47 protein-coding genes (2 of these 47 cut by a window edge) are annotated in these 57,671 nt (G+C 57.3%); 20 read left to right on the forward strand and 27 right to left on the reverse strand.

Annotation, left to right across the window (positions count from 1 at the left end; translation table 11 throughout):
* On the reverse strand, positions 1 to 1,877 hold the 5' portion of the coding sequence (locus ACWJJK_RS12120) for a PrkA family serine protein kinase (protein ID WP_077729586.1). 46 nt of this gene lie to the left of the window's left edge; only the first 1,877 of its 1,923 coding nucleotides appear in the window; it begins with the start codon at positions 1,875 to 1,877; the stop codon falls past the left edge of the window.
* 550 nt (positions 1,878 to 2,427) lie between these two features.
* Here ACWJJK_RS12120 and ACWJJK_RS12125 point away from each other — a divergent pair.
* The 5 genes from ACWJJK_RS12125 to ACWJJK_RS12145 all read left to right on the forward strand — a co-directional run bounded on the left by ACWJJK_RS12125 (position 2,428) and on the right by ACWJJK_RS12145 (position 8,493).
* Positions 2,428 to 3,759, forward strand: a complete 1,332-nt coding sequence (locus ACWJJK_RS12125; protein ID WP_454128113.1) for an ABC transporter substrate-binding protein — start codon at positions 2,428 to 2,430, stop codon at positions 3,757 to 3,759.
* Positions 3,756 to 4,619 (forward strand): ABC transporter permease subunit, encoded by an 864-nt coding sequence (locus tag ACWJJK_RS12130; RefSeq protein ID WP_434130334.1) that lies wholly within the window; start codon positions 3,756 to 3,758, stop codon positions 4,617 to 4,619. Before ACWJJK_RS12125 ends, ACWJJK_RS12130 begins: the two co-directional genes overlap by 4 nt.
* A gap of 22 nt (positions 4,620 to 4,641) precedes the next feature.
* On the forward strand, positions 4,642 to 5,457 hold the full coding sequence (locus ACWJJK_RS12135) for a carbohydrate ABC transporter permease (protein ID WP_166642413.1): 816 nt from the start codon (positions 4,642 to 4,644) through the stop codon (positions 5,455 to 5,457).
* 15 nt (positions 5,458 to 5,472) lie between these two features.
* Entirely contained in the window at positions 5,473 to 6,621 is a 1,149-nt protein-coding gene (locus tag ACWJJK_RS12140) for an ABC transporter ATP-binding protein (protein WP_454128114.1), read from the forward strand.
* Positions 6,622 to 6,705: 84 nt separating this feature from the next.
* On the forward strand, positions 6,706 to 8,493 hold the full coding sequence (locus ACWJJK_RS12145; protein WP_454128115.1) for a glycoside hydrolase family 15 protein: 1,788 nt from the start codon (positions 6,706 to 6,708) through the stop codon (positions 8,491 to 8,493).
* Positions 8,494 to 8,536: 43 nt separating this feature from the next.
* On the opposite strand, the gene ACWJJK_RS12150 is transcribed toward ACWJJK_RS12145, so the two are convergent.
* Both ACWJJK_RS12150 and ACWJJK_RS12155 read right to left on the reverse strand, forming a co-directional pair.
* On the reverse strand, positions 8,537 to 10,087 hold the full coding sequence (locus ACWJJK_RS12150) for an ABC transporter substrate-binding protein (RefSeq protein ID WP_454129043.1): 1,551 nt from the start codon (positions 10,085 to 10,087) through the stop codon (positions 8,537 to 8,539).
* Positions 10,088 to 10,436: 349 nt separating this feature from the next.
* A complete protein-coding gene (locus tag ACWJJK_RS12155) occupies positions 10,437 to 10,817 on the reverse strand; it encodes a response regulator (RefSeq protein WP_168183716.1) in 381 nt (126 codons plus the stop codon).
* A gap of 200 nt (positions 10,818 to 11,017) precedes the next feature.
* On the opposite strand from ACWJJK_RS12155, the gene ACWJJK_RS12160 reads away from it, so the two are divergent.
* The 4 genes from ACWJJK_RS12160 (at position 11,018) to ACWJJK_RS12175 (ending at position 17,663) form a co-directional block, all read left to right on the forward strand.
* Positions 11,018 to 11,674: a response regulator gene (locus ACWJJK_RS12160; protein ID WP_077729597.1), complete on the forward strand. Its 657-nt coding sequence runs from the start codon at positions 11,018 to 11,020 to the stop codon at positions 11,672 to 11,674.
* 662 nt (positions 11,675 to 12,336) lie between these two features.
* Positions 12,337 to 16,614 carry an RHS repeat-associated core domain-containing protein gene (locus tag ACWJJK_RS12165; RefSeq protein ID WP_454128116.1) on the forward strand — a complete coding sequence of 1,426 codons (4,278 nt, stop codon included), beginning with the start codon at positions 12,337 to 12,339 and terminating at the stop codon, positions 16,612 to 16,614.
* The gene (locus ACWJJK_RS12170) at positions 16,611 to 17,090 is read left to right on the forward strand and encodes a hypothetical protein (protein WP_086133147.1); all 480 of its coding nucleotides are present in this window, start codon (positions 16,611 to 16,613) and stop codon (positions 17,088 to 17,090) included. Before ACWJJK_RS12165 ends, ACWJJK_RS12170 begins: the two co-directional genes overlap by 4 nt.
* Before the next feature lie 246 nt (positions 17,091 to 17,336).
* Positions 17,337 to 17,663 (forward strand): hypothetical protein, encoded by a 327-nt coding sequence (locus ACWJJK_RS12175; RefSeq protein WP_086133146.1) that lies wholly within the window; start codon positions 17,337 to 17,339, stop codon positions 17,661 to 17,663.
* Positions 17,664 to 18,247: 584 nt separating this feature from the next.
* Here ACWJJK_RS12175 and ACWJJK_RS12180 read toward each other — a convergent pair.
* The 12 genes from ACWJJK_RS12180 to ACWJJK_RS12235 all read right to left on the reverse strand — a co-directional run bounded on the left by ACWJJK_RS12180 (position 18,248) and on the right by ACWJJK_RS12235 (position 30,027).
* Entirely contained in the window at positions 18,248 to 19,465 is a 1,218-nt protein-coding gene (locus ACWJJK_RS12180; RefSeq protein ID WP_156881695.1) for a PAS domain-containing sensor histidine kinase, read from the reverse strand.
* 257 nt (positions 19,466 to 19,722) lie between these two features.
* On the reverse strand, positions 19,723 to 20,256 hold the full coding sequence (locus tag ACWJJK_RS12185) for an SRPBCC family protein (protein WP_086133144.1): 534 nt from the start codon (positions 20,254 to 20,256) through the stop codon (positions 19,723 to 19,725).
* A 102-nt stretch (positions 20,257 to 20,358) separates the two neighbouring features.
* Positions 20,359 to 21,309 carry a vWA domain-containing protein gene (locus tag ACWJJK_RS12190; protein ID WP_086133157.1) on the reverse strand — a complete coding sequence of 317 codons (951 nt, stop codon included), beginning with the start codon at positions 21,307 to 21,309 and terminating at the stop codon, positions 20,359 to 20,361.
* The gene (locus ACWJJK_RS12195; RefSeq protein WP_086133143.1) at positions 21,306 to 21,872 is read right to left on the reverse strand and encodes a tetratricopeptide repeat protein; all 567 of its coding nucleotides are present in this window, start codon (positions 21,870 to 21,872) and stop codon (positions 21,306 to 21,308) included. Before ACWJJK_RS12195 ends, ACWJJK_RS12190 begins: the two co-directional genes overlap by 4 nt.
* Complete coding sequence (locus tag ACWJJK_RS12200; RefSeq protein ID WP_086133142.1) at positions 21,857 to 22,849, reverse strand: vWA domain-containing protein; 993 nt, start codon at positions 22,847 to 22,849, stop codon at positions 21,857 to 21,859. Before ACWJJK_RS12200 ends, ACWJJK_RS12195 begins: the two co-directional genes overlap by 16 nt.
* Entirely contained in the window at positions 22,846 to 23,829 is a 984-nt protein-coding gene (locus ACWJJK_RS12205; RefSeq protein WP_086133141.1) for a hypothetical protein, read from the reverse strand. The genes ACWJJK_RS12200 and ACWJJK_RS12205 overlap by 4 nt, the downstream gene beginning before the upstream one ends.
* The gene (locus ACWJJK_RS12210) at positions 23,826 to 24,683 is read right to left on the reverse strand and encodes a DUF58 domain-containing protein (protein WP_077729602.1); all 858 of its coding nucleotides are present in this window, start codon (positions 24,681 to 24,683) and stop codon (positions 23,826 to 23,828) included. The genes ACWJJK_RS12205 and ACWJJK_RS12210 overlap by 4 nt, the downstream gene beginning before the upstream one ends.
* A 221-nt stretch (positions 24,684 to 24,904) precedes the next feature.
* Positions 24,905 to 25,924 (reverse strand): AAA family ATPase, encoded by a 1,020-nt coding sequence (locus ACWJJK_RS12215; protein WP_077729604.1) that lies wholly within the window; start codon positions 25,922 to 25,924, stop codon positions 24,905 to 24,907.
* Positions 25,925 to 26,059: 135 nt separating this feature from the next.
* A complete protein-coding gene (locus ACWJJK_RS12220) occupies positions 26,060 to 26,335 on the reverse strand; it encodes a methanol dehydrogenase [cytochrome c] subunit (RefSeq protein WP_077729605.1) in 276 nt (91 codons plus the stop codon).
* 32 nt (positions 26,336 to 26,367) lie between these two features.
* Positions 26,368 to 26,841, reverse strand: a complete 474-nt coding sequence (gene moxG, locus ACWJJK_RS12225) for a cytochrome c(L), periplasmic (RefSeq protein ID WP_086133139.1) — start codon at positions 26,839 to 26,841, stop codon at positions 26,368 to 26,370.
* A 340-nt stretch (positions 26,842 to 27,181) separates the two neighbouring features.
* Positions 27,182 to 28,051, reverse strand: coding sequence for a methanol oxidation system protein MoxJ (gene moxJ / locus ACWJJK_RS12230; protein WP_077729608.1), 870 nt, complete (start codon positions 28,049 to 28,051; stop codon positions 27,182 to 27,184).
* A gap of 170 nt (positions 28,052 to 28,221) precedes the next feature.
* Positions 28,222 to 30,027 (reverse strand): methanol/ethanol family PQQ-dependent dehydrogenase, encoded by a 1,806-nt coding sequence (locus ACWJJK_RS12235; RefSeq protein WP_077729610.1) that lies wholly within the window; start codon positions 30,025 to 30,027, stop codon positions 28,222 to 28,224.
* Between the two features lie 580 nt (positions 30,028 to 30,607).
* On the opposite strand from ACWJJK_RS12235, the gene ACWJJK_RS12240 reads away from it, so the two are divergent.
* From ACWJJK_RS12240 to ACWJJK_RS12250, 3 genes are all read left to right on the forward strand, one after another.
* Positions 30,608 to 32,041 (forward strand): ATP-binding protein, encoded by a 1,434-nt coding sequence (locus tag ACWJJK_RS12240; protein ID WP_240502454.1) that lies wholly within the window; start codon positions 30,608 to 30,610, stop codon positions 32,039 to 32,041.
* Positions 32,038 to 32,685 (forward strand): response regulator, encoded by a 648-nt coding sequence (locus ACWJJK_RS12245; RefSeq protein ID WP_077729611.1) that lies wholly within the window; start codon positions 32,038 to 32,040, stop codon positions 32,683 to 32,685. The genes ACWJJK_RS12240 and ACWJJK_RS12245 overlap by 4 nt, the downstream gene beginning before the upstream one ends.
* Before the next feature lie 127 nt (positions 32,686 to 32,812).
* The gene (locus tag ACWJJK_RS12250) at positions 32,813 to 35,080 is read left to right on the forward strand and encodes a TonB-dependent receptor (RefSeq protein WP_454128118.1); all 2,268 of its coding nucleotides are present in this window, start codon (positions 32,813 to 32,815) and stop codon (positions 35,078 to 35,080) included.
* A gap of 721 nt (positions 35,081 to 35,801) precedes the next feature.
* Here ACWJJK_RS12250 and ACWJJK_RS12255 read toward each other — a convergent pair.
* From ACWJJK_RS12255 to ACWJJK_RS12280, 6 genes are all read right to left on the reverse strand, one after another.
* On the reverse strand, positions 35,802 to 36,389 hold the full coding sequence (locus ACWJJK_RS12255) for an ABC-type transport auxiliary lipoprotein family protein (RefSeq protein WP_086133137.1): 588 nt from the start codon (positions 36,387 to 36,389) through the stop codon (positions 35,802 to 35,804).
* The gene (locus ACWJJK_RS12260) at positions 36,386 to 37,300 is read right to left on the reverse strand and encodes an MlaD family protein (protein ID WP_077729613.1); all 915 of its coding nucleotides are present in this window, start codon (positions 37,298 to 37,300) and stop codon (positions 36,386 to 36,388) included. Before ACWJJK_RS12260 ends, ACWJJK_RS12255 begins: the two co-directional genes overlap by 4 nt.
* Position 37,301: 1 nt before the next feature.
* Entirely contained in the window at positions 37,302 to 38,069 is a 768-nt protein-coding gene (locus tag ACWJJK_RS12265; protein WP_077729614.1) for an ABC transporter ATP-binding protein, read from the reverse strand.
* Positions 38,070 to 38,071: 2 nt separating this feature from the next.
* The gene (locus ACWJJK_RS12270) at positions 38,072 to 39,208 is read right to left on the reverse strand and encodes an MlaE family ABC transporter permease (RefSeq protein WP_077729615.1); all 1,137 of its coding nucleotides are present in this window, start codon (positions 39,206 to 39,208) and stop codon (positions 38,072 to 38,074) included.
* A gap of 85 nt (positions 39,209 to 39,293) precedes the next feature.
* Positions 39,294 to 40,118, reverse strand: a complete 825-nt coding sequence (locus ACWJJK_RS12275) for an FTR1 family iron permease (RefSeq protein WP_077729616.1) — start codon at positions 40,116 to 40,118, stop codon at positions 39,294 to 39,296.
* 18 nt (positions 40,119 to 40,136) lie between these two features.
* A complete protein-coding gene (locus tag ACWJJK_RS12280) occupies positions 40,137 to 40,475 on the reverse strand; it encodes a cupredoxin domain-containing protein (protein WP_077729617.1) in 339 nt (112 codons plus the stop codon).
* Between the two features lie 312 nt (positions 40,476 to 40,787).
* On the opposite strand from ACWJJK_RS12280, the gene glpK reads away from it, so the two are divergent.
* Positions 40,788 to 42,284: a glycerol kinase GlpK gene (gene glpK / locus ACWJJK_RS12285; RefSeq protein ID WP_077729618.1), complete on the forward strand. Its 1,497-nt coding sequence runs from the start codon at positions 40,788 to 40,790 to the stop codon at positions 42,282 to 42,284.
* Positions 42,285 to 42,415: 131 nt separating this feature from the next.
* On the forward strand, positions 42,416 to 42,775 hold the full coding sequence (locus ACWJJK_RS12290; protein WP_205780713.1) for a YMGG-like glycine zipper-containing protein: 360 nt from the start codon (positions 42,416 to 42,418) through the stop codon (positions 42,773 to 42,775).
* 203 nt (positions 42,776 to 42,978) lie between these two features.
* On the opposite strand, the gene ACWJJK_RS12295 is transcribed toward ACWJJK_RS12290, so the two are convergent.
* The gene (locus tag ACWJJK_RS12295; RefSeq protein ID WP_434112549.1) at positions 42,979 to 43,353 is read right to left on the reverse strand and encodes a hypothetical protein; all 375 of its coding nucleotides are present in this window, start codon (positions 43,351 to 43,353) and stop codon (positions 42,979 to 42,981) included.
* 336 nt (positions 43,354 to 43,689) lie between these two features.
* Between ACWJJK_RS12295 and ACWJJK_RS12300 the strand changes: the two genes are divergently transcribed.
* Positions 43,690 to 43,926: a hypothetical protein gene (locus ACWJJK_RS12300; RefSeq protein WP_133715924.1), complete on the forward strand. Its 237-nt coding sequence runs from the start codon at positions 43,690 to 43,692 to the stop codon at positions 43,924 to 43,926.
* A gap of 139 nt (positions 43,927 to 44,065) precedes the next feature.
* Here ACWJJK_RS12300 and ACWJJK_RS12305 read toward each other — a convergent pair whose 3' ends face one another.
* The gene (locus tag ACWJJK_RS12305; RefSeq protein ID WP_454128119.1) at positions 44,066 to 44,704 is read right to left on the reverse strand and encodes a TetR/AcrR family transcriptional regulator; all 639 of its coding nucleotides are present in this window, start codon (positions 44,702 to 44,704) and stop codon (positions 44,066 to 44,068) included.
* Between the two features lie 199 nt (positions 44,705 to 44,903).
* Here ACWJJK_RS12305 and ACWJJK_RS12310 point away from each other — a divergent pair, with 199 nt between their 5' ends.
* The 4 genes from ACWJJK_RS12310 (at position 44,904) to ACWJJK_RS12325 (ending at position 51,424) form a co-directional block, all read left to right on the forward strand.
* Entirely contained in the window at positions 44,904 to 46,085 is a 1,182-nt protein-coding gene (locus ACWJJK_RS12310; RefSeq protein ID WP_454128120.1) for an efflux RND transporter periplasmic adaptor subunit, read from the forward strand.
* A gap of 21 nt (positions 46,086 to 46,106) precedes the next feature.
* Positions 46,107 to 49,304, forward strand: a complete 3,198-nt coding sequence (locus ACWJJK_RS12315; protein WP_133715921.1) for a multidrug efflux RND transporter permease subunit — start codon at positions 46,107 to 46,109, stop codon at positions 49,302 to 49,304.
* 104 nt (positions 49,305 to 49,408) lie between these two features.
* Positions 49,409 to 50,833 carry an efflux transporter outer membrane subunit gene (locus ACWJJK_RS12320; protein WP_133716222.1) on the forward strand — a complete coding sequence of 475 codons (1,425 nt, stop codon included), beginning with the start codon at positions 49,409 to 49,411 and terminating at the stop codon, positions 50,831 to 50,833.
* A 78-nt stretch (positions 50,834 to 50,911) separates the two neighbouring features.
* Positions 50,912 to 51,424, forward strand: coding sequence for an NUDIX hydrolase (locus tag ACWJJK_RS12325; RefSeq protein ID WP_086133132.1), 513 nt, complete (start codon positions 50,912 to 50,914; stop codon positions 51,422 to 51,424).
* Between the two features lie 103 nt (positions 51,425 to 51,527).
* On the opposite strand, the gene ACWJJK_RS12330 is transcribed toward ACWJJK_RS12325, so the two are convergent.
* From ACWJJK_RS12330 to gltX, 4 genes are all read right to left on the reverse strand, one after another.
* The gene (locus ACWJJK_RS12330; protein ID WP_077729626.1) at positions 51,528 to 52,103 is read right to left on the reverse strand and encodes an NUDIX domain-containing protein; all 576 of its coding nucleotides are present in this window, start codon (positions 52,101 to 52,103) and stop codon (positions 51,528 to 51,530) included.
* Positions 52,104 to 52,162: 59 nt separating this feature from the next.
* The gene (locus tag ACWJJK_RS12335; RefSeq protein ID WP_077729627.1) at positions 52,163 to 53,311 is read right to left on the reverse strand and encodes a PQQ-dependent sugar dehydrogenase; all 1,149 of its coding nucleotides are present in this window, start codon (positions 53,309 to 53,311) and stop codon (positions 52,163 to 52,165) included.
* Between the two features lie 134 nt (positions 53,312 to 53,445).
* Positions 53,446 to 54,885, reverse strand: a complete 1,440-nt coding sequence (cysS, locus tag ACWJJK_RS12340; RefSeq protein ID WP_086133131.1) for a cysteine--tRNA ligase — start codon at positions 54,883 to 54,885, stop codon at positions 53,446 to 53,448.
* Positions 54,885 to 56,285, reverse strand: a complete 1,401-nt coding sequence (gltX, locus tag ACWJJK_RS12345; protein ID WP_156881690.1) for a glutamate--tRNA ligase — start codon at positions 56,283 to 56,285, stop codon at positions 54,885 to 54,887. The genes cysS and gltX overlap by 1 nt, the downstream gene beginning before the upstream one ends.
* A gap of 294 nt (positions 56,286 to 56,579) precedes the next feature.
* Here gltX and ACWJJK_RS12350 point away from each other — a divergent pair, with 294 nt between their 5' ends.
* Positions 56,580 to 57,671, forward strand: the 5' portion of a protein-coding gene (locus ACWJJK_RS12350) for an NADH-quinone oxidoreductase subunit M (protein ID WP_156881689.1). The gene runs 378 nt beyond the window's last position; only the first 1,092 of its 1,470 coding nucleotides appear in the window; the start codon lies at positions 56,580 to 56,582; the stop codon falls past the right edge of the window.

The following is a 57,671-nucleotide window of genomic DNA, read 5'->3' on the forward strand; positions in this document are numbered from 1 at the left end:
ACCTGCTTGGGCGTGTACCCTTTGTGAACCATGCGGTTCACGAATTCCTCATGTTTCTTCTGATCGTCCAGCGACGCCTTGGCGTTGAAGGAGATCACCGGCAGCAGTTCTTCCGTATTGGCGAACATCTTCTTCTCGATGACCGCACGCAGCTTTTCATAGCTGGTCCAGGCCGGATTCTTGCCGGCGTTCTTGGCGCGGGCACGCAGCACGAAGTTCACCACTTCATTGCGGAAATCCTTGGGATTGCTGATGCCTGCCGGTTTTTCGATCTTTTCGAGTTCCTCGTTGAGCGCCCTGCGGTCGAAACTCTCGCCGGTATCCGGATCGCGGTATTCCTGATCCTGTATCCAGTAGTCGGCGTACGTAACATACCGGTCGAAGATGTTCTGTCCGTACTCGGAATACGATTCCAGGTAAGCGGTCTGGATTTCCTTGCCGATGAAATCCACATAGCGCGGCACCAGGAATTCCTTGATGAAGCGCAGATAACGCTCCTGCACCTCCGGCGGGAATTGCTCCTGCGTGATCTGCTGTTCCAGCGTATACAGCAAGTGAACCGGATTCGCCGCGACTTCGGAATGGTCGAAGTTGAACACTTTCGACAGGATCTTGAACGCGAAGCGCGTGGAAAGCCCGGTCATCCCTTCGTCCACGCCCGCGAAGTCCCGGTATTCCTGATAGGATTTCGCCTTGGGATCGGTGTCCTTCAGGTTCTCGCCGTCGTAAACCCGCATTTTCGAGTAAACATTGGAGTTCTCCGGTTCTTTAAGCCTCGACAGCACCGCGAACTGCGCCAGCATTTTCAGTGTGTGGGGTGCGCAGGGCGAATCGGACAGCGAACTGTGGATCAAGAGTTTCTCGTAAATCTTGATCTCTTCTGAAACCCTTAGGCAATAAGGCACTTTGACCACATAGACACGGTCCAGAAACGCCTCGTTGTTCTTGTTGTTCTTGAACTGCAACCACTCGGACTCGTTCGAATGGGCCATGATGATGCCCTCGAACGGAATGGCCGAAAGCCCTTCGGTACCTTTGTAATTGCCCTCCTGGGTCGCCGTCAGGAGAGGATGCAGCACCTTGATCGGCGCCTTGAACATCTCCACGAATTCCATGATACCTCGGTTGCCGAGGCAAAGGCCGCCCGAGAAGCTGTAGGCATCCGGATCGTCCTGGCTGAAGCGCTCCAGCTTCCGGATGTCGACCTTGCCGACCAAGGACGAGATGTCCTGGTTGTTTTCGTCGCCCGGTTCGGTCTTCGACACCGCCCGCTGATCCAACATGGACGGGCGCACCTTGACGACGCGGAATTTGGTGATATCGCCGTTGTACTCGTGCAGGCGTTTCACCGCCCAAGGCGACATGATCGTATTGAAGTAACGGCGCGGGATACCGTATTCGTTTTCGAGAATCGGACCGTCCTCTTCGGGGTCGAACAGTCCCAGCGGCGATTCGTTGATGGGCGAACCCTTGATGGCGTAAAACGGCACCTGCTCCATGAGGTGCTTCAACTTCTCGGCCAGCGAAGACTTGCCGCCTCCGACCGGGCCCAGCAAGTACAGAATCTGTTTGCGCTCTTCCAGCCCCTGAGCGGCGTGGCGGAAAAATGCCACCATCTGCTCAATGGTTTCCTCCATGCCGTAAAAATCGGCAAAAGCCGGATAGCGCTTGATGACTTTATTGGCGAAAATGCGTGAAAGGCGCGGATCGAGCCGGGTGTCGACCAACTCGGGTTCGCCGATGGCGATCAGCATACGCTCGGCTGGACTGGCGTAGGCCGTCGGATCCTTACGGCAAATTTCTAGATATTCCTGAAGCGAATACTCTTCTTCGCGCGCTTTTTCATAGCGGGATTGATAGTGATCGAAGATACCCATAGATGCGAGGTCTCCTCTGCAATCAGCAGATGCTCAAAAAGGTCTTAACGTCTCCGGCGAGAGGACCGCAAGCTGCCTCGTTCGATATTTTGCTGGTTGAGACAACGAGCGTATTAACTGTCCCTATCATAGCGAACGTGGCTTTCTCATCCATCCGCACTATGCAATAAATGCGGCGCTCGCGGCTCTTACCGCTAAGACGTAGCCTAACATATTTCGGTTCCTCGGCTGCGAGACACCCAAGAAAAACTTTATGCCAAAGAGAACCTCATCGAGCATGTAACAAAACTGTTTCGCACTGCTTGCCGAGCGATACACAATACTTAGCGATGGCCGGACTCGAGCCCACTCCGCTGTATTGTCCTCTTATTAGTTTAGAATTAATCGTCGGCCATACGTTCGACGCTAAACACCCGAGTTTATGCCGGGAAGCGTATTTCCAATAAACGGCACCATCTTCTCGATCATTTGCAATGCTCAGCCACACTTGACACGAAACCTGTGCCGATGTTCCACTTCGGGCCACAAGCACGTTTGAACTCCGAGGAGAATGGACTTCCGGATGGGCGTCTACCGCCTGAGAGCGGGACGGTTTTTTCAAGTCAACAAGTGGCCGGCCCGCATCTCGTCGCGGTGCTCGATCGCGCTACTGCGCCTGCTGTTTCTTCTGTCCCTCGGTTTGCCGGTGTGGTCCTGCCGCAATCCGGAACCCGTCGGACCGCCTCATTTGACCTGGTATGTGTTCGACGAACCTTCCGGCGCCTTCCGAGAAGCCGCCCGGCGCTGCACCGAATTCGCAAAAGACCGCTATCGCATCGATGTCGTCTCTCTGCCGGCCGATGCCGATCAGCAAAGGGAGCAATTGACGCGCCGCCTGGCTGCAGGCGACGAATCTATCGACATCATCGGGATGGACGTGATCTGGACCGCCGAATTCGCCGAAGCGGGCTGGATACGGGAATGGCCGATGAGATCGACCCGCCGGGCTTCAGCCGGTCGGTTTCCGATAACGGTTCAAACCGCTACTTATAAGAATGTGTTCTGGGCGACGCCTTTCACGACCAATGTCCAATTGCTCTGGTATCGAACCGACCGTGTCCCGACACCGCCGGATACCTGGGACGAGATGATCGATTCGGCCGAGAAGTTGGGCAGGAATGGCCGGATTCAGGTTCAGGGCGAACGCTATGAGGGGCTGACCGTCCTTTTTGTATCCCTGCTCGCCTCGGCCGGGGGCACGGTCCTGGATGCTAGGGGACAGCAGGTCTCCCTGGAGCCCGAACCCACCCGTAAAGCTCTTCAGGCGATGAAGCGGTTGGCGACTTCTCCCGCGGCCGATCCGGGGCTGTCCACCAGCCGCGAAGACCAGGCGCGGCTGGCTTTCGAGACCGGCAATTCGGCATTCATGCTCAACTATACCTTCGTCTGGCCCAGCGCTCGGCAGAACGCGCCCGACGTCGCGGCGAACATGGGCTGGGCACGCTGGCCCGCGCTTCTGCCCGGCCGGCCCAGCCGGGTGACGGTCGGAGGCATCGATCTCGCCGTCAGCACCTACTCGCGTTATCCCGAACTCGCCTTCGACGCGGCCGAATGCCTAGCAAGCAGGGATAATCAGCGGATCGCCGCACAACGCGGGGGACTTCCACCCACCGTGTCCGCCCTTTATAACGATCCGGCCGTGCGTCGCCGGCTGCCGTTCGCGGATGTGCTGCGAGCGGCCTTGAACGATGCGGTGGAACGTCCTCAAACGCCGCTCTACGCCGACGTGTCCCTCGCCATCAGCCGCACCCTTCATCCCATGCGCGACATCGAGCCGGACCGGGATACGACTCGCTTGCGGAAAGCCGTGCAACGAGCATTGCGTTCGGAAGGCTTGCTATGAGGCGTGTCCAGAACGTCAAAGGATGGCTTTTTTGCACCCCGGCTCTAGCCGCGATGGCTTTGGTTACGGCCTATCCCATTCTCGATGCCGTCCGGCTCTCGCTTTACCGCTACGACCTACGCCACGCGGCTCCGCCCGATTTCATAGGCATCGGCAACTACTTCAGCGTATTAAGTTCGGAAGTATGGTGGCAGGCGCTTGGAAATACGCTTCTGATCACGACCATTTCGGTTTTTTTCGAGCTGGTGCTCGGCTTCGCTCTCGCACTGCTCATGCATAAAGCCGTGTTCGGACGCCGAACGGTCCGTTCGGCGGCTTTGGTGCCTTACGCCATCATCACCGTGGTAGCAGCTCTCGCCTGGAAGTTCGCATTCGATCCGACCACCGGATTCGTCAACAGCCTGCTCGGCGTCGATCGAGCCTGGCTCAACGAACGCTGGTCGGCATTCGGCGTCATCATACTCAGCGAGATCTGGAAAACCACACCGTTCATGGCTCTTTTGCTGCTGGCCGGCCTGAGCCTCATTCCGGATGATGTGCTCAGGGCGGCTCGGGTCGACGGAGCATCCGCCTTACAGCGCTTCCGTCTCATTACCCTGCCCTTGATGAAACCGTCCATCTTGGTGGCGCTGCTGTTCCGGACCTTGGATGCTTTTCGCATCTTCGATTCGGTCTATGTTCTGACACGCGGCGCGCATGGCACCGAATCGGTATCGGTGATTGGATACAACACGCTGATTGCCCGTCTCAACCTGGGTTTGGGTTCGGCGGTATCGGTGCTGATTTTTCTGTGCACGCTCGCGATCGCTCTGCTCTTCACCAAGAGCTTCGGAACGCCCTTGCTCCGCACGGGACGGTGACATGCGAATACGATTCGCAGGTATGGACGGATTCCTCGGCGCCTTGGGAAGTCTCCTCGTTGTTACTTACGCCTTGTTGCCCGTGATTTGGATCATATCGCTGTCGCTCAAGCCTGGGCGCGAACTCGGCAATGCGCGTTTTTTCCCGGACACGCTCAGTCTCGAGCACTACCGAACGGTCTTTAACGACCCGCAATTTCCGGCGGCGCTCTTGAACTCCGTGGGCATCGCTTCGATCGCCACCGGGTTGTCCATAATAATCGCCATCTTTGCGGCGTACGCCATCGTTCGGCTCGACTTTCGCGGCAAACACTGGATTTTTTACGGCACGCTCGCAGTAGCCATGTTTCCGCCGATATCCGTGGTCGGTCCCTTGTTCGAACTCTGGCGCACGCTGCGTCTTTTCGACACCTGGCCGGGCTTGATCCTTCCCTATCTGAGCTTCACCTTGCCGCTCGCCATTTGGACCTTGACCGCTTTTTTTCGCGAAATCCCGTGGGACCTGGAGCGAGCCGCACGGGTCGACGGCGCCACCCCGTCGCAAGCCTTTCGGCTCGTCATCTTGCCGCTGGTGGCGCCGGGAATCGTCGCTTCGGCCATCTTGGTCTTCATTTTCGCGTGGAACGATTTTTTGTTCGCCGCGTCCCTCACGTCCACGGATCGGGCCCGCACCGTGCCGGTCGCCATCGCGTTTTTTACGGGAAGTTCCCAATTCGAGCTGCCTACCGGTTCCATCGCCGCCGCTTCCGTAGTGGTCACGATACCGATCATCGCACTGGTCCTGATGTTCCAGCGCCGCATCATTGCCGGACTTACGGCCGGTGCCGTCAAAGGATGACCGGGAGTAGCAAAAATGGCCGAAATCGTCTTCGATCACGTGAGCAAACGCTTTGCCGGTGGGGCCTGGGCGATCAGAAAGGCAAATTTCACCGTCAAGGACGGCGAGTTTTTCATTCTCGTGGGACCGTCAGGCTGCGGCAAGTCGACCCTGCTGAACATGATCGTCGGTCTGGAAGACATCACCGAGGGCGAAATCCGGGTCGACGGCAACAGGATCAATGAACTCGACCCCAAGGACCGCAACATGGCGATGGTATTCCAAAGCTATGCGCTCTACCCCCATATGACGGTCAGGGAGAACATCTCGTTTCCGCTCAAATTGGCCAAACTGGCGCGGGACGAAATCAAGCGGCGGGTGGACGAGGTCGCGGCCATCCTCCAACTGGACCCGCTGCTCGACCGCAAACCTTCGGACCTGTCCGGAGGACAGCGCCAGCGGGTAGCCATGGGACGAGCGATCGTGCGAAGACCCCAGGTGTTCTTGTTGGACGAGCCCCTATCGAATCTCGATGCTCGGCTGCGCGTTCAAATGCGCACCGAGATCGCGGCCCTCCAGGAAAGGCTGGGCATCACGACCGTTTACGTCACTCACGACCAAACCGAAGCCATGGTGCTGGGCGATCGTGTGGCGATATTGCGAAGCGGAGAAGTCCAGCAGATCGGAACGCCGAAGGAACTGTACGAGACGCCCCGTAACGAATTCGTGGCGGGCTTCATCGGATCGCCGTCGATGAACTTCCTGAATGCCGAGATCGGCGATACCGGCGTGCTGCTGCCTATGGGGCCTTGCCCCCTGCCGCCTTCCTTTCCGTTAGAGCGCCTGAGCAACCGCTACGTCGTCGCCGGCATCCGTCCGGAACATTTTTGTTTGCCGGGAACGTCGCGTAGAGCCGGCCCCGTTTTTCCGGCTGAAATCATTTCGGTCGAATGGCTGGGCGCGGATCTTTATCTTCATGTTCAGCCGGCCCCGTCACTCCGGCCATCCAGGGACAAATCGGCGGTTGTCGAGCCGGGAACTCATCCAGCTGGACTGGTTCTGATTGTCCGAGTGCCTCCCGACCTCCGGCTGAAACGCGGCGATAGGATCGAGCTGACTTTCGACGCCACGAAGATTCAACTGTTCGACGCCGATACCGGCGAAAATTTTTTGCGGAACCATTGAAACGACAGTCTGTCGAAGCGCCTTCGGTGATGTGGCGCCCGCGACGGGCATGTTTGAAACGATCAAAACGTATAGGGAACCGCTATGAGCAACCTCGAACTCGGCATTATCGGCAACTGCATGTACAGCGCACTGATCGACCGCAAGGGGCGTGTCGTCTGGTGCTGCTTGCCCCGTTTCGACGGCGATCCGATTTTTTGCAGCCTGATCAACGGCGATGAGGACGAGGTGCAGGAAGGGTTCTTCGACATCGTGATCGATGATTTCTCCCATAGCGAACAGCACTACGAGCACAACACCGCTATCCTGGTAACCACGCTTTACGATCAGCACGGCGCTGCGGTGCAAATTACCGACTTTGCCCCGCGTTTCCGACGGTACGGCCATATGCATCGTTCGCAACGGCTGATCAGAAGGCTTCAGCCGATCAACGGCACGCCGCGGATTTCCGTCAGAGTGCGGCCGACCTACGACTACGGCGTCAAACCCATGCAAACCATCCAGGGGTCCAACTATATCCAGTTCGTCGCTCCCGGTATGTGTTTCCGCATGAGCACCGACATGCCGGTTTCCTACATATTGGACGAGACGCCCTTTCTGCTGGAGGAACCTTCGGCGATCACCTTCGGTCCCGACGAACCGCTGCGTTATACGGTGGCCGAAGCAACCCGCGAAAGCTACGAGCAAACCCTGCTGTATTGGCGCGAATGGACCCGATCGCTGTCCATTCCTTTCGAATGGCAGAAGGCCGTGATCCGCGCCGCCATCACCCTCAAGCTGTGCTGTTTCGAGGAAACCGGTGCCGTCATTGCCGCCATGACCACATCCATCCCCGAAGCGGCCGGCACGGAACGCAATTGGGATTATCGCTATTGCTGGCTGCGCGACGCCTATTTCGTCGTGAGCGCCCTAAACCGGCTTGGCGCGACCGGAACCATGGAGGAATATCTGGACTATATCTCGAATATCGCGGCCGAGGCCGACGATAGCCTGCTTCAGCCGGTCTACGGCATCGCCCTGGAGAAAAAATTGATCGAATGCCGGATCAGCTCTCTCAGGGGCTATCGGAATCACAGGCCGGTACGGGTCGGGAATCAGGCCTATGAGCACATCCAGAACGACATCTACGGCAGCGTGATCATGGCCGCCACCCAGGCCTTCTTCGACCGCCGCCTCGCGCATCCTGGAGATCAGCGTCTTTTCGAACGCCTGGAAAATCTCGGCCGCCAATGCACCAGGCTGTATAACGTACCGGATGCGAGTCTCTGGGAATTCCGCGGGTTCGCTCGCATCCATACCTTTTCGGCAGTGATGTGCTGGGCCGGCTGCGATCGTTTGGCCCGCATCGCCGATCACATGGAACTGCACGACCGCGCCCAGTACTGGCGCTCCCAGGCAGAACGGATTCGGACCGAAATCATGGAGCAGGCGTACGATTCCGGACGCAATACCTTCGTCGGAAGCTTCGGCGGCTCCGAACTCGATGCGAGCCTTTTGCTCCTCCATGACCTTCAGTTCCTAGCTGCGGATGATCCCAGCTTCATCGGTACCGTCGAGGCGGTGGAAAAGGAATTGCGGCGCGGCAATCACATGATGCGGTATGTGGAACCGGACGACTTCGGCGCACCGCAAAACGCCTTCAATATCTGCACCTTTTGGATGATCGGCGCTTTGGCGGCCATCGGCAGAAAGGAAGACGCCCGCGCCATGTTCGAGGAAATGCTCAACTGCCGGAACCATCTTGGGCTCTTGTCCGAAGACACCGATCCGCAAACCGGCGAAATGTGGGGCAATTTCCCGCAGACCTATTCCATGGTCGGGATCATTCACTCGGCCATGGTTCTGTCCAAGTCTTGGGAGGAAGCGTTTTAACAAGGCTTCTTAATGAAAGCGTTCTCCCGGAACTCGTGCATGATCAGTTGTCGTCTTCGACCCACGTCGCCTGTGTTGGCGATGCCGGGTCAAGAGATACGACGTATGCTCCGGCCACCCCGAGCCACCGACGGTCCCCAAATGAAATTGGCGGGAGCAAACCGGTATCGTAGCCGTTCAGGTTTTTCAGTGCGGACATGAAGCTATCTCTTCCCAAGCGCCGGCCGGCACGCCGCAGCCCTTCTTCGAATAAGCGGGCCATAACATAGGTGACGACCTCCGAATGCTCAGGCGACTGCGTACCGGCGAGGACCGCAAGTTCGGCGATCTTCCCGGGCGCACGGTCGCGGGGAAGTGTCGGATAACCGATCAGCAGACGTTGACGAAAATCCGGTGGTGCCTGAAGCACCGACGTCCCGGCCAGGGCACCGGGCAGTAACACCCATGGTCTCCAGGTCGTTTTCAGTGCACTCCGGTAAAACTCCCCGAGTTCATCGTCCGTACCTAAAAAAATGACGGCCCGCACGCGACGCTGGCGAAGGGCGTTGACAGTCTCCTCGGCGTGCCCGCGGGTTCCGACATATTCGATAGGTTCCAGAGTTCCGAGGTTTTTACTTCGAATGCGTTTAAGAATGCGCTGAGTCAGCATACTCGATACTGCTCCCGGACCGTGAACGCTCGCAAGAACGAAGCCGCGCTTGGCGAGAACGCGAGCCGTGTAATCAGCCAACAGTAGACTCTGCTCGCTTATCCCGGACAGCAGATAAAACGTAAACGGATTGACTGCGCGCTCGGGATCCGGAAACTCCGGAGAAGGCTCGATTATCGGGATGCGCAACGCTTTTGCTATATCGGCAAGATCGGCTTGTGCTCGAGGGGAAGCGAATCCGAAAATGGCGAACACATTCTTCTCCTCGATCGATGTTCTCAACCCGGAGCCAGATTTTTCGCCGTCAAGAAACACCGGCTCTACGGTTCGGCCGAAATAGCCGCCCTCGTTATTTCGCGCTCGGAAATAGGCGGTAATGACCCGCCGTATTCTCTCGCCCTTTTGATCGGCCGGAATCAACACTCCTACACGGATGATGCTGTCGCTCAGCCCAGAATCGTGGTCGCCCTCGATGCGCTTGATATAAGCGATCAAATCCGCGAGATCCCGAACCGACATTCGGTACCGCGGCATGCCTTTATCAAGCTTGTTGCGCGCCGGGTCGAGGCCTTGCGTAATAGCCCGTGCAAGTGTTTCGTCGGTGAACGGCGGATGTGTTCGCCCGTAGGAATGGGCGTGGCCGTAAGGCTTGGCGAGATTGGTCCAGGTGATGTTGGACGGTGTCAGGCCACCTTCGGCCCGTCCGAGACCGTCCTTGCCATGGCAGTTGGCACAAGGAAGCGCGCGTCCGTTCAGTTCCGCATCGTCGTCGCCCATCAGCGCTGTAACGGGCGTTCCGGACAGGCTTTCGCCCTGGAGATAAATGTGCTTTCCGCGCGTTTCCGCCGGCGTCAGTTGCTGTGCGCCGGCAGCCGATTCGAAAAGGAACAGGGATATAGTTGCCAGGTACGCCCTGATGCTGATTCGGAGCCTATCCCTTTGCATGCTGCTCACAAGGCTTAATCACGACGCCACCCAACTCGCGCCCTCTTATCTTTATTGCGATAGTCGGTCCGCTAATGTATCGGGCTTCACCTCAACCCGCGCTAGCGAACCGGACCTCGCGAGCATGTCGATCTGGCCATGACTTTTTTCACGCCTTGAAAGCCATAGAGACGAGTCCACAGCCGTCGGCGCCCGTCGCCGATCAAGAGTAAACGCCGCTTATCGATCCATCTCATCGATAAGGTCCGCATTTTCGAGCCTATCCCATTGATGCTCTCCTTTGAGGGGGCAATGGAATAGCTGCCGGCTGCCGGGCAGCCGTTAGTAGAACCGTGAGAAACGAATAAGACTAGAGTTGTGGCGGAAGACCCGACAAAAACGACTGGGTCAACGAGAAGACTTCAGCGCCGCTTGCCGCATCCTTGGCCAGGAAATAATCGGCGCCGCATGCCGAAGCGGCTTCACGATACTCGACCGCGTCGTAGCTGGTCAGAATGACGATGGCGGGAGAATAAATTGTCTTTATCTTGCGGGTCAGTACGAGACCGTTTTCGCCGGGCAGCTTGAGATCCATGAAAATCAGGTCGGGCCTGACTCCGTCGATTATTCTCATCGCTGCTGCACCGTTCTCGGCTTCGACAATGCCGAGGTGAGCGAACTGATCGCTGAGAAACGCTTTAAGAAAGCGCCGAAAAGACGCGTTGTCATCGACGATTAATATTTTGCACACGACCGCGAGTTCCTTGAAAAATGCGGAAAGCACATATCCCTTTGCGCGTCGAAAAGAAATCCTGTTCAAGCATCCAACGCGCTGCTTATCCGATCATTTGACCGTACACGCTCGCTTTGTTTCCGGCACTAAGGAGTTTTGCTTATTTGGTTCGGCTTCTTCGCCGTAGAAGATGAGCGAAAACAAAGTAGCGTTTTGCCATGGAAGAAAAAAAACGAATCTGCATAGCCGAAGACCATACGATTTTGCGGGAAGGATTACGGATGCTCTTGTCGCAAGATCGGGATCTGGAAGTCGTCTGCGAAGTCCATAACGGCATCGAACTCATCCGGCGGTGTCGCGAAATCATTGCGGATCTCATCTTGCTGGACCTGTCCATGCCCAAGCTAGGGGGCTTGGAGGCCATCCAAGAAATCAAAAAACGAGCGCCGCAATCGAAGATCCTGGTACTGACCGTGCACGATGTCGAAGAATACATCCTTGCGGCCCTGAGATCCGGCGCAGATGGCTATGTTCTAAAGGATGCCACTCATGCGGAACTACGCATCGCCATCCGCAGTGTATTGATCGGGAAGACCTATTTAAGTCCGAGCGTCTCAGGGAAAATCATAAAGGGGTATCTGCAAGTCAAGAGCGCGGAAGAGCCTCGGTCAGCATGGGACAGCTTGACCCATCGGGAGCGAGAGCTTTTGAAACTGATCGGCGAGGGCCATAAAAACAAAGAGATCGCGCAATATCTCCACCTCAGCGTGAAGACCGTGGAAACTCACCGCGCGAACTTAATGAAAAAGCTGGATCTTCATAGCGCGGCGGCACTGACTGCATATGCTATCGAGAAGGGGTTAGTTCTGAGATAGGTGTAGCGGATCGCAATCGGAAACGATCAGGACTGCATTCATCACAAATTCAGAACCGGATTATTCGCAACTATCCGAAGCGCCGGGACCGAGTTTGCGGCCGCTGAGCCTGCCATCATCGCCGCAGGACTGAAATCATCCGGTCCAGGACCGCGTTAGTTGCCACTGTGTCGGTAGGGTTTAGACCAGGGACTGGCGGTGTTCCAAATGGTCCGGACCAACCTTAATGAGACGGGAAAACTGTCTCAGTCTGGCCGTCTCGGTTGGGTATACCTTAACCAGACGATCCCCCCTTGATGGCCAGCTTACACGCTGGAGTGGCTAAGGACGGAATCGAACCGCCGACACGGGGAATTTTAGGAACTCTCTGAAGAATAGCGCTATGCGTCAATGTCTTGCAGGCCCCCGCGCTCTGGCATGAATGGTTACAAAGCCTGGAAATCAAGATCCACTAAACTTATTGGTTACGGAATGGGTATGGCATTGTGTCCGGCACAGTTGATGTGACCCGTGGCACTAATTTGGGAAGGATTGTTTAGCCATTTGGGTAATTTGTCACAGACGGACGCCCGGTGACTCACTTTCAATTCCGCAATTAAAGAAGGCCCGACTCGATCGGACCCAGAACGGATCGGCACAACAACAAGAAGGCGAGGTGGGGGATGGCTTTCACTAGCAAAGCGAGTTCAGCGCTCATAACGCTTTTAGGGGCGATCCTCACTCCGGGACGCCTAGCGGTTTTCCTTATCCTCCCGCTGCTGCCCAATCTGGCCGTGGCCGACACCTATTCCCCGAAGATTACCTGGTGGATTAGTGCTACCGGGGTGTACGTCGAAGGGGATTCCGCTTTTGAAACGGGAACCCTTTACTGTCAACAAACTTTTAACGGCACCCTGCAAAGTGTCGATTTTGATTACGGTGCCCTGGGATGGGTGGTCGGCAATACCTTTCAGGTAACGTGCGCCCGACCGGCCCCTTACTACACGTGGAGTCAGGGTGGGTTTACTCGGGGTGAGTGTTTATACGGCGGCAGCCGGTATGAGCCTTATTCGGCGCCGGCCCAGTGCATCAACGCGCCGTCGTGTCCGGTCGGACAGCAGCGAAATGCGCAAGGACTTTGTACTGTGGATGGTGTTCCAACCGCCAAAAATGTGGGTTGCCCCGACACATGCACATCCGGAAAACCTGAGGAGAACCCCATCAGTGTCGGCAACCCAATCCATACCGGCATCGGCAATAAATACCAGATTGAAGTCGACTATCGCGGCGACGGGGTGTTCCCGCTCGTACTCAAACGCACCTATAACAGCCAAACCCCGGTTGCCAACTACAGTGCTCAGAGCACCTTGGGCAAGGTATGGCAGCACACCTACGATCGAAGGATTGAATATCCGTATCCCAGTACCTCGTGGGCCAAGGTCATTCGGGAGGATGGTCGATTCTACACCTTTCGTTTCCTGAACGGCCAAGCCACTTATGACGCTGACGTCAACTTCAAATTGGCGTGGCTGGGCTCATCTGGCGCGGTGATCACGACCGAGGACGGTTCGCAAGAGACGTACGATTACAACGGTCGGCTAGTCTCGATCAAGAACCGGGCGGGGGCCACCCAGACGCTGACCTACAGCGGCGGTCGGTTGTACCAAGTAATCGATCCCACGGGGCGTACCCTTACCTTCGGCTATGACGGCATAAACCGTCTGATTACCGTCACTGATCCGGCCGGCGGGGTTTATGGTTACACCTACGATAACACCACGAACAACAATGTCGTTAAAGTCACCTACCCGGACGGAAAGTTTAAGACCTATGTCTATAACGAACCGGCCTATACCTCTGGGGCGAACCTGCCAAATGCCCTGACCGGGATCGTGGACGAGAATGGCACCCGCTTCGCCACTTTCAAATACGACAGCGCCAATCGGGCGCTTTCGACCGAGCATGCCGGCGGCACCGATTGGTTCGCCGTGGCGTACAACAGCGACGGCACCCGGACAGTCACCGATCCCCTCGGCACCAGCCGAACCTATGGCTTCCAAACGACACTTGGAGTCAGGAAGAATACCGGGATCACCGAACCCTGCATTTCCGGCTGCACCACCAAAACCCTCAGCCAGACCTTTGATGCCAACGGCAATCTCGCTTCCCGCACCGACTTTCGAGGCGTTCAGACCACCTATCAATACGATCTGACCCGGAATCTCGAAACGAGCCGCACCGAAGCGGTGGGGAGCCCAGAAGCTCGAACCATCACCACCCGATGGCATGCCAGCTTCCGGCTGCCGACCCAGATCACCGAACCGGGGCGGACCACGACCTTCACCTACGATGCCGCCGGCAACCGCCTGACCAAAACGATCACCGCGGGCGGACAGAGCCGGACCTGGAGCTATACCTACAACAGCTTTGGCCAAGTCACCAGCGTCGATGGCCCTCGGACCGACGTCAGCGACGTCGCCACGCTGACCTACGACACCAGCGGCAACCTGACCTCCATCACCAACGCCCTGGGGCACGTCACCACCTACGGCAATTACGACGCCCACGGCCGCGTCGGGCGGATCACCGATCCGAACGGCGTCATCACCGATCTGACCTACGACGTCCGCGGAAGGCTCATCAGTCGCACCGTGGACGGCAAGACCACCACCTTCGAGTACGACGGGGTCGGCCAGTTGACGAAAGTGACCCCGCCCGACGGGGCTTACCTCCAATACACCTATGATGCCGCCCACCGGCTGACCGACATTACCGATGCCTTGGGCAATCGCATCCACACCACCTACGATTTGGCCGGCCATAAGACGAAGGAAGAGGTGTTCGATCCCGCCAATACCCTGGTCCGGACACACCAGTGGGTCTATGACACCCTCTCGAGGCTTTCTCAGTCGATCGGCGCCGCTGGCCAGACCACCGCGTTAGGCTACGACGCCAATGGCAATCGGACCTCCATCACCGATCCTCTGAACCGGGTGACGACCTACGCCTACGATGCCCTGAACCGGGTGGTGGCCGAAACCGATCCCCTCACCGGCAGCACCGGCTACAGCTACGATGCGCTGGACCATCTCCTCGCGGTGACCGACCCCGCCAATCTCACCACCAGCTACAGCTACAACGGCTTCGGCGATCTGCTCCAGGAGACGAGCCCCAATACCGGCACGACCCACTATACCTACGACAGCGCCGGCAATCGGCTGACGCGAACCGATGCCAACGGCACCCTGGCGACTTCGAGCTACGATGCCCTCAACCGGCTCACCGGCATTGATTATCCCGGCACGGCGTCGGATGTGACCTACTCCTATGATCAGGGCGCCTACGGCCTCGGCCGGCTGACCCAACTCGGCGATAGTCAAACGATCACCGACTTCGCCTACAGTCCGACCGGGGCGGTGCTCAGCCAGACTCTAAAAGAGACCGCGAGCGGGCTGACGCAAGGGACGATCGCCTACCAGTACGATGCCGCCGACCTTCTGACCCGGATCGTCTACAGCGCCCTGCACCAGGTCGACTATGCACGGGCTGTGAACGGGCAAGTCCAAACGATCACGAAGACCACCGGCGGCGGCCCGGTCGAGACCCTCGCGAGCGACATCCAGTACCAGCCCTTCGGCCCCCTCCAAAGCCTCACCTACGGCAACGGCCTCCTTTGGACCCGGAGCTTCGACCTCGACGGGCGGCTCACCGGGCAAACCACCGGAACGCTCCAGAGTCTCGCCTATGCCTATGACCCTGTTGGGAATCTCACCGGGTTGACCGATGCGCTCAACAGCGCCCACAGCCAGAGCTTCGGCTACGACGCCCTCGACCGGTTGGTCTCGGCCGCCGGACCCTACGGCACTCTCACCTACACCTATGACCCCACCGGCAACCGGCAGAGCGAGATCCACGACGCCAATACTACCCATTACCAGTATCTGTTGACCGACCAGCGGCTCCAGGCGCAAACCGGCGCGGTGACTAAAACCTACGCCTATGATGCGGCGGGCCACACCCTCCAGGCGGGGACGACCGAATTCGTCTATGGGGCGAACGGCCGGCTCAGCCAGGCGAAGCAAGGGAGTACGGTCCTCGCCGACTACGGCTACGATGCCCTCGGGCGGCGGGTGACGAAGACCGTCACTGGCCAAATCCGCTATTTCAGCTTCGATTTGGACGGGAAGCTGCTGGCAGACGAGAATGCTTATGTCTACCTGGACGACCTGCCGCTGGTCCAACTCGACAGTCAGGGAACTCCCTTCTATCTCCACCCGAATCATCTTGGCGCGCCGCAGGCTGCGACCGACGGCACGGGCAGCATCGTTTGGACGGCGGACTACGAACCCTTCGGTCAAGCGAGCTTGGTCAATCCGAGTGTCACCGTCAATTTGCGCCTGCCGGGGCAGTACTTCGACGCCGAAACCGGGCTCCACTACAACTATTTCCGGGATTACGATCCGAGCCTCGGGCGGTATCTGGAGAGTGATCCGATCGGCCTCGACGGTGGTCTAAATACCTATGCCTATGTCGAGGGCAACCCCCTTTTGTACATAGACCCACTTGGTCTGACCCGAAAATATGCCAACCTGGGTCAGGGCTATCAAGGTGGTATCGATACATTTGATGTGAATGGTCAATCCAGCTTTGAGATCCACGTATACGACAGAAACGGTAATGAGGTTGGCCTTTATGGGCCAGAAGGCTGGTTTGACAAGCACGGCAAAACCGGGCGGCCAGATGGTTTGCCTGACTCTGTCGAAGCGCAATGCAAAGGCCAAGCCGTAGACTTGGGACGCAGGATGGGCAAGATTCCGCCGAAAGGCCTAGCGGATATTCGCGGTAATAAATGGAAGAATTTTTTTGGCAAGCTTCCCTTTCTAGGACCAATGATAGAGTTGACTAAACCGAGCCCCGAACACGCTTGCGATGTAAATCCATCGGCAGAGTTCTGCCAATGAAAAAGCTCACACATATCTACGAGAACGAGCAGGGCATCACTTGTTTTGATCAATACTTCGATTATCTGAATTGCATAAAGGCCGAAATGCCTGCGCGTCTTGTGGCGTTTGCGACCGATCGCCGACGCTACCAAATCAACGGTGAGAGCACCTTGCACGATGCTTGGTTAAAGTCGATGAGTGTGAGTAAACAGTACGCAGAGGGAGCAGCGGTAATCTCTGTGGTTCAGGTATGTCTGTTGTTGGCCACTCATCGAACAGAGGTCATCTTGAATTACTCGGGCGTGGTAGCGGTAAGTTGCTCATTCGAACCTGATCGTTGGCCTAGTCAGCCAGTGGATTTACTTGTGCATGAATTCAGCAAGGTGGAGAAAGGCATGTTCCGACACTTCATGCAGTTTGATCGCAGTGTTTGGTTAGAAGTGAAGTTCACTGAATTTTCCTTTCAGGAAGGTCCGGGGGACATAGTGTCGTAAGGCGGGTTAGCGTACTCGTATAACTGGGGGTTGAGAATCAACGAAGCAGTCCATGTAGAATGCAGCGACGCAGGTACCGCATCACTCGAGTCCGCAATCAAGGTACCTCCAATCGCAGCAGCGGCAAATTTTCCAATATGGACGCATTTTATTACAGCTCCAAGCGGGCGGCTTACTATCCATTTCCGCAGCACGCCGTGCTGATCCTGGCTGGTGTTTAGATCAAATGGATGCAGGGGTATTGCCATGACAAAAAAGCAATTCCTTTCCCTCATGCGCTTTCCCGATGAGTGGGAGTATTGGGGAATGTACCCTGATGTGTTGTTCAACTGGCAGATAGCAGGATATGTCCCAGGGCATGAGGAGGGAGCTGAACATGATCGAAATGGAGCCTTCCATTGGTGGCTTCGCCAACACCCAACCAAAGCACAGCTTGCAAAACTATTGAAGCTTACTTATCTGGATCCTGATTCGGCGCTCGGGCAGGATGTTAGGAAATATATCTACAGAGCTTCCGGGTTTGATGAAGAATTGGCAGAGCTAGAGCGAAGCTTGTCCAACCCCGCTGGGTAAGGCGGGAAAGCCTTTCATCCCTTCAAAAACGTCTCCGGTTCGATCCCGGCCTGCCTGAGAATGGTCCGGAGCGTGCCTTCTGGCTTGTCGCTGGGAGGGTTGGGAACGGTGGTGTAACGCCGGTAGCGGGGTGTACCCGCTCATGACTACCTGCGGGTCTGGTGGTGACCGCCGAAGCCCTTCTGCGTCCACATAAATGCCCCCTAAGTACATTCCGCAAATATTTGCGGAATCTCGACAGATTGGCTTGATTGGCGGGGTTGTCCTGCAGGTTGCCTATGCCGCAAGACTTCCCTGAATGTACTTAGGCACCGATGACGATCAGTTGCAACTAATGTGGTTCTGACCCGGAGGATTGCAGTCCGGCGCCGATGATAGCAGGCTCAGTTGCGACGAACTCAGGCCCGATCGCACAGATAGTTGCGTTTAATGTGGTCCTAAAATCGCGCTGATTGCAGCCCTCTACAGATAGGGACTGCATCCGGGAGCGTTTCCGGCTTGTGGTTGCGTCCTCGGCAGCGAGCGCTACGCGTCCGGGCGGTTTCGCCCCCAAGCATCGCCGACCGGAAACGGAGAAGAAATCTCTACCCGGTCCACACCGCGCGAATGGTCGTTCCGATGCCTGGAGCGGATTCGATGTAAAAAGACCCGCCCGAACTTTCGCTCCGCTGACGCATGCTTGCGAGCCACAGACCGCGTTGTCGTATTTCTCTTTCCAGCGCCTCGCTCACCTCGAACCCGCAACCGTTATCGGTGACGGTCAGTTCGATCGCAGAGTCGGTCTTTATCAAACGAAGGACGACGCGATCGGCTTTGGCATGCTTGGCGACATTGTTCAGAGCTTCCTGGACTATTCGGTAGATCGAAATTTTCAATCCTCCGGACAGGTCGTTTTCTCGTATATCCACTTGTTTTTCGATTGCGACGTAGGCATAGATGTCCTGAAATGTACGGCAATGCCAGCTCAGCGTTGCGAGAAGACCCAAGTCGTCGAGAATCGCCGGTCTTAAATCCATCGAGATGCGCCTCACCTCGGAAATGGCCTCCTTGATCACGGGAAGAATAGCCCGCAAGGATCTCTGGCCGGATGCGATCTGGTTGTTTTCAAGCAGAACGTTGACGTTGTCCAAGCTGAATTTGATGGCGCTCAGGTATTGTCCGACCGTGTCGTGAAGTTCCGAAGCGATTCGCTTGCGCTCTTGCTCCTGAGCGCTGAGAAGCTTTGCGGACAATAGGCGGAGTTCGCGTTTCGACTGCCAGACGATTTCCTTCAGCCGTTTCTTCGGAGTTAGGTCGACGACATTCCCAAAGACGGCGCTCGATCCATTATACGAGATCAAGACTTCGCTCCGCTTGATCCAGATGATCTCGCCATCTTTCCTGACGGCTCTGGCTTTGGGCACCGATGGTGTAACGGCCAGTCTTCGCTGATGCATGACCACGCCTTGTTGAGATGACCGACGATCGGAATGAAACAATTTCACCGGTGACATGCCGATCAGCTGATCCTTGGGATATCCGAGAATTTTGGCCAGCTTGTCGTTGGCATAGACGATCTCTCCATACTGGGTGACGTAGATGCCGATGAGCAAACAGTCGTCGAAGACATGCCTGATCGCCAGATGCTCCGATTTCTCGGCTTTCTTGTGGGAATCAGCGATATTTCGACTAAGTTTTCCGGCGTCGGAGGGCTGCCGATAGGCGTGGGGAACGGGTTCGCTGGCGTGCGGTATCAAAACGCCTCGATGCACGGTCTCGACCATTCGTCGGAGCCATTCGACGGGTTTCTTCTTTTCGGCCATCCTTGCCCTCCGCTCGTTCGCTGTAATCCATAAAGTGGCCAACCATCGGAGAATCGTGCACTCCGCCTTTGCCGTGCCTCCATAACCTTGGACGCCATCCCTTCTCCTCCAAGTGGCGGCAACGAAATATAAACGAAAGGAGATCCTGTTTGCAAAGCATAGGCGGCGGGTCTCGGAAGGCCCTGCGACAGCCTCGGATCTGTAGTGCCGTAGGTCGACAATCCCTTGCCGACAAACGTGCCTGACGTTCTTGAAAATCAGTGATCAGATTCGGCGATACGCTTGAGATTTTCCAGGCCGGCTTTAAATAAAGCCTGCATCGACTGAACGGCCGCCTCGTCGTTCAGTTCGTCGGGCGGGAAATTGCCGGTGTCTCCGCGATACAAACGGCTTTTCCATTCCGCCTTGGTCCCCTGCCCCGCCGGCGTCAGCTTCAATACAGCGGAATAGGAACTCGCCGGCAGCGCCTTGACGTTGGCGTCCATCAGCCGGTAGTCGTACTCGTAGGTTTTTTCGTCGTAAAAGTCGAGTTCCTCCACCAATTGTTCGCCGTTCGGAAAAGTCAGGGTACGCTTTTCGCCGGGCTTGTTGCCGCCTTGGGCTTCGCTTTTCGAGATGGCCGGATTCCATTGCGCGACGGCGCCGAACTCCTTGACCGTCTCCCAGACTTTTTCGATGGGACGGTCGATTTCGACGGTTTCGACCACTTTCTGGGGTGTCGGACCATGGGCCGAAACTCCGGCGGAAAAAGCCAAACCGAGCGTCAATAAGGCAGGAACGATCATTTTCATGGAATACACAACTCCTCGGGTTAATGAAAAAGAATGGTGGGAGCGGGCCTTTCGACATAGCTCAAGACAGGTTTCACCCCGCGATATAAACCGTGCTATCCATCAGCGGAGCCTAAACGGCAGAATGCCGTAAAGCACGACCAGCGCGGCCAGAGCCAGGCCGGCAGGCAGCCAGCGAATATCCGCGGCAACCGCTTCGAGGCGCGCGAACTCCGGGCTCTTAAGCGCCAAGCTCAATTCCTCGGGTTTCTCCAGCCGCCGGTAAACGAGTCCGGTCTCGTCGGCCAGTTGGCGAAGATAGTCTTCCTTGAGCGAGGATAGATGCTCGGTTCCGATCACCCGCTCGCTGCCGAACGGCGCGTTCCGCTCGTGATAGCCCTCGATCTCGGAAGGCGGCTTGGGCGGCAGCCCGAACGAGGATCGGTGAGGGACGTCGTCCTCCGAATAGAAACCGACGGCTTCGCCGCGTTCGTCGAATTTCGGAATGGGCGCCGGGCTCAGCCCCCCGGCTCCGACGATCAATCCCCTGAGCTTGCCCTTGAAAGCGCCGAACTCCCGCTTGTAGCGAGGATTGAGAGGCGGGGCTTCCTGGCCGTCGGTAACGAAAACCAGGTTCGAACCGTAATTCTGAAATTGATTCAAGGCATCGTAGAGTCCATCGGCGATGCGGCTGTCGGCACCCCAGGCCATGCGCCAATCGATGTGCTCAATGGCGGTATCGACCGCTTCGAACCCGCGGCAGACTTCGATGGGCTCGAACAGCAGGAAGGATCTTCGCTCGGTGAAGAGCCCCAGCCCCAACCGAGAACCGCAGGGCAATTCCCGCAGGGCCGAGCGCAAGGCGGACTTGACTGTTTCCAAGCGGCTCGTCGACCGGCTTTCTACCCGATAATCGGCGACGTTCATGCTCCGGGTAATGTCGACGACGACGATGTGATCGAATACCGGCCGCGACAGCTTCAGGGTGGGATGGAAAAGCGTAACCCCGACGCTGAGCAAGGCCAGGGCCAGACAGACGAAGCGCGGGTCGCGCGCGCGGGTGGACAGTTTCAAGGCAGGCCCCGCGGAAAACCCGGCACCGTGGTCCACAGCGCCCCCTCTTCTTCATCGTTTTCCTCTTCTCCGCCCTCGCGGCGAATCCTGTCCATTTCCGGCAGAAGCCGCATGGCGACTTCCAGGTTGTATTTGCTGTCCCAGTGGTTCGGGTCCAGGCGCAACGCCTTCTTGTAGGCATCCTTGGCCAATTCCACCAGCGGCAGCGCCCGGTTGATCTCGTTTTGTTCCACGTGTGTCAAGGCGCGTCGCAGGTGCAGGTTCCCGAGATCGAACAGGGCCGTAACGCGAAATCGGGTATCGCCCTGGTCGACCAGATAGCCGTAGGCATCCAGGGCCTCTTCATGACGATCCTTGCCGGCGAGATAAACCGCCCGAGCCAGCCTCACTTCCGGCGCCGCACGGACTCGATCGTCCGGGGAAATATCGGTGCCGCTCAGCAAGCTTCGAACCTGCTCCCCGGCAAGCTCGATCCGCCGGAGCTCCTGCCATTCCAATATTCCGGCGATGGTCGAAACGGCTAGCGCCAGCAGCGCGATTTTCAGCTCTAGGCTTTTTCCCATGATTCAGCTTCCGAGAGTTTCACGCCGATCAACAGCAGCAACGCGAAACCTGCCGCGCCGTAGCAGAGCGGCGTCAGATCCAGGCGCGGAATGCGGGCCTGATAATGGATCGGCAGGCTTTCGATCCGGTCGATATCGGCTATGGCCTGACGCAGGGCAGCCGGATTTTCCGCCTCGTATGCCTTGTACGGGATGCCGAGGCTTTCGAAAAACAAATGCAGATAACGCTCGGGCCGGACGCTCGCGTTATCGTCGCGCGGATCCTCCGGTATTTCGAAGATGCCGGGACTTCCGAGAGTCCGGAGAAAAATCCAGTACAGGCGGATTTGATGCTCCTTGAACAGCTTGCGCAGTTTCTGCTCGCTGTCCGGATCGACAACCGCCGCGCCGTCGGACACCAGCAGCACGATGCGAGACCCGGTGAGCGCCTGGCCGGCGAAGTACGACAGCGCCAGCAGCAAGCCTTTACCGATGTGCGTTTGCGCCAGGGCCGGCAAACGCAAGGCGCGCACCGCAGCCAGCACCGCCTCGCGGTCGTCGGTCAGGGGCAGTACGAATAAGGGGCCTGTGCTGTAGGCCGCGACGCCGGTCCGGTCGTTCTTTCGTTCGCTGACGAATTCGCTGAGCAAGCGCTCCGCCGCGGCTGATTTCGCCTCTTCGGCGCCCGACGGCGCACGCCCCGCGAAACTGTGGTCCATGCTCTGGCTGCGGTCGAGAAGCAACACGATATGGGCGCCGTTACCGACTCGATCGACCGCATATTCCTCCCGATGCAGCCCGGCGAGTCCGAGCACCAGACCGGTGATGGCGACGACGCCCATCAGCTTGATCAGCCAGGTCCAGACGCGCGATTGCGCATCGGCGGGCAGCAACGCATTCCACGGCGCATCGAAGCCGGTCACCGGCAGACGGACCAGCGGCAGCAGAGCGAGGCCGAGGAACGGCAGAACCCAGGCATGATCGACCGCCAGATTCATCGAAGATTCCGCTCTACGTCGTAACAGTCCCGGCAAAGGCGGAAGAGCCTGGGCATCGGAAATTCCGTCTGCGCCCCCCCTCTCTGGGGTTCGCCCCTTCGGGGCCCGCTTTGCGGTCCAAGTTCGTTCCCGACGAACTTGTCCTTGGGCCGTTCGGTGAAAAAGAAATCGTAGGAGCTCGCGAAAAAGGCGGCAATTTCCTCGCGCAAAGGTTCGAATGCCGGATGATCCGCAAAGAATGCCTCCAGATGATCCGAAAATAGCGGCTGCCCGTTTACGCCGTTGAACGCCCGGTGGATGGCGGTATAGGCGGAGGAATAGTCCGGTGCCCCGGATGCTCGGCTCAAGGTTCGTACGGCGCGGCAGGCCGCTCTGAAATGGCGGCCTCTCTGTTGCCAGGGAAGATAGCCGTAAAGATAAAACAGGTACAATCCAGCCCCCGCGCCGGCGGCGGCGGCCGAAGCCAGTCCTCGGAGCGGACCGGTTCGGCTCGGAAGCGCGGGAGGCGCATCAGGCTGCATCGGCTCCAGCCCTTCCTCCCGAAGAATCGAAAGCTCGCGAATCGGCGCCGTGGTGAAACGCCAGGCCGGCACTTCCAGTTCGAAGACATCCTCACCGTGGGTAAAGGCCAGCTTGAAGGCGGGAATCGCCAGATTCTTGACCTCCAATGGCGCGTAAAAACTTTGATAGGCGAGTTCTATCGAATAGCGGCGCAGACCGTCGTGCTCCGACTCCCGTACGTTCGCCTCCCGCAGTTCCAGCCAGCGATTGATTCGGCTCGGAGGAAGCGAATTTCGGTCGAGCAAGGCTTCCCGATCGACCGCGACATTCAGCGTCTGCCGGATAACATCACCGATGGCATAGCCGAATGGACGCGGCGTCGAGACCTGAAAGTCCCTGACCGGGCCGGGAGTCTCGCCGCCGTGCGAAACAGCAGCGCCTAAAAAAAGCAGCAGAAAAGCGAGGTACGTCCTTTTCATAAGGCGCGCTGAAAATACCGGGTAAGATAGTCGGCCTTGAATCCTTCTTCGAGAAACAGCGGCTCCCGCCCGTGACTGAGGAACAGATGAACCAGACGCTCCCGCCGATCCCGGTAGGATTCTTCCAGCCGCGCACGAAGCTTCGGGCGTAACAGCAGCAAGCGCTCCGAACCGTCTTCCAGGTCGCGCATACGGCGAAATCCGAGCGTAGCCTCGCCCCCCATCTCGCTCGCGTCCCAAAATACCAAGGGCACTACATCGTGCGGCCCCAGAGACACCAGAATCCGTTTGACCAAGGTCAAGGGCATGTGGAAGTCGGAGACGAGAAAAACCAATGAACGCGAATTGGGCACGCATCGCGCCGCTTCCACCAGGCCACGGGCGTTTGTCCCCTTGGGTCGAAACCGGCGCAGACGCCTCACCAGGTTCAAAGCCATGGCGGGGTGACGGCACAGCGGCAGGGAAAATTCGGCGTGGATCTTTTCCGAGCAACCGATGATTCCCAAGGAGTCGCCGGTGCGGTACGCGGACAAGGCCAAAGACGCCAGGAAATCGGCCAGCGTGTCCATTTTGGAACCGGTGCCGCGAAACTCCATCGACGCCGACAAATCCACGATGGCGAACACCTTGATGGCACTGCGTTGCTCGTAGATCCGGACGGCATAGCCGCCGAAGGGATCGAGCACGCTGGCCCGGAGATCGATCCGGCGCGGATCCGGGTGTTTCAGCAAGGGCGCGAGCCCATGAAAGCGCTCGCCGCTGCCGGAGCGCCGGCTCGGATGAAAGCCGGGGCGCACGGCATCGGAACGCCAGGAAACCCGGTAATGGAATTCCTCGGTATGCCTAGCCTGCATTTCTCACACCCCTTCGTAGCGAGGACGTCGAGGCGTCGGTGCGGCGCGCCGCACGGACTGAGTGGCGGCGTCGTGGTAGGTCGGGAATCCTTTCCCGACACACGCTCGTCGGCAAAGGATTGCCGACCTACGACGTCGAGCCGGCGCGAAAGAGTACGGTGCGCCACGGCGAGCGAATCGGCGTCCGCAGTAGAAGGGGTGTGAGAAATGCAGGCTAGCAATCACGGTGCGGCAATCGAATGGAGGATTTTATCCACCAATCCCGGCACCAGTTCATCGCGCCGGTATTCGTAAGCGGGTTTCAGGAACACCCGATGAGCCATGGCCGGATAGAATACGCCCTGTATGTCCTCGGGAATGACCCGGTCGCGGCCTTTGAGCCAGGCATGGACGCGCGCGGCGCGAATCAGATAACTCATGCCGCGGGGACTCGCCCCGGCCTGGATGAGCTCGGACATGTCGGCGTCGGCCACGGAGATGCCGAACCGCTCCGGTTCGTGACTGGCGCGCCACAAGTCGCGGGTATAGGCACGCAGCGTCGGGCTGGCCTGAATGCCGCTCTGGATGGCCGCGGCGATCTCGTCGAGCTCGCGATAAGGCAGCACGGCCGGCGTCACCACCCCGAGCAGACGGTTGGCATCGTGGTACCGCGGATCAAAGGTCAGCTGATCCAGGATATCCGCGTCGCTCGGATAGTCCATTGCGATCTCTAACAGGAACCGATCGCGGGCGGCAGCCGGAAGCTCGAAGGTTTCCTCTTTCTCCACCCGGTTGCGGTCGGCGAACACCTGAAGATAGGGGAATCGGAACTCGCGGTTGAATGCGGTGACGCTGCGCTCGGCCATGATGCGCAGCAGCAACGAGTGAATCTGGGGACGCGCCCGGTTGATTTCGTTGAAGAAGAAGGTCGAAAGCCCCTCACCGTGCTTGAGCACGGGACCTGGATCGACTCGCGGCCGGCCGTTCTCGTCGAGGTAGGTGTAATAGATCAAATCGGCGGGCATCAAATCGATGGTCCCTTCGATCCGTTCGTACTCGCCCCCGATGGCGAGTGACACGGCTCTCAGCAAAGTGGTCTTGCCCACACCGACGTTGCCCTCCAGCAGCACGTGGCCGCGGGCGAACACGGCGATGGTCATCAGCCGGATTGCTCGCGGCTGGCCGATGATGGCTTTTTCGATTTCCGACTCGAAGCGAAAAGCTTTTTCTCGCCAGTCGGCCAATAGTTGTTCGGAATGCATGTTTGAATTATTGGAATAGCCAACCTATCGTAAGGCGGGTTAGCCGGTATTCCGGCGTAACCCGCCTTACGAGGCGAGGCGGCGGGTTACGCAAGTACGCTAACCCGCCCTACAACTCCCAAGCCGCCAGCCAACTCAATCTACCTTGTAGACGAACTTCCCGGTCTTGCTGAACTGTTCCCAGCGCTTCTGATTGCGGGCTTCCATGGCCTTGATGGCCTCTTGTTGCTTGTTCAGCTCCGCCGGGTCGTGCTTCGGATCATATTTGCTGCCCGCCACTTTTTCGGGATAACCGGGTTTCGGCTCCCAGCAATTGCCCGGTGCCTTGCACTTGGTGCCGTCGTAGGCACTCGCGTTGAAAGCGGCTATGGACAACAGCCCGGCGCTCAGGATTAAAGTTTTCAGTTTCATTGGTCGAGTCTCCTGTTCGGTGGTGGGGAAAGCTATTTGAGCCATTCGGCCTTGGCGGGATCGCCTTTGTAGATGTCGCGCAGCCAAGCCATGACTCGAAGCATTTCGTCGGCGTTCAGATTGGTACTCTGCGGCCCCATCATGCCTTGGGCACCGCCCCAGAGAACTTCGAACAAGCCGACATCGGTAGCGGCTCTCGGGTAAGTCCAGTAGTCGTCTCCCAGTCCCGGCCCCAGTTTGCCTTCGGCCTCGTGACCATGGCAGCCGGAGCAGGCGGTGAGATACAGGCTATGGCCTTTTTCGATGGCTTCCTTGTCGCCGTTGTAGGGGTTCTTGCCTGTTTCCTTGAATTTCTTGAAAGCGTCCGTATCGCCGCCTTTTTTACCGTATTCGAAATCCAGGGTCTCGCCGGTGACGGCGTGGCGAAAAGTGATTTCCGCACAGCTTTCGGCGGATACGAGGGCCACGCCCACGGCGAGCGCAGCGATACTGATTCGTAATTTCATGAAGCTTGTGTCCTCTTCGTTTTTTTATTCATTTAATTCGTGGCCGGCTGAAACCTGGCAGCGCCCAGGAATTCCGCTCACGGATTCCTGCCGCACATCCCTGTGCGGCACCCCCTAAGGGTGCCGCGTGTGCAAGTCAGCCTCGCTCCGCTACTCAGTGCTGCCTCGCCGATCGCCAGGCCGACTTGTCATGCGGCAGATCCCTCTGCCGCACCTTCCATGTACTCTGCGGACCAGCCGGCAGAACAGCCCTCGGGAAGAGGGGTTTGACGCGAACGGTCAGCCAAACTGAAAAACGGGAATGTTTTTCATTAGCCACCACTCGTCCGCCGCATCCGTGCTACGTCGATTTGCCTTTTTTGGCGATCTCCCTCGCAGCCGCTCCCGTTTCCTCCACGGGCAATAGCGGAACTCCCTCCGCGTTGAGCAGCGCGCGAATCTCCTTCTCGCGCTTCTTCAACACCCGGTTGATGTCCGCCAGCAAGGCTTCCTCACCTTTTCTCACGCCAACGGAGGTGGAATAGTGGTGCGGCACCTTTTCCCCGTCCGAGCGGGCCTGATGATCCGGGATCACTCGCATCTCCAGAGGTCTGTCCGCGTTTTTGACATAACGGGCAGCCTGGGGCCCCCAAAGCACCGCCAGGTCGGCGCTGCCGGACTCGACTTCCCGAACCAGTTTTTCGGGGTCGTAGCGAACATATTGGTTGCGGCGCGCCTTGAAACCAACCAGGGATTGCAGGTAGTTGAACTGGTCGTAATAGCGTCCGACCTTCTTGAGCATGGTCTCCGCGGGGGTATCCGGCATGAACGCGATACGTTCGGCCTTCTTCAGAAAGTCGCTGTCCCAATCGGCGACCTTTACTCCTTTTTCCTTGCGGTATATGAACACGTACCCGGAACGATAATACGGCTTCGACGTCGACATCCGCGGATCGTCCGTATCCACGCCGATAACGACATCGCACAAGCCCCGATCCAGCTGGTCCCGAATGAAGTACCGCGGATCTTGCCACCACACGTATTCCACCGGCCTTCCCAATTCCTTGCCGATCAGTTCCGCCAGCTTGTTTTCGAAGCCTTCGCCGTCCTTGTTTGAATAAGGCAGTTCGTTTTCCGCAGCACAAACTTTGAGGGGCTCTGCGGCCGCCTCAGGTCCGCTGCCGATATCGGCCAACAGCCAGGCGCAAATGACTATGCGTGTCAAACGCATGGGGTGATTTCCTCCCAATAAATAAAGAGTCGCTCGACGTAGGGCGGGTTAGACGCGCAGCCCCACCTTGCCATCCGGATTCCACGGCAGTCCGGCGCGTCGTAACCCGCCGGATGTCGCGGACGGCGGGTTACGCGAGTACGCTAACCCGCCCTACGACCATGCGGTACTTATAGCGAGAACACGAACAGCGCACCGCCCATCTGGGTGTGGTGAGCCAGCTCCTTGAACGCGCCTACCGCACCAAGACCAGCGGTCGGGTCCTTCAGGTCGAACACCAGACCGACACCAGGCCAGCCGCCGACGCCCGAGTAGATGGCGACGTACTGTCTGCCGTTGTGCTTATAAGTGATGGGATGGCCGATGACGCCGGAAGGAAGCTTGAACTTCCAGACCTCCTTGCCGTTGCGGGAATCCAGCGCCTTGATGTAGCCATCGAGCGTACCGTAGAACACCAGATTGCCGGCGGTCGCCAGGGTGCCTCCCCAGACGGCGAACTTCTCCGGAATTTCCCATTCCATCTTGCCGGTGACCGAGTTCATGGCCTTGACCTGACCCAAGGTGCCTTTCGGTCCCGGATACATATTGAGGGTCGCGCCCACGAAGAACTGGCCGGCACGGTAAGGCAGCATGAACGGTTCCCAATCCATGCAGATGTGGTTCACGCCCATGAAGAACAGTTTCTTTTCAGGGTCGTAGGATTCGATACCCTGGTTGTGGTAACCCATGGCCGAGGGGCAAATCCCTTTCGCTTCGTGGTCCATGCGGGTGGAGTATTCCGGATCGCGGATCGGCAAGCCAGTCTTGAGATCGACCTTTTTCACCCAATTCACGGTGTCGTCGATCTTGAAGGCGTTGACCAGATCGCCGGTTTCCCGGTTGAGGGTGTAGACGATGCCATTGCGGTCGGGATGGGTCAGAAGCGGCGTCATCTTGCCGTCCACTTCCTGCTCGGACAAGCCCATGTAATTGACACCGGCGTAATCCCATTCGTCGTGCGGCGTCTTCTGATAGCCGAACTTGGCCTTGCCGGTGTTGAGATCACGACCCCAAATGGTCATGGTCCACTTGTTGTCGCCGGGGCGCATGGTTTCGTTCCAGGGCGCCGGGTTGCCGGAACCGTAGTAGATCATGTCCAGCTTGGGATCATAGGCATACCAGCCCCAGTTGGTGCCGCCGCCGATCTTCCAGGCGTCGCCTTCCCAGGTTTGCTGGCCGAGCCCGAACTGGCCGTAGTGAGGGTTATGTACGTTGAACGACTTGTCCAACAGCAGATCTTCGTCGGAACCGGTGGCGTAGGCACGCCATTCCATCTTGCCGTCCTTGATGTTGTAGGCGGTCACGTAGCCGCGCACGCCCAGCTCGGCTCCGGCGGACCCGACCAGCACCTTGTCCTTGGCCACGAAGGGCGCGCCGGTCAGGGTGGAACCCATGGTGATGTCGGAGTTTTCCATCTTCCAGATTTCTTCGCCGGTCTTGGCGTTGAGGGCGACGACGTGGCCGTCCAACTGATTCAGGAAAATCTTGGCCGGACCGTGGTCGCCGGCGGGTACGTAGGCGAGGCCTCGGTTCACTACGTCGCAGCAGGCAACGGCGCGGGCCGCCGGATTCTGCTTCGGCTTGTATTGCCAGAGAATCTTGCCGGGATCGTTGAGATCGAGGGCGTATACGTTGTTGGGGAACGGCGTGTGGACGTACATGATGCCGTCCGCTACTAGGGGGGCACCCTCGTGACCATGCAGTGTGCCGGTGGAGAACGTCCACGCCACCTTGAGGTGATGGATGTTCTCTACATTGATTTGGTCCATCTCGGAGTAGTGGGTGGCGCTGTAATCCTTGGTCTGCATGACCCAGTTCTTCGGATCCTTAGCCATTTCGATGAGAGCGTCGTTTGCGGAGCCGGTGCCGGAGACGGCCAAAAGCCCGCCTGCCATCAGAGCGCCGCTGACGGCCGCCGCCAGTTTGCGTTTTTGCATGTTTTCTCCTCGCTGAATACTTGTTCGGACTGTCCTGAGACAGAGCGATCACGGATCGATGATCACGGCGGCGAATTTTGGAAGAATCGCATGGCGGGCTGTAGTGAAATAAGCCCGAATTGGGACAGGAAAAAATCAGGAAGAAATGCGATAGATCTCCCGCTCCCTTACGGGTTTCCGTTTTGTTAATCAGGCCCATAAATACCCTCCTGGTGTTTCGGGCCGCTGCCAAGGCCACGGGTACACGCCCGGCCTTGGCGCAGGCGGCTTGTCGCCGCGCCGGGCCATCCCTGCCCCGGATTAACCCGGCCTAATTTAGAGGCCGGGTTAATAAATCAAAAAACGGTACGATCTCGGGAAAAATTCCTTTTTTTTCAAGTATTGGTTCACGCTCTTGACAGGGTAATTCGTGTTCTCTAGCTTGATTCGATTCAAATTCCCGTTGAAAAAGATGAAGAGAGTTACCGAATTGCTAAAGAATGACGTTCATCCGTTTTGATTTACTCTCGAACGGGCTCGCTGGAGCCCGTTTTCGTTTCTATGAAAAGGCTGAAGATTCACAGCCGCGCCGATAAAAATCATGCACGAAAGCCTTAGCTTACGTTTTCGCCTGAACCTGATGATCGTGCTGACCATGCTGGCGATACTGGGCCTCGGCACTTTATTCGCCGTCCACAACGCCCGCCGATCGGTAGCAGAGGAAATCGATTCCACGGTCAATCTAGCCCTGCAACTGATCGAAGTCAGCTTGTCCGAAGGTCGAAACTCCACGGATGATTCGCTAGGCAATTGGTTCTCCCAGTTGAATAGACTGGACAAGACCCGGCACCTTCGCATTCAAGTCCGCCAAACCCCGGATCGAGTGGATGGAAGCACATTTGGACAGCCTCAGGCTGGCCCGAAGGGCGAATCCCAAGGACGGGGCGAGCACTCTCTCACCGACTCGGCGGCACGAGGGAATCCACGAACATCCGAAGTGCCCGGCTGGTTTGCCTGGGCCGTCAAGCCCGATTCCAGTTCCATCGTCGCCGAAAAACGGGTAGAAACCGACGGCAAGGATGTCATCAGCATTCTTATCGAAGCCAACCCGGAGGACGAAATTGCCGAAGCTTGGAACGAAGCTCTGGGCTTTTTGACGCTCATAGCGGTCCTGGCAGTGACGATCTATGCCCTGGTGCACATTACGGTAGGCAGGGCCTTCCGGTGCGTAGGCGTGATTCTCGACGGTCTGGAAGACATCGAGAGAGGCGATTACGGCAGGCGTCTGCCGAGCTTTTCCTTGCCTGAATTCGCGCGGATTTCTCGAGCGTTCAACCATATGGCCTCGACTTTGGAAAAGGCCCGCGACGAAAACCGCGCGCTCACTCAGCAGTCCTTGGCCATACAGGAGGAAGAACGGCGCTATCTGGCTCAGGAACTGCACGACGAGCTCGGACAATCTTTGAGCGCGATCAAGGTCATGGCAGCCTCGCTGCGCAAGCGGGACAGCCGCCCTCAGGATAATGAAGCCATCGAGTGCATCATGGGCGTTTGCGACCGGCTGTTCGGCGTCGTGCGCGGAATGATGCGCCGTCTGCGCCCTCTCATGCTGGACGAACTGGGGCTCATCGCCTCGTTGGAAGATCTGATCGAAAGCTGGCGGAGCCGCAATCCCGGCGTCAGTCTTCACTTCGATTGTGAAGACGATGTCGACGAACTCGCCGGTGCCGGGAAAATCCATCTGTTTCGTATCGTGCAGGAATGTCTTACGAACGTCGTTAAACACGCCGAAGCCGACGGCGTTTGGATAGAACTTCGACTGAAGGAAATGGACACCCGTTCTCGAAGCTGGATCCAGCTCAAAATCAGCGACAACGGATGCGGATTCGATCCGAACCAACCTAGGCGCGGCTTCGGATTGATCGGCATTCGTGAACGCGTCGCCAGCCTGGGCGGGCAATTCAGCCTGAACACCCGCTCCGGCGAAGGCGTATCGCTCGAAGTCTGCGTACCTTGCGGAGAAGCCTCCCGATGAATCCGAAAATCACCGTTATGCTGGTCGATGACCATGCCGTGGTCCGTGCGGGCTATCGCCTCCTGCTGTCTCAAAGCGAAAATATCGAGGTGATCTGCGAAGCCGAACGCGGCGAGGAAGCCTGCCAATACTATTCCGAGTCGCAACCCAATGTGATCGTCATGGACCTCAGCCTGCCGGGGATAGGCGGGCTTGCCTCGATCCGCCGCATTTCCGGTCGCGATCCCGGAGCCAAAATACTCGTGTTCAGCATCCATGACGAACTGGTTTATGTCCTTAGGGCCTTGGAGGCCGGCGCCAAGGGCTACATCACCAAGAGCAGCGCTCCGGAGACCTTGGTCGAGGCCGTTAAGAAAGTGGCCGGGGGCGAAACTTATGTGGAACCGGAAATCGCTCAGAAACTATTGGTTCAAACCATCACCGGAAAAGACGCTTCCACCGATTTGAACTCGCTTTCCGCCCGCGAATTCGACGTGTTTTGTCTGTTGGCCAAAGGTTATACGACCCGAGAGGTCGCTGACGAACTCCGCCTCAGCTATAAAACCGTCGGCAATTACACCACTCTGATCAAGAACAAGCTCAATGTGAGCACCACCGCGGAAATGGCTCGCCTCGCCTATCAATACGGCCTCTTGAAGGCTTAAACGTCGGGAATTTTTCCCATATTCCATCCGGTTAAACTCCCTTACCATTCCCTGTTCTGCTGAATGTGTGGGGGTTTTTATGTTTATAAGAAGAATATGTCACACGGGAACCTCTCTGCTGGTCCTCGTGAGTACGGAGATTGCCGTTGCCGCGGAAAACGACGACGGCAGCGTAAATCTGGGTACGGTCGAAATTGTGGGCGAAACGCCGCTGATGGTCTCGGGCGTACCGGCGGAGAAAATTCCGTCGCCGGTGCAGACGGCCACGTCCAAGCAACTCGATGACTATCAGAGCTTTTCGCTCGCGGATTACATGCGTTGGAACTTCGCCAGCGTCAACGTCAACGATGCCCAAAACAACCCGTTCCAGCCCGATGTTCAATTCAGGGGGTTTACCGCATCGCCGCTGCTGGGATTACCCCAGGGCTTATCGGTCTATGTCAACGGCATTCGTTTCAACGAACCGTTCGGCGATACCGTCAACTGGGACTTGATCCCCGAAGGCGCCATCGAACGAATGACGCTGCACTCGGGCTCGAATCCGGTTTACGGCCTGAACAGCCTGGGTGGGGCTATTTCCATGCGCACCAAGACCGGTTTCAGTGCACCGGGCCACACGCTCGAGGTGGCAGGCGGCTCCTGGGGACGGCACTGGCAGGAAATTACCAGCGGATGGAATAACGGCACCGTCGGCTATTTCGTCGATCTCAAGAGCTTCTATGAAGACGGCTGGCGCGATAACTCGCCCACCGACGTCAAGCAGGGATTCGGAACGTTTAGCTGGCAAAACGAACGGTCCAAGTTGAACCTCACCCTGGCTTCCAACAATAACCGATTGATTGGCAACGGTGCTTTGCCGCTTCAACTGGCCAAGCAAGATCCGGAAGCAATTTTCACCCATCCGGACCGTACCATCACCCGATTGTTCCTGGCGTCCTTGGACGGCAGCACCTGGCTTACCGATCACTTCGAGCTGTCGGGTAACGCTTATTTCCGGCAAAACCGGATCAAGACGTTCAATGGCGACGATTCCGATTTCGAGGAATGCGAGGACGAGGCCAACGAAGGTTTCCTTTGCGAGGAGGAAGGCGACGAAGAAGAGATCGTCGAAGATGTCAACGGCGGTAACATCTTGGCCAGCGACGCCGTCGAGGGCGCGACCAACAACACCAGCCAAACCAACCAGCGCAGTTACGGCGGCAGCTTGCAGGGCGCTTTCGAGCACGAGATGTTCGGCATGCATAACCGTATCGTCGCCGGCGGAAGTTATGACGAAGGACGCATTCATTTCAGCTCGGATACGGAGCTTGCTTCTCTCACCGACGACCGAGGCACCATAGGCAGCGGAGTTCTGGTGGGCGAATCGCGGGTGAGAGTCCACGCCCATGTTCGTCACCACGGAATTTATTTCAGCGACACCTTGTCGGTCACCGACAAACTGGCGGTGACGGCAGCGGGCCGTTACAACCTGTCTTTCGTCCGGCTCGACGATCAGTACGGCGAGGACTTGAACGGCTTTCACAAGTTCGAACGGTTCAACCCCTCGGCCGGACTGACCTATGCCTTCCTACCGGAATTCACCGCTTACGGCAGCTATAGCGAATCGAACCGGGCACCGACTCCGGTTGAGCTGACCTGCGCCAATCCGGAAGCCCCTTGCAAGCTACCGAATGCGTTTCTTGCCGACCCGCCGCTGGATCAGGTGGTGGCCAAAACTTGGGAAGCCGGTTTCCGGGGCGAATTCGCTCGACTGTGGGGCGGAAATATCAACTGGAACGCTGGCCTGTTCCAAACTGAAAACCACGACGACATTCTTTTCATCAGCAGCGGCAATCTCACCAATCAGGGTTACTTCGACAACGTCGGGACCACCCGGCGCCGGGGTATCGAACTTGGGCTTTCCGGGGCATTCGAGCGGGTGCGGTTCGGAATCAATTACACACTGCTCGATGCCACCTTCCGTACGCCATTTCTTGCTAGCAGCCCGAATAACCCGTCCGCTGATGATAACGGCCAGATCCAGGTGGAAAAAGGCGACCGCGTCCCCGGCCTTCCGAAGCACATGCTGAAAGTCTCGACGGACGTGGAGGTCGTTAAAGGACTGACCGTGGGCGTAAACATGATTTACAACAGCGGTCAGTACTTCCGTGGCGACGAAGCCAATCTAAACAAGCCGCTTGAGGAATATGCCGTGTTCAACCTACATGGCGAATACCGTTTCAACAAGCACGTGGCATTATTCAGCCGTATCGACAACCTGTTCGACAAACGGTACTACACTTTCGGACTATATGGCGAAGCTGACGAAGTGCTTGGTGATAGCTTTACCGATCCACGTTTCGTGGGCATCGGCTCTCCGAGGGCTGGTTGGGTCGGGCTTAAGCTGTCCCTATGAGTTCGGCGTTTACCATCCGCTGTTTTACATATTGTTTTCCGGACGGTAATAACCGGGCCCTATTTAATTCATAAGAATGTCTTATGACAAAGGCGAGTATAAGTCTGTATACTTTATACCAACCTCAATAGAACTTGGTGTGATTTAGTTCGAAACTTCGATTGAGTCCGGCCGAAAGTTCTCCTCCTCTTGGCGACCCTAGTGGTCGCTTTTTTTTGCCCGATGGCAGGCAAAAAAAAGCCCGCAGTACGCGGGCAATATCATTATTATTGTTGTTGTAGCGTAACGCGTCGGCCACTAGCGGCGACGCATCTTGTTAGTGCTTTTATAGTAGTTATATCGCCCCCTAAGGGGTCTTTCCTCCTCTTTGACGACTCTATGTTTTCGCGCTTCCTCCGTAAAGCTGCGGCACAGTCTAAAGAAAAAATTTTGTGTGTCCACACTTTTTTACCCGTCCCTTGATCTATGAACACCCTCACAATTTTTTCTTTAAAAATCTGAAACCTATTTGTATTCGAATAGAAGTATCTTCTAATGCCCAAGCAAATTACTAAGGATTTAAGTATCGCTGAGTATCCGCAATGTTTCCAAAAATGATCAGGTCGGTACAGTTCGCGTCCAACACACAAATCTCATTTTGAGACATGCGAGATGAGGTGCTATCGGATGGCGCCCCTCGGTAACCGGGGATGGGATTATGGATACGACCGCCAAAAACGGCTCAAGGAGTTCCCCCAGTGGCCCCACGCGCGAGATCCATCCCTTCCATCCAGGTCCGGACCGCCGCTATGGCGTCGTCGGCCAGATCCGCCAAGGACACTACCGCGCCTGCGGCATCGGCGCTAGGCGAGATCTTGTCGAGTTCGAAGGTCCGTTCGGCCAGAAGCTTCTTACTGCTGCGATCGTAAGCCGACGCGCGAAAGCGAATCAGCGCCTTGGCGTGGTCGGGGCGGTCGAAAATCTGCTCGAACTCCTGAAGTTCGATTCGAACCCGTAGTGGTCCGCCATCGCCCGAAAGTTCAAAGCGCAGTTCCAGAAGTTCAGGCGGAGGCGCGATCCAGCGGTCCAAAGTGTAAACTCCAACCCGTGTGGCATCCGAATACACGAGACGATAACGAATTCGGTCGTCTTTCAACCACTCCGGAGCGGTCACGTCCACTTTGGACCAAGGTGCCGGCAGACGGTCCGAACCGTGCGGCAGCGGTCCCAGATCATGAAGCCTAGGCGGAGGTGATTTTTCAGGCGTGAAGGTACAACCCGAGGCGATCAAGATCACAAGAAACAGCTTTGCGAAAAGAAATCTCTTCATTTCGGCTCCTGAAAGCCCGGCTCTCCCGGTCCAGGCACTTGCTTGGGCGGCCCGAGCAACAGGATCCGCGGGTCATCTCTCAGCATATCGGACAGATGTCGAACGTTGACGGCGATCGAACGGGTCTCGTCGAGCAATGCGTTTACCTTAGGCAGAGTGGATTGCACCACCACATCTCCCGCCGAGCTACCGGCGGTGATCAAGTCTTCCGTGTTCCTGGCGAGCCCTCGGATTTCCTTGACAGCGATTCCCAGGTCATCAGTCAGGCGCGTGATTCCCGCCATCATCCGCTGCGCCTCTCCGGTCAAAGCGGGCATTTCCGCCAGCATCTCGTCCATGCTTTCCTCTAATGTAGCCAATTGTTCGGCTGCGATCGCAACCGATTCCAGAATACGCTGAATCCGTTCGCGATTGCTTTCGTTCAGCACGCTGTTGAGCCGGTTCGCCAACACGCCGAGCTGGGAGAGGATGTCTTGCCCCGATTCGGTCAGCTTATCGAACAGCGAAGGCCGTAGCGGAATACGCGCGGGATTGTCGGGATCCGTAGGTAAAGGCTCCGGTTGTTCGCCGGTGTCGAACAGTTCCACCTGCGCCAGGCCGGTCAGCGCCTGAACGCGCAGCATGGCGTAGGTGCCATGGGTAATCGGCAGATCCTCATTCAACTCGACCCGGACGAGAATGTTCCGGCGGTCTTCAGGATCGAAACTGATGGATGACACTTTGCCGGCATTCACGCCGCGAAAAAGGACGGTCGACTCGGGATTGAGCCCCGAAACCGCTCCCTGGGTGACGACATAATAGCTCTTGTATTCTTCGCCGTAGTTCCCCAACCATAAGGCGGCGATGATCGACGCCGCACCCAAAATGATTACGAACAATCCGGTCAGGAATGCATAGGTTTCTCTACCCATATCAACCGATCCGCTCGAAAACGCGGTGACCGCGCTTTCCATGAAAATAATGCCGGGCAAAAGGATGTTCGGAAGCCAACGCATCCTCAACCGGACCACACACGACTAGCTGCTGATCGGCCAGTACGCCGACCTTCGTGCATAAATCTTTTACCGTGTCCAAATCGTGCGTCACCATGACCACCGTAAAGCCGAGTTCCCGATGCAGCCCGCTCAGTAGATCGACAAACTCTTCGCTCAGCACGGGATCGAGCCCCGAGGTCGGCTCATCGAGAAACAGCAATTCAGGCTCCATCACCAGCGCCCGCGCCAAGGCGACCCGCTTGATCATGCCGCCGGACAGTTCGGATGGCATCAACAAACCGGCGTTTTCGGTCAACCCCACCATAGTAAGCTTCATACGTACCAAATGGCCGATGAGTTCTTCATCGAAAAGACCGAATTCACGCAATGGGAATGCGATGTTATCGAAAACGCTCAGGGCACTGAATAAAGCTCCTCCCTGAAAAAGCACGCCGCAACGGTTGCGGAGCCGCTGGTGACGATCGGCCGCGGCGTCCTGCAGACACTCGCCGAAGAGGTAGACTTTGCCACGGGTCGGCTCCTGGAGTCCGATCATTTCCCGCATCAGCACCGTCTTGCCGCTCCCAGAGCCGCCGACCAATCCGAAGATTTCCCCCTTGCCCAGCGTCAGGCTGATGTCCCGATGCACCACGTTTTTTCCGAAACAGGTCCAAATCCGTTCCATTCGGATGACGGGATCGCTCATGATTACAGCCCTACCCCGCGGAACAGGATTGCGAAAACAGCGTCTATCAAGATTACTAGAGTAATTGATGCGACCACCGAGCGGGTGGTTTCATTGCCCAAACTCTCGGTGTTCGGTTCTATGCGTAAGCCGAAATGACAAGCCAAGAGTGCGATGAACAGCCCGAACACCGCTCCCTTGCCGAACCCGATCGTGAAATTGGCCGCCGGTACCGCATCAGGTAATTTCATGAAGAATTGATAATAACCAACTCCCAGTTCGAAATGCGCGGCGATCGCTCCGCCGATCAATGCGATCGCATCGGTCCAAACGACCAGGAGCGGCAAGGCAACCATCAGGGCGACGACTTTTGGAAAAATAAGGCGTAGCGAACGGGAAATACCTAGCGCTTCGAGCGCATCCAATTCCTGAGTGACTCGCATCACACCGATACGCGCGGTCATGGCCGATCCCGAGCGTCCCGCCACGAGAATGGCCGCAAGCAGTGGACCGAGTTCTCGGATAATGCTCAGCCCGAGTATGTTGACGATGTAGATTTGAGCGCCGAAGGTTTGTAATTGCAGGGACGAGAGGTAGCTAACCACGATTCCGATGAGAAACCCGACCAAAGCGGTAATGCCCAACGCACGTCCCCCGGTCTCATGAATCGCCGCCGAGATTTCCCGCCACGGCACGTCCCGAGGATGGCGCAGCACATGCCCCACATCCAAGATCAATTGTCCGAGTATCGAGACAAGCGCCCTTAAATGTTCGGTTCCAACGGAAAAGAAGCTTCGAACGCGCTCGCCGACCGGTTTCGCATGCCGGACTATCGGCCCGAAGGAGGTTGCAGACCAGTTCTGCAACCGGATGAACGTAGACTCCTGCTCGGGGCGCAAATAGACCTTGCCTGGCAACTGCCCACCCCAGGCTCGCCAAAGCAAAAATGCCCCCGCACTGTCCAAGGCGGCAACTTCGCGGATGTCCCACTCGCTTGCTTCATCGCGGGCATAGACCTGAAGCTGTTCGCGAAGACGCGCCCCCTCCGCCGACAGGCCGCGCAAATTCCAGCCCCCCTTCAGCACGAGAATATAACGGCCGGATACTGTCCTTTTTTCGATAGACGGCGTGAATGACTCACCGGGCGACTGCTTTACCATGCCGGGTATTCAATCGCCTTTAGTGCCTACGCACAAGGCCGCAGCCTAATCGACATCGCTGCGGGTTTGGTCTCGGAGACGCTCGTCAGTGTCCGGCCGGCCGTGCCGGTCTGTCGCCGAATACCCGCATCAAACTTGCGATAGTGGCGAGCGTCGCGAGATAAAACAGGATTTGCACGCCGTCCGGACGGGACACGTAACCCAACAGAGTATGCAAGACTTGACCGATCAAACTGTCTTCGGACAACCAATTGGAGGTATTCCACACCTCGTGACCCAAAGGCGGAAGCAGATCGGCCTGCACCAGATAGGCCGCTCCCTGAGAAGCCAGGCCGGCGGCCAAAAATAAAATAAGCCAACTGGTAACCTTGAATAGATAACGCGTAGGAATACGAAGCAAACCATAATACATCGCCAAGCCCACGGCTGTGCCGAGCGAAATGCCGACGACTCCGCCCGTCAGCATCGATCCCGTATGGCTTCCGTCTGCTGACGCGATCCCATATAAAAAGAGAACGACCTCCGAGCCTTCCCGTAGCACCGCGAGCCCCACTACGACTGCCAGAGCATAGAGCGGCCGGTCGCCCGACAGCACGGCTTTTCCGACCTGGCTCATCGCCTGGGCGAGCTCTCGCCCGTGACGCTGCATCCAGATATTGTGCCAACCGAGCATCGCGACCGCGGTAAACAACACGGCCGCGTTGAAAAGATCCTGCCCGACACCCGATGCCGCTTCCGCGAGGGTATCGGCAAAACCCGCAACCACGCAGGCGCCTATAAGCCCGCCTCCGACGCCGCTCCATATCCACCAACTGCGAGCGGCAACGCCGCGGCTGGCCGCCATGACGATACTGATCACCAATGCGGCCTCGATGACCTCTCGGAATACGATGAGTGCAGTGGCTAACATGTTCTGACCAATACCGCTTTATTTTGCAACGATGTGCCCTTTGGCGGATTCCTCATGAAATTCGCCAAAAAAATCATACGTACCCGGATCAAGTGGACCGATCGATACGGTGACCTGACTCTTGCCTGGAATGATCTTTTCCCTCTTCAAGGATCGACTCTCGAATTCCTCCGGCGTCGGGTCTTCATTTTTCACGACCAGTTTGATCTTCTGGCCTGCAGGCACCTCGAGCTCTGCCGGTTCGAAACGATGCTCCTTAATGATCAGCGTATAGGTCTCAGCCGCCGAAACCGAGCCGCAAACCATCAAAAGTGCGCTTAAAACGACAAACCGGCCCGAGTAAGTCCTGTTCTGCATGATGTTCGGTCCTCTCAAGTTCGAAGAAGTAAGTCAACCGCGCGATTGCTACGGTTTTTCAGAAAGCTAAATGATAATCCTTATCAATTGATTAGGCAAACCGGGTAGGCTGACTTTATGGGCCGGTTTGGATTGGAAAAATGACCGAAGCGTCGATAGCGTTTCTTTCGATCGGCCTCTTTTACTCGCGGATTTCCGTTCGGCATCCTTCAAATTTTACTTGCCCGCATGATGAGGCCGTGATAGGTAGGCAATCACGGGATGTGGCATCAGGCACGCATCCCGGAAGCCAACTATTTTTGAAGTCACACCATGCCCCGTTATATCGCCGTCATCGATCAAGGCACCAGCAGTACTCGGTGCATTCTCTTCGATCACACCGGACGTGCGGGAGCGATGGCTCAAGCCGAGCACCGGCAGTTCTACCCTAGGCCCGGCTGGGTTGAACACGATCCGCTGGAAATCTGGCGAAACGCCCAAGCGGTGGTCGTAGAGGCCTTGCGAAAAGCGGAAGTCGAAGCCGATGAAATCGTAGCTCTCGGAGTGACTAATCAGCGCGAAACGCTTGTCGTCTGGGATAAAATCACCGGGAAACCGGTATATCCCGCCATCGTTTGGCAAGATACGCGCAGCGCCGAAATTTGCGAGCGGCTTGCCATCGAAGGCGGACAGGATAGATTTCGCGCAAGAACCGGACTGCCGATCGCCACCTATTTTTCGGGGCCCAAACTTCAATGGCTGTTGGATAACGTAGAAGAGGCCAGGATTCAGGCCGAACGCGGCGAGTTGCTGTGCGGCACGATCGACAGCTGGCTGGTTTGGAGCCTAACCGGCGGTAAGGAGGGCGGCGCACATGTCACCGACGTAAGCAACGCCTCGCGCACGCTGTTGATGAATCTTGAAACCCTGGCATGGGACGAAGAACTGCTCGCCGCCATGAATATACCCGCTTCCATCCTGCCGACGATCCGTTCTTCATCCGAAATTTACGGCGTCGCCCAAGGGGCACTCGCCGGCGTTCCGGTCGCGGGTATTTTAGGCGATCAACAAGCCGCCTTATTCGGGCAAACCTGTTTCGCCGAGGGGGAAGCAAAAAACACCTATGGAACCGGATGCTTCATGCTTCTGAACACCGGCCTTAAGCCGGTGCAATCCCGCCATGGGCTCATCACGACAGTAGCGTACCAACTCGGCGGCGCAGCTCCAATCTTCGCGCTTGAAGGCTCGATAGCGGTCACGGGAGCTCTCGTGCAGTGGCTCAGGGATAATCTGGAGCTCATTCGGACCTCCGCGGAAGTCGAGTCGCTGGCCAATACCGTCGAGGACAACGGCGGCATCTATATCGTCCCGGCTTTCTCCGGCCTATTCGCGCCCTACTGGCGCAGCGACGCACGGGGAATCGTAATCGGGCTGACCCGCTACGTGAACAAGGGCCACTTTGCCCGAGCCGCACTGGAGGCCACGGCCTATCAGACCCGCGACATCGTTGACGCGATGCGGCAGGAGACGGGCCTGAATCTGGATGCTCTCAAAGCGGACGGCGGCATGGTCGTCAACGAGACCCTCATGCAATTCCAATCCGACATACTCGGCACTCCGGTTATTCGCCCCATCGTGACCGAAACGACGGCACTCGGAGCAGCGTACGCAGCCGGTCTCGCTGTTGGCTTTTGGACCGACATCAAGGAACTGCGCGACTTATGGCGAAAAGACAAGGAATGGCAACCGCGAATGACGGCCGAGACTCGGGAGCGGCTCTATGCCGGCTGGAGCAAGGCGGTCGAACGAACCTTCGGTTGGCTCGACTGAACGAAAACATTTTCATTGCGGGCTTCCGCCTCGGCAGTCCTGGTCTTTCTCGACGGAGCTGCGGTGTTCAGCCTCCGTTCAGGAAACCGGAACAATACTAATCGCGCCTTCTCAGAAAAGGAGCGAATGCCGTGAACAAGCTAAGAAATAGGTTAATGGTGCTGGCCTTTACGATTGCGCTAACGGGCTGTGCGTCTACCGGATATCACAACCATGGCGATTATGCGTATCGCAATACGGTCACCGGTGCCGCAATCGGTGCTGCCGGCGGCGCATTGCTAGGACATGCCGCCGACGATGGCGGACGAGGTGCGCTCGTGGGCGGCGCGGTCGGGGCCGTCGTCGGCGGAGCAGCTGGCTATTACATGGACCAGAAGAAAAAACGCGAGTCTTACTACAACCGTCAGCCCGGTTACAGCAGTTACAACGATGGGTACCGCCCCTCTCCGTATGGCGAACAGCAGCCCCGCACTTATCCGTACCCGTACTGAGCCGCAGCGATAATCACTGCCGAAGCGGCAAAAAACTACGCCCACGAAAAGTTTATGATCGCTCCGCCTTCTCTGCTTGCATGGATAGCGCCCGGTCTACCGAGACCGGGGCATCCTGGAGCGGCGACCGGCTTGGCCGACGACTGGCGCGGCCGCTCGCCGCTTAAACGGCAATCGCCGAGTCTCGGTCTTTTATCGGTCGCCTATTTCTCCTGATAAATGACTTTCGGCTCAAAGTGATAGGCTGGATATCGAGGATCCGGTTGCGGGCTCTCCTCCGGAACTTTTTTTGCCGCCTCTTCGGATGCCGGTATGATCACTTTCGGTTCGAAGTAAGCGGCTGGGTATCTCGAATCCGGCTCCGGACTTTCTGCTTTCGATGAATCACCCGTTGCTCCTTCGGGCGCCGAAATGATCACTTTCGGCTCGAAATCATAGGCCGGATACCGTGGGTCGTCGCCAGCCCAACCTACCGAAGAAACCGCCAACAAAAATCCGCCGAAGATAATTGCATTTCTCACGATGCTCACCCCTGTGCCGTCAAGCTGACCTCTTATCACAACAAACTGATCTAGCATGGCTCATTAAAGTATCCCAAATTCTTTAATCCTGCTGTTGCCATGTCAACGCGTTTCCCGAAACGGCGGGACCGCAACATTAGAATCGCCTCAAACCGCTGAAAAAGCCACATCTTGGTGCAATGTCTTTTCGATTTGCACCTCTCGGGAAAGAAATCGAAATTTCGACCATCGTTTTGATGGATTTTCGAGTGAATTAACGCCCCCGATCAATGGCATGAGTTCTGCTTAAAGATGAATAAGCGTGATTTTCTACTGGCAAAGGCATTTCCAAAACGCGGAGTGACCGTGACCAGTCAGAAGTTGGCTTCACCATCGTTGCAGTGAGGGACACTCATGAAAACATCGCTAAGAGTTTTTCTGGAACGCTTTCTAACCGTCTTCATGCTCTGGGGGTGCGGCTGGAAACGGCGAAGGCAATCCGGCAGCGAAAGTTATCGAATCGAATGGCAAGACCCGATGACCGGGCAATGGTACGGCGAACGAAATGCGATGAAGCTTCTTAAAGTGTACGCGCTGGCGGAATATGGCAAGACGAACTTCAAAACCGACCATTATCGCGCCTATTTTTGACATCGAATCCCATTACCTACCTCCTCTCTAAGCTGCTTGAAAAGGCAGCTTTATTTTTTGCTCCATTCACCAAGCAATGAACAGTATGAAAAGCGCCCCCAGCTCGATAAGCGGAGCTGTACCGCATTGTCTCGGCCGATCAACCTGCGTCCGTTCTGTTTAAACAGCCCCGCAGGAATAATTTCACCACTTGCTCTGTCCAATGCTCGACCTCATCTTCGGTAGGAGCGCTCTCCAAGCCTAGTTGTTGTCGCTGAAAGCGCTCGCCGCGGAGTGCGTTGACAAACTGTCCGGCTAAAAATGCCGGATCCATGGCGACCACATGACCTGCTTGCTGATGCATGCCGAAAAACTTCGCGAGCCGATCCAGCGTCCGCTGCGGTCCCTGCTCATAAAATTCCGCCGCAAGCTCCGGAAACTGATGCGCCTCGGCGATCAATTGCGCACGCAAGCGAATGATTTCCGGACGGGAAAGCCGAAAAAGAAAATGCTTTCCGAACACGATCAGTGTTTCCTCCAACGGTTTGGCCAAGGCTTGGTCTAACGGCAACGTCGCCACCAACAGATCGCTATAGTGGCGAATGACCGCCCCGAATAAATCTGCCTTACCGCCAAAATATCGATAAATGGTGCGGAGAGACACGCGAGCCTCGCGGGCGATAGTTTCCAGGCTTACATTGCCGTAGCCTCGCTCTACAAATAGTCGAAGTGCATGATCCAGAAGTTGATCGCGGCGGATGGCAGATTCACCCTTCCTTGGTCGGCCTATTCGATTCATTATCGTTACTTTTCACTTTAATAGATGGACACAGTCGTCCAGTTTAGCGAGAATAATGAAACGATATCTTACCCTTTCTTTTCGTGCCGTGTCGCTACTCCCGATTGCTCCCTCTTAATACTCCAAACTTATGCTAGTTTCGTTTGCAGCCGCTAGAGCATGCCGTTCGTCACACCGATCTTACAGATCTCGATTCCTGATGCCTCCCGACACTACTTTTCGCCGCATCGCGCTGTGGCTCCTCCTTTGCGTAGCGCTGATCGTACAGCTCTTCGGCTGTAGCAAACGCTCCGAAAACCAAGCAGCCGAGAGCCAAATGCCGCCGGTGAAAGTCAAAATCGCCCAACCGCTACAAAAGGAAGTCTTGGAATGGGACGAGTACACCGGGCGCATAGAAGCGATGGAAACCGTGGAAGTCCGTGCGAGAGTCGACGGCTATCTGGACAAAGTGAACTTCAAGGCCGGCGACAAGGTAAAAAAGGGCGATTTATTGTTTGTCATCGATCCGCGACCTTATCGGGCCGAGCTGAACCGGACGGAGGGAGAACTCGAACGGGCCAAGGCTCGGCTCGAACTGGCCAAGAACGACTTGCAGCGGGCGGAGCATCTAAGGCGGGCCAAGGCCATCTCAGAAGAGGAATACGACGCCCGCAGCAAGGGCCAACGTGAAGCCATCGCCGCCGTTCGTGCGGCCGAGGCGGCTGCTCAGACAGCCAGGTTGAACCTGGAATTCACCGAAGTGCGAGCGCCTATCAGCGGACGAATCGCACGCGAGCTTGTCACCCCGGGCAACTTGGTCAGCGGCGGCGGCGGCGGCGGGACTTTGCTGACGATCATTGTATCCATCGATCCGGTTTACGTTTATGTCGACGCAGACGAACGGGCGGTTCTTAAATACAGGCGCTTGGCCGAAGCCGGGAAGCGGACGAGCGCTCGCGAAACTCGAATTCCAGCGAAATTGGCCCTGCTCGACGAGTCCGAATTTCCTCATCAGGGTTACATCGATTACATCGAGCCGCGCATGGATCCGAGCACCGGAACCTTGCGCGCCAGAGGCGTTTTCAGCAATCCCAATGAACTCCTGAGCCCCGGATTCTTCGCTCGGCTTCGCGTGCCCGGAAGCCCACCTTATCAAGGCCTTCTGGTTCCCGACAGAGCCATCGGCACCGATCAAGGCCAGAAGTTCGTCTGGATCGCGAAAGACGATGGCTCGACCGAATACCGTCGGATCGTACCGGGCACTGCCGCCGGCCAGATGCGGGTGATATCGGAAGGTTTACAGCCTGGCGAGTGGGTAATCATCGAAGGCATTCAAAAAATACGTCCCGGCACCAAAATTGAGGCGGAGCGAGTCACGCTTTCAGAGACCGACGGTACTTAATCGGAGACACGGCGTCCGGCCATGACGAGATTTACTCACTTTTTCATCGACCGCCCTATCTTCGCGTCGGTTCTTTCGATTCTCATCGTTCTCGTCGGAGGGCTGGCGTCGCTTGCGCTGCCCATCGCCCAATACCCCGAGATCGCACCGCCCAACGTCGTCGTGCGCGCGACCTATCCGGGCGCCAATGCGAAAGTGCTGGCCGAAACGGTGGCGACTCCCATCGAACAGGAGGTCAACGGCGTCGAGGACATGCTGTACATGTCGTCCCAGTCCACCAACGACGGCGTGATGCAGTTGACCATCACGTTCAAACCGGGCACCGATCTCGACAAATCGCAGGTGCTGGTCCAGAACCGGGTGGCTTTGGCCGAGCCGAGGCTGCCGGAAGAAGTGCGCCGGCAAGGCATCACCGTGCGCAAACGCAGTCCGGACTTGAGCCTGGTGGTGAACCTGATTTCCCCCGACGGGCGCTACGACAGCGTGTATCTCAGCAATTACGCGCTGCTGCAAATCCGGGATGTGCTGGCTCGCCTGCCCGGCGTAGGCGACATCGTGCTGTTCGGCGGCCGCGAATACAGCATGCGGATTTGGCTGGACCCGGAAAAGGTAGCCGCCCGCAATCTGACGTCCACCGACGTGGTACAGGCTATACGCGAGCAGAACATCCAAGTGGCAGCCGGTGTCGTCGGGCAACCGCCTACGCCGGGAGGAATCGAATTTCAGCTTACCGTTACCACCATGGGCCGGCTGACGGACGAAAGCCAGTTCGGCGACATCATCATCAAGACCGGAAAAGACGGCCAGGTGACACGACTCAAGGACGTGGCACGGATCGAACTGGGGGCTAAAGATTACAGTTCGTCGCTCAACCTCGACGGGAAAGCAACGGTAGGCGTGGCTATTTTCCAACTGCCGGGATCCAACGCGATCGAGACCAAGAAAGCGGTAGTGGAAGCCATGGAGAAGCTCAAGCAGCGCTTTCCGGAGGGGCTCGATTACCTGCTCGTCTATGACACCGTGGTGTTCGTCACCCAATCCATCGCTGCCGTCGTAGAGACCCTCTTCGAAGCCATTCTGCTGGTCGTCGTCGTCGTACTGATATTCCTACAGAATTGGCGGGCCACCATCATCCCGCTCCTGGCGGTACCGGTGTCGCTCATCGGCACCTTCGCGGTCATGGCGGCCATGGGACTCTCGCTGAACACGCTTTCTTTGTTCGGACTGGTTCTCGCCATCGGCATCGTGGTAGACGACGCCATCGTGGTGGTCGAGAACGTCGAACGGAACATCGCGCTCGGCCTCAGGGCACGGGAAGCGACCCGGCGCGCCATGGAAGAAGTCGTCGGTCCCATCATCGCAACCTCATTGGTGTTGGTTGCGGTGTTCGTGCCGACGGCCTTCATTACCGGCGTGTCCGGGGCTTTCTACAAGCAGTTCGCCCTGACCATTTCGGTGTCCACGGTCATTTCCACATTCAACTCGCTCACCTTGAGTCCGGCTCTCTGCGCCCTGCTTCTGGACCGGGCCCACGGTGACAAAGATTGGTTCACGCGCCTGTTCGACCGGCTCTTCGGCTGGTTTTTCCGCGGCTTCAACCGGATTTTCGGTGCCTTCAGCGAGGGCTATTCACGTCTGGTCGGCCGACTGATCCGCATCACAAGTGTGGTTCTGGTGCTCTATGTCGTGCTCAACGGACTCAATTTTCTGGCTTTCTCCAAGGTGCCGACCGGGTTCATCCCTCAACAGGATCAAGGCTATCTCATTCTGTACGCACAGCTCCCCGATGCCGCCTCGCTGGAACGTACCGACGCGGTGATCAAGCGCGCCACGGACATCATCCTGAAAACCGAGGGCATCTCGCATGTCAACGCATACGCTGGATATTCGGTGCTGGCCGGAGCCAGCCAGTCCAACGCCGGCACCATGTTCGCCCGTCTCGCCCCGTTCGACGACCGCGCCGGCCATCCGGAACTTTCCGCGGAAGCGATCATAAACAAGCTGCGCCAGAATCTCTCGGGGATAGAGGACGCTCATATCGCGGTGTTCTCGCCTCCGCCGGTTCGCGGCCTCAGTTCGGTGGGCGGCTTCAAGCTGCAAATCCAGGACCGCGCCAACGTCGGCCCGGACGAATTGCAACGTATCGCGAGCGAAGTCGTTGCCAAGGGCAACCAGCAACCCGGATTGGTCGGCTTATTTACGACATTCCGGTCCAGCGTGCCGCAAGTCTACGTGGACGTAAACCGGACTCAGGCCAAGTCGTATGATGTTCCTTTGGGCAGCGTCTTCGACACGCTCCAGATTTATCTCGGCTCGCTGTACGTCAACGATTTCAACCGGTTCGGCAGAACTTACCAGGTCACGGCGCAGGCCGATTCGCAGTTCAGACTGAGGCCTTCGGATATCGCCAATCTCAAGACCCGCAACCGGAACGGCGATATGGTTCCGCTGGGTACCCTGGTCGATATTCGCGAAACGGTGGGTCCGGACAAGGTGGCGCACTACAACATGTATCCGTCGGCGGAAATCAACGGCAGCACCTTGCCCGGCGTCAGTTCGGGCCAAGCCATCACCTTGATGGAAAAGGTGGTGAATCAAGAGCTCCCGCTCACCATGGGCTACGAATGGACCGAACTCAGCCTTCAGCAGATTCTCGCGGGCAATACCGCCATGATCATATTTCCGCTGAGCGTGATCTTCGTGTTTCTTGCCCTGGCTGCGCAGTACGAGAGCTGGTCGTTGCCCTTCGCCGTCATTCTCATCGTGCCCATGTGCCTCTTGAGCTCTATGGCCGGCGTATCGCTCCGCGGCATGGACAACAATATCTTCACTCAGGTTGGCTTTATCGTTCTGGTCGGATTGGCCAGCAAGAATGCGATCCTGATCGTCGAGTTCGCCCGTAATCTTCAAGATAAGGGCAGGGACCGCTATCAAGCCGCCATCGAAGCCGCGCGCCTCCGCCTTCGGCCCATTTTGATGACCTCCTTCGCCTTCATTCTCGGCGTATTCCCGCTGGTCATTTCCAGCGGCGCCGGTGCCGAATCACGGCGGATACTCGGCACCGCCGTCTTCAGCGGCATGCTGGGAGTCACGTTCTTCGGTCTGTTGCTGACTCCAGTGTTCTATGTCGTCATGCGGAGACTGGTCGAGCGCCGTCAGCGGCCATCGCCCGAACCTACCGATACCAAGACTCACTCCACGCCGAATAACAGTCCCTAATTTCGCAAAAAAATATGTCTATACCTTGCTCTTCCGTCCAGTCCGAGCGATTTGAAACGCGCGATCGTTTTTCGGGCGCGTCCGCGCGCAATGTCGTCCCGATCATGGTCGCTGCGCTTCTTTCCGCCTGCGCAGTCGGCCCCGACTACACGAAACCGGACGCGGCGCCCGGAGCGCAGTTCGCCAACGCCGTGCTTCCCGAGTTCAAACGCGACGGCATCGAAGTGGCTTGGTGGAAGCAGTTCGACGATCCGCTGCTGTCGGAGTTGATAGACCGGGCGGTGAGCAACAACCGTGATCTGAAGGCGGCAGAGGCGAATCTCCGCGTTGCGCGCGCCCTTTACCTGGAAGCCGGGCTGGATCTCTTGCCGACCATTACGAGCCACGCCAATTACACGACGCAAAAGCGAAGTTTCGACGCCATGAACCGCCGGACCTTCGCGCCGCGCGAGCTCGAGCTCTTCAATGTCGGTTTCGACGCTTTTTGGGAAGTGGACTTCTTCGGCAGGATACGGCGTAGCGTCGAGGCGCGTGATGCCGAGGTGGATGCCGCGGAGGCCGATCTGCGCGACCTGCTGGTCAGCGTCATTTCGGAGGTAGCGCTTAACTACTTCGAGTTGCGCGGTCTGCAGAATCAACTGGACGTCGCTCAAAAAAACGCCGACAACCAGGCCGCGACCTTGGAATTGACTCAAGCCAGACTGGAAGCCGGACGCGGCACGGAGCTGGACACCTCGCGAGCCAAGGCTCAACTGGACTCCACGCTGGCAACGATTCCGCCGATTCAAACCCGGATTCGCGAAAACATCCATCGCCTCGGCGTGCTGATCGGCCAGCTTCCTGACACGCTCTCCGCGCGCCTGTCAGAACCGGCCCCGATGCCCAAGATTCCGGAAACGATCCATATCGGGGCGCCGGCCGATCTGATGCGCCGCCGCCCCGATATTCGCGTTGCCGAACGCAATTTGGCCGCGGCTACCGCCCGGATCGGCGTCGCTACGGCCGATCTTTTTCCACGAGTGACCTTCAATGGCACGATCGCCTTGGAATCCCGAACTCTGTCGGGCCTCGGCGCGTCCGGTACGGAGGCTTTCTCGGCGGGGCCACGGATTTCGTGGGCGTTCCTGGATCTCGGGCGCGTCCGTGCCCGCATCAGGGCGGCGGACGCCAGCGCGGATGCCACCCTCGCAAATTATGAGCAAACCGTACTCACGGCGCTCGAGGAAACCGAAAATGCATTGGTGAGTTACAATCGGCAGCGCGCCCGCCGCGGGCTGCTGGCTTCGGCCGCGACCTCCAGCGAGCGCGCTCATCAGCTCGCGCATCTTCGTTTCGAGGACGGCATTACGGATTTCCTCACCGTGCTGGACGCCGAACGCCGCTTGCTCTTGGATCAGGAACTGCTGGCCCAAAGCCAGACCGCCACTGCAACCAGTCTGATCGCAGTCTATAAGGCGCTCGGCGGCGGATGGGAAGTTTACGAGTCCGGCCGGAATGCCGTCGCGGCGGTTCCAGCCTCGGCGCGATAGCGTTCCATGGTCCATCTCATATCGCTGCCGCCGTGAATCCGTCGCGGCATTCACGGCAAAACCGACATGTGACTTTCTATGCACGACGAACTACTTTATGAAGTCGACGAGCACGATCGCGTTGTCGGCCCGCGTGTGCGCGGCGAAGTCCATGAGCTCGGACTGCGGCATCGGGCCGTGCACATCCTGGTTTTCAACGATCTCGAGGAAATACTTCTGCAAAAGCGTTCGCGGACCAAGGACATCAATCCCGGACTCTGGGACACGTCCGCCGCCGGGCACGTCGACTGGGGCGAAAGCTACGATGACTGCGCGATGCGGGAATTGGGCGAAGAGCTCGGAATCGCGAGCCGCTCGCCTCTTCGATTCTTGTTCAAGCTGCCCGCCTCAGCGCAAACCGGATGGGAATTCATTCAGGTTTATCGGGTCGTTCATTCCGGCGCTCTGCAACCCGATCCCAGCGAAATAGACGAGTGCCGATGGTTCGGCATGAACGAGCTGGATGCGTGGGGCAGCAGTTCCGGAATCGAATTGACTTCGTCGTTCCGGCTGATCTGGCAAACCTACCGCAATCCGGAGACCGCAGGTTAACGGTTTTCAGTGGTAGGTCGGCAATCCTTTGCCGACGAAGGTGTCGGCAAAGGATTGCCGACCTACTAGCGCTACACCAAACCGGAAAATGCTCTAATAGTTTTCAGTTCTGATCCAGCCACGCCCGAAGCTTTACGAGCGCCAGTCTGGTCGAGTTGAATGCCAATTCTTCGGGCTCGATTTCGTCAGGCGATACCAGCCGATAATCCGCTACATCGTCCGCTGCCCTGAGCGTGTCGATCTGCGGCGCATCGCAAAGGAAAAACATATCCGTTACTTTGTAAAGTACGCCGCCGTATAGGTAATCATTCGGCGCGCTGGCGAGATAGCGATAATTGGTCGTTTGGATGTTCAACTCTTCTCCGATTTCTCGCTGTAACGCATCTTCCACGGTTTCGTTGAATTCGATGAACCCGCCGGGAAGGTCCAGCTTGCCTTTCGCCGGGTCCTTGGCACGCACACATAGAATGAGCTGATCCTGGTGAAAAACGAACGCGCCCGCAGCCGTGCACGTGTTGAAGAAGTACAAGAACCCGCAGCGGCCGCATCTTATCGCGCGCTGCTCCTGAACGCTCAAATGCTCACCGCCGCACCGGGGACAAAACCGAAAGGCGTCGTACGGTCCGGGGCCTGGGTCGAAGTCACCGAATGACAAATCCTCAGAACTCTGTAGTTTCATAGTCTCATCGAAATTGAACGATACTCAGTTTGCCTTTCCGCGACAAATAGCGGACTAAATTAGAGATTTGGCACCAAGCGGGCGATTTTTCCGTCGTCGGTCGAAAAATAAAGAAACCCTTCCGGTCCCGTTCTTACATGGCGAAAGTTAACGCCAAGGTCATTCAGCAGTTCCTCCTGCTTCACGATCCTATTGTTGTCGTCTATCACCAGTCGGCGAAGGTGCTGACCGCTCAAATTGGCCACGAACAGATTGCCCTTCCATCTCGGGAAGGCGTCGCCGAAATAGAAAGCGATTCCGGACGGGGAAATGGACGGCACATAATACGCCACAGGCTGTTCCATACCGGCTTTTTCGGTGCCTTCGCCGATTTTCGGTCCCCAATACTCGCGTCCATACGTGATTACGGGCCAGCCGTAGTTCGCTCCCGGACGGATCAAATTGATTTCGTCGCCGCCGCGCGGACCGAACTCGCTCTCCCATAACTCGCCGGTAATCGGATGCTTCACCAGGCCTTGCGGATTGCGGTGACCGTAGCTCCAAATCTCCGGCTTGGCGTCGGGATTATTCGCGAACGGATTGTCGACGGGCGCGCTGCCGTCCTCGTTCAGACGCAGGATCTTGCCGTTGTGGTAGCGCAAGTCTTGCGCATTATGCCGCTCGTTGCGATCGCCAACCGAGATGAAGAGCTTGCCGGCCCCATCGAACTCGATGCGGGAGCCGAAGTGAATGTTATTTCCATTCGGCTCGAAGGCACTGAAAAGCTTCCGGTAATCCTTCAGCTCCGTTCCTTCCAGCCGGCCGCGGCCTAGGGCCGTGGTCATTCCGTGGGTCGCTTTTTCCGAATAGGTCAGATAAATCCAGCCGTTCTTGTCGAACTCGGGATGAACCCTCACGTCCAGCAGTCCGCCTTGTCCGGCCTGAACCACGGCCGGCGCCCCCTGAACGGTTTGCACCGATCTGGTACTCGGATCGAGGATGCGCAGCTGTCCGTCTCGTTCCGTGAATACGATCCGTCCGTCGGGCAAAAAATCGAAACCCCAGACCACGTCTTCCTGTTGGGCGATGACTTCCACTGAAAACGGTTGCCCTTCGGACTCATACGCGCCTCCGGAAGACCGAAAAGCAACGATTCCCATGGCAATAATCGCCAAAAGGAATCCTGCGCGAATTCCGATAGTCCTCATCTTGTCGGCTTCAAGTTTCACGACTCCTCCCTTGGAATTTCCGATCCAAACCGCCTGTCCGTCTCTTTCAATGGATTATGCTTTTCCCCGCCTTATATCCGGACCGACGAAACACCCTCCTTCGGATATAGCCTCAAGCAGCCAGTCGGTTCAAGTCAAATTCGCCGCCAGGTGGTACCGCCAGCCGTATCTTCCAGCACAATGCCCTGCTCCTTGAGTTCATTCCGAATGCGGTCGGCGGTGGCCCAGTCTTTGTTCTTGCGGGCGTCTAAGCGCTCTTGAATTTTTTGCTCGATGCGTTCGTCACTCCAAATAAGCATCGCATCGAGCTGAGCGCCAACGGTAACACCGAGCCTCACTGCTCCAACTCCCGATTTGAAAAACTCTTCTGGATCTGTCTGCAACAGGCCAAGAAGTCCACCGAGTTGCTTTAAGGTTCGCGCTAAAGTTTCCGCTTCCTCTACATTCGAATTCCGCCCCCGATTGATCTCACGCGCCAGATCAAACAGCACAGCAATCGCTTCCGGGGTATTGAAATCGTCGCTCATCGCCTCTTCGAAACGGGCGATGAAGTCCTTGCTCCTGCCCTCTCCCTCGGAAACCGGCAGATCGCAGCGGAGTCCGCGCAAGGCGGTATAAAGCCTCGTCAGCGCGGCATTGGCATCGTCGAGATTTTCATCGGAGTAATTGAGCGGACTGCGGTAGTGGCTATTGAGAATGAAGAACCGCACGACTTCGGGACGATACCGGGCCAGAACTTCGCGTACCGTAAAGAAATTGCCCAGGGACTTGGACATTTTCTCCTCGTTCACCCGCACGAATCCATTGTGCATCCACAGGTTCACGAACTTTTCGCCGGTTGCCCCTTCGGATTGCGCGATTTCGTTTTCATGGTGCGGGAACTGCAAATCCATGCCGCCGCCGTGGATGTCGAAATGATGCCCGAGACAACGGGTGGACATGGCGGAGCATTCGATGTGCCAGCCGGGACGTCCCCTGCCCCAAGGCGAATCCCAGGCCGGCTCTCCCGGCTTCGCCATTTTCCACAAAACGAAATCCAAGGGATCGCGCTTGGCGTCCTCGACCTCCACCCGCTCGCCGGCGCGGAGATCTTCGATGTTCTTGCCCGACAAACGGCCGTAACCCTCGAATTTGGACACGGCGTAGAAGACATCGCCGTTGTCGCCGACATAGGCATAGCCGCGGTCGATCAAGGCCTGAATCATGGCCAGCATGTCGTCTATGGATTGCGTCGCCCTCGGTTCGATATCGGGCGGAAGCACGCCCAGCGCCCGCTCGTCTTCGTGCATCGCATCGATGAACCTCGCGGTCAGCGCCGAAATGGGCTCGCCGTTTTCGTTGGCCCGCTTAATGATCTTGTCGTCGATATCCGTGATATTCCGGACATAAGTAACCTTAAACCCAAGATGCCGCAAATAGCGCACCACCATGTCGAATACCACCATGACGCGGGCATGCCCCAGATGGCAGTAGTCGTATACGGTCATGCCGCACGCGTAGAGCCGGACCTTGCCCGGTTCGATGGGGGTGAAGACTTCCTTCCGGCCGGTCAGGCTATTGTGGATCTTTAGCATCATTCGGACTCGTAGGTGAATTCGGCCAAGCGGCGATGCAAGCGGTGCGGGTCCAACAGGCGATAAATCGTTCCGAGCTCCGGTCCGTCCAGGCGCCCGGTCATGGCGGCGCGCAATGGCATGAAGAGGGCCTTGCCCTTCGCTCCAGTCTTGGCTTTCAGCTCGCGCATGAATATGTCGAACTCGGCCTGAGCCGCGTTAGCCGCATCGATGGCCGAGAGATAATAAGACTCTCCGGCTTGCTTCGCGGCTTCGGCGGCTTCCGGGTCGAGCTGCAATTCATCCGTAAACAGAATGCGCGCCCAGCGGTCGGCCTGCTCCGGGAAAACGCAGTTGCTGCGCACGATCTCGATGAACGCCGCGAGATGCTCGTCGGGCACGATGGCGCCGGTCTCCCTGCGCAGCCATCCCCTGAGCGTATCGTCGTCCGCCGAACGCACCGCCAATTGCTGCCAGTGATCCAGATGAGCAACGTCGAACCGTGCCGGCGATTTACCGAGGTGCGGCAGATCGAAACGCGCCTTGAGCGCTTGGAAATCCATAATCTCATCGCTCTCATAGTGATGGCCCAGCCGGGCCAGCATGTTCAACAGGGCCGCCGGAAAATAGCCCTCTTCGCGCAATTGATTCAGGCTGCGGCTGCCGTTGCGCTTGGACAGCGGCGCTCCGTCGTCGCCCAAAATCAGCGAAATATGGGCATATTGGGGTATCGGCAGATCGAGCGCCGCAAGAATCAGCATTTGCCGGGGCGTATTGGCGAGATGGTCTTCGCCCCGGAGCACGTGCGTGACGCCCATCAGCGCATCGTCGATCGCGTTGCAGAAGAAAAACGCCGCACTCCCGTCGGCGCGGCGGATGATGAAGTCGCCGATATCGTCGGTCGCGAATTTCTGCGGCCCGCGAACGAGATCCTCGAATTCCACCGTTTCGTTCTTCGGTACTCGGAAGCGCAAGGTCGGCTGAAGTCCTTCCTCGAATTTGCGACTCACCTCCGCCGCGCTCAGGTGCGCACACTTGCCCGTGTAACGCGGCGGCTGCCCGGAGCTCAACTGAATCTTGCGGGAAATTTCCAGTTCCCTCGGCGAACAGAAGCAGAAATACGCTCTACCCTGTTGTTCCAGTTCCTCATAATACCGCTGATAAATGGCTCCGCGGCAGGATTGAAAGTATCGTTCATCCGGCTCGGCGGTTTCGGGACCTTCGTCCCAATTCAAACCCATCCAATGCAAATCGCTTATCAGTTCATCGACAAATTCGCTGCGGCTCCGCTCGCTATCGGTATCCTCGATGCGAAGCAGAAAACGATCTCCAAATAACGCACTGAACAGCGCCGTGCGTGCGTTACCGAGGTGCATGAGTCCGGTCGGGCTGGGAGCGAAGCGGGTTTTGGTCGATGTCATATTGAGCGCAAATTGAGGGATTATATTCGGCAAGATTCTTGCGAATAGGACAATTTAGAGCAAGGCCGAACCCGCCGCAACCCTGCAAAAGCTCCGGCTGCGGCGCCTTGCCGGTCAGTTGCGGCCTAGATGACATTTCAATCAAGCGACCATTTGCATGAATATCGCATGTTAAGCTTACCTCCACTGAAATTTTCATTTATAGTGTCGACCCAAAACAACTAACCGTTCCTGGCACGCGGCTGATCGAACCACAAGACTCGGCCCTCAGCCAGCCAAAACGAGCGTTTGATCATGTATATCCTCAGTCAGATCCTTTGGACACCGGTCGTCGGTGCATTAGCCATTTTGGCTCTGCCGGCGCAGCAAATCCGCTCCATTCGGGCTACCGCGATAACCTCGTCGGTGGTCGTACTGATGTTGACCGTTTGGCTTTTGTTTCATTTCGATACGTCTTCATCGGCGATTCAATTTCCGGAAAGCCTGCCCTGGAACGCCGAACTGGGGAGTTACTACGCTCTCGGCGCCGATGGCTTTTCCCTGCCCATGGTCGTGTTGTCGGCTCTGCTCTGTCTTGTGGCGATGCTGGCCTCGGAAAGCGTGAATACGCGAGTCAAGGGATATCATTTCTGGCTTCTCGCCCTCGAATTCGGGATGATCGGCGTCTTTCTTGCTCAGGATTGGGCTTTGTTCTACGTATTTTGGGAACTGACGCTGATACCGCTCTTTTTTCTCATCGACCAATGGGGCGGCAAGCGCAAACATACGGCGAGCCTCAATTTCGTCCTGTACACGATGGGCGGATCGGTGTTCATGCTGGTCAGCCTATTAATGATTTTCACCGCATCGTCCGAACACTCCACCACGATGGAATCCATGCTGGCTACCGCGCGGAGCTTGCCCCGGGAGCAGCAGATCTGGATTTTTCTGGGGTTCTTGATCGGCTTCGGCGTAAAAATGCCGGTTTTCCCCATCCACGGCTGGTTGCCGCTCGCCCACGTTGAAGCGCCGAGTCCGGTGAGCATTCTACTGTCGGGTGCGCTTCTCAAGATGGGCGCCTATGGCTTGCTCAAAGCGACCGGCATGCTGCCTGAGGCCGCTTCGGCGCTTCAATCCGTGCTGGCCGGCATCGCCTTGGTCAGCATCGTCTACGGCGCCTTGCTGGCGTGGCGGCAAACCGATCTCAAGGCGATGATCGCCTATTCGTCGATCAGTCACATGGGCGTCGTGCTGCTCGGCATAGCGGCGCTCAATGAAGCCGGATTGCTGGGAGCCGTCTTGCAGATGACCGCCCATGGCCTCATTGCCGGGGCGCTGTTTCTCTTGATCGGACTGTTGTACGAACGCACTCACACCCGGGAAATTTCGGACTACAGCTCACTGGTC

This window comes from Methylocaldum gracile (assembly GCF_053646815.1).

Bases quoted from the DNA above. Each gene is read 5' to 3' on its own strand.
- ACWJJK_RS12125 (WP_454128113.1), top strand. From the start codon at position 2,428: ATGGACTTCCGGATGGGCGTCTACCGCCTGAGAGCGGGACGGTTTTTT.
- ACWJJK_RS12130 (WP_434130334.1), top strand. From the start codon at position 3,756: ATGAGGCGTGTCCAGAACGTCAAAGGATGGCTTTTTTGCACCCCGGCT.
- ACWJJK_RS12135 (WP_166642413.1), top strand. From the start codon at position 4,642: ATGGACGGATTCCTCGGCGCCTTGGGAAGTCTCCTCGTTGTTACTTAC.
- ACWJJK_RS12140 (WP_454128114.1), top strand. From the start codon at position 5,473: ATGGCCGAAATCGTCTTCGATCACGTGAGCAAACGCTTTGCCGGTGGG.
- ACWJJK_RS12145 (WP_454128115.1), top strand. From the start codon at position 6,706: ATGAGCAACCTCGAACTCGGCATTATCGGCAACTGCATGTACAGCGCA.
- ACWJJK_RS12150 (WP_454129043.1), bottom strand. From the start codon at position 10,087: ATGCAAAGGGATAGGCTCCGAATCAGCATCAGGGCGTACCTGGCAACT.
- ACWJJK_RS12160 (WP_077729597.1), top strand. From the start codon at position 11,018: ATGGAAGAAAAAAAACGAATCTGCATAGCCGAAGACCATACGATTTTG.
- ACWJJK_RS12165 (WP_454128116.1), top strand. From the start codon at position 12,337: ATGGCTTTCACTAGCAAAGCGAGTTCAGCGCTCATAACGCTTTTAGGG.
- ACWJJK_RS12170 (WP_086133147.1), top strand. From the start codon at position 16,611: ATGAAAAAGCTCACACATATCTACGAGAACGAGCAGGGCATCACTTGT.
- ACWJJK_RS12175 (WP_086133146.1), top strand. From the start codon at position 17,337: ATGACAAAAAAGCAATTCCTTTCCCTCATGCGCTTTCCCGATGAGTGG.
- ACWJJK_RS12180 (WP_156881695.1), bottom strand. From the start codon at position 19,465: ATGGCCGAAAAGAAGAAACCCGTCGAATGGCTCCGACGAATGGTCGAG.
- ACWJJK_RS12185 (WP_086133144.1), bottom strand. From the start codon at position 20,256: ATGAAAATGATCGTTCCTGCCTTATTGACGCTCGGTTTGGCTTTTTCC.
- ACWJJK_RS12195 (WP_086133143.1), bottom strand. From the start codon at position 21,872: ATGGGAAAAAGCCTAGAGCTGAAAATCGCGCTGCTGGCGCTAGCCGTT.
- ACWJJK_RS12200 (WP_086133142.1), bottom strand. From the start codon at position 22,849: ATGAATCTGGCGGTCGATCATGCCTGGGTTCTGCCGTTCCTCGGCCTC.
- ACWJJK_RS12205 (WP_086133141.1), bottom strand. From the start codon at position 23,829: ATGAAAAGGACGTACCTCGCTTTTCTGCTGCTTTTTTTAGGCGCTGCT.
- ACWJJK_RS12210 (WP_077729602.1), bottom strand. From the start codon at position 24,683: ATGCAGGCTAGGCATACCGAGGAATTCCATTACCGGGTTTCCTGGCGT.
- ACWJJK_RS12215 (WP_077729604.1), bottom strand. From the start codon at position 25,924: ATGCATTCCGAACAACTATTGGCCGACTGGCGAGAAAAAGCTTTTCGC.
- ACWJJK_RS12220 (WP_077729605.1), bottom strand. From the start codon at position 26,335: ATGAAACTGAAAACTTTAATCCTGAGCGCCGGGCTGTTGTCCATAGCC.
- moxG (WP_086133139.1), bottom strand. From the start codon at position 26,841: ATGAAATTACGAATCAGTATCGCTGCGCTCGCCGTGGGCGTGGCCCTC.
- moxJ (WP_077729608.1), bottom strand. From the start codon at position 28,051: ATGCGTTTGACACGCATAGTCATTTGCGCCTGGCTGTTGGCCGATATC.
- ACWJJK_RS12235 (WP_077729610.1), bottom strand. From the start codon at position 30,027: ATGCAAAAACGCAAACTGGCGGCGGCCGTCAGCGGCGCTCTGATGGCA.
- ACWJJK_RS12240 (WP_240502454.1), top strand. From the start codon at position 30,608: ATGCACGAAAGCCTTAGCTTACGTTTTCGCCTGAACCTGATGATCGTG.
- ACWJJK_RS12245 (WP_077729611.1), top strand. From the start codon at position 32,038: ATGAATCCGAAAATCACCGTTATGCTGGTCGATGACCATGCCGTGGTC.
- ACWJJK_RS12255 (WP_086133137.1), bottom strand. From the start codon at position 36,389: ATGAAGAGATTTCTTTTCGCAAAGCTGTTTCTTGTGATCTTGATCGCC.
- ACWJJK_RS12260 (WP_077729613.1), bottom strand. From the start codon at position 37,300: ATGGGTAGAGAAACCTATGCATTCCTGACCGGATTGTTCGTAATCATT.
- ACWJJK_RS12265 (WP_077729614.1), bottom strand. From the start codon at position 38,069: ATGAGCGATCCCGTCATCCGAATGGAACGGATTTGGACCTGTTTCGGA.
- ACWJJK_RS12270 (WP_077729615.1), bottom strand. From the start codon at position 39,208: ATGGTAAAGCAGTCGCCCGGTGAGTCATTCACGCCGTCTATCGAAAAA.
- ACWJJK_RS12275 (WP_077729616.1), bottom strand. From the start codon at position 40,118: ATGTTAGCCACTGCACTCATCGTATTCCGAGAGGTCATCGAGGCCGCA.
- ACWJJK_RS12280 (WP_077729617.1), bottom strand. From the start codon at position 40,475: ATGCAGAACAGGACTTACTCGGGCCGGTTTGTCGTTTTAAGCGCACTT.
- glpK (WP_077729618.1), top strand. From the start codon at position 40,788: ATGCCCCGTTATATCGCCGTCATCGATCAAGGCACCAGCAGTACTCGG.
- ACWJJK_RS12295 (WP_434112549.1), bottom strand. From the start codon at position 43,353: ATGCTAGATCAGTTTGTTGTGATAAGAGGTCAGCTTGACGGCACAGGG.
- ACWJJK_RS12300 (WP_133715924.1), top strand. From the start codon at position 43,690: ATGAAAACATCGCTAAGAGTTTTTCTGGAACGCTTTCTAACCGTCTTC.
- ACWJJK_RS12305 (WP_454128119.1), bottom strand. From the start codon at position 44,704: ATGAATCGAATAGGCCGACCAAGGAAGGGTGAATCTGCCATCCGCCGC.
- ACWJJK_RS12310 (WP_454128120.1), top strand. From the start codon at position 44,904: ATGCCTCCCGACACTACTTTTCGCCGCATCGCGCTGTGGCTCCTCCTT.
- ACWJJK_RS12315 (WP_133715921.1), top strand. From the start codon at position 46,107: ATGACGAGATTTACTCACTTTTTCATCGACCGCCCTATCTTCGCGTCG.
- ACWJJK_RS12320 (WP_133716222.1), top strand. From the start codon at position 49,409: ATGGTCGCTGCGCTTCTTTCCGCCTGCGCAGTCGGCCCCGACTACACG.
- ACWJJK_RS12325 (WP_086133132.1), top strand. From the start codon at position 50,912: ATGCACGACGAACTACTTTATGAAGTCGACGAGCACGATCGCGTTGTC.
- ACWJJK_RS12330 (WP_077729626.1), bottom strand. From the start codon at position 52,103: ATGAAACTACAGAGTTCTGAGGATTTGTCATTCGGTGACTTCGACCCA.
- cysS (WP_086133131.1), bottom strand. From the start codon at position 54,885: ATGCTAAAGATCCACAATAGCCTGACCGGCCGGAAGGAAGTCTTCACC.
- gltX (WP_156881690.1), bottom strand. From the start codon at position 56,285: ATGACATCGACCAAAACCCGCTTCGCTCCCAGCCCGACCGGACTCATG.